Source organism: Pseudoxanthomonas sp. 68-E7 (assembly GCF_057773145.1).
In genome coordinates this window covers 312,356-370,026 of sequence record NZ_JBYMTI010000002.1, presented here as the reverse complement: position 1 = coordinate 370,026, position 57,671 = coordinate 312,356, and the positions used below count along the sequence as shown (strand labels likewise).

The window sequence follows — 57,671 nt, the reverse complement described above, 5'->3', positions numbered from 1 at the left end:
TGGCCAAGGCTTACGCGATCCGCGCCCAGAAGGAAAAGGACGAACGGATCGAGACCGAACGCCAGAAGCAGGAAGAGGCCCGGCTTCGCCGCGAGGCCAAGGCCCGGCTGGAAGCCCTGCTGAAGGATCAGGCGTTGAACGATGCGAGCGCGGAGATCGCGCGGCATTTTCCCTATGGCGGCAAGATCAAGCGCATCTACGTCAACGAAGCCCAACTCAAGGCGCTCAACGCCGGTGAACTGGGCGTGGTCCAGTTGAATGGTCGCTACCTGCTGGTGACGGCGGCGATGCTGGCACAGGCGGAAGCCACCTTCGCGCCCTCCGTGGCGTTGAAGGTCGACCCCAACGCGCCGGCGGCGGAAGATCCGTACGCGGATCCGCAGTTCCAGGTGCCCGACGACCTGGTCTGGTAACTCCTCCATGGTGAAGGAACGGGCACCGATGCTGTGCCTGTTGCCGGGCCTGGACGGAACCGGGCGCCTGTACCGGAACCTGCGTCGGCGACTGGAGGCGGATTTCGAGCTTCGTACGCTGGCCTACGACAGCCGCGGTTTTGACGGCTACGCGGCGCTGGCCAACCTGCTCGCGCCGCAACTGCCGCAGGGCGAAGACTTCGTCCTGATTGCCGAATCCTTCGCCGGACCGCTGGCGATTGAACTTGCGGCGCGGGGCCCGCCGGGATTGCGAGCCCTCGTGCTGGCCGCAAGCTTCGCGTCGCCGCCGTTGCCGGCGAGCCGCCTGCTGGCCGGCTTGCTTGAACGACTGCCGGCGATGCTGCCGCCGGGCCTGCTGCTGGAACGGGTACTGGCCGGACGTGGCGCCGATCGTGGCCTGCGCGATGAACTGCGGGACATCCTCCGCCATATCCCGTTGCCGGTGTTGCGCGCGCGGGCGCTGGCGGCGCTGCGCAGCGATGCAGGAGCCCGGTTGGCGCACCTGGAGGTGCCGGTGCTGTACCTGCAGGGGGCACGCGATCGGCTCATTGGCCGGCATGCGGGCAGGGAGGTGCTTCTCCGGGCCCGGGATGCGGAGCTGTGCCACATCGACGCGCCGCATTTCCTTTTCCAGGTCTCGGCCGCCGCCGCCGCCGCGGCCATCACCGAATTCCTGGAGCGGCGGGGAATCGGCTAGCCGGCCGGCGACCCGCGGCCGGATCGGGCCGGTGTCAGCCAGCGCCAGGCGATGAGCGCCGCCAGCAGGGCGAAGCCACCGGCGGCGGCAAACGCGGTCGAGCCGCTGAAATGCCAAAGCTGTCCGGCGATCAGGGCACCGGCGACGCCGCCGATCCCGGAGGAAAGCCCGTAGAACACGCCCTGGCCATGGCCGTTGAGTCGGCCGGGAAAGAAGCGCGCCAGCAATTGCATCGCCGCGGCGAAGAATGCGCCGAAGTTCAATGCATGCGTGATCTGCGCCAGCCCGAGCAGCCAGGCGTTCTCCGGCCACAGGGCGGTCGCCCACCAGCGTAGCGCGGCGCTGAACATGGCCACGGTGATCACCTTGCCCGCGTCCCAGCGACGGAAGATCCGCGCCGACAGGAAAAACACGCCGATTTCGGCCAGGACGCCGACCGTCCAGAACAGGCCGAGCCGGGAGGCCGAGTAGCCATGTTCACTTAGGTAGATGGCGAAGAAGGTGTAGTAGGGACCGAACGAGATCTGGGTGAGGAAGGCAGCGACGAAGAAGGCGCGCACCGCCGGTTGGCGCAGGCGTTCGCGGAAACCCGCCTGGTCCGGGGCATCGGCTTCCCGCGGCGGATGCTCGTAGTGGTTGGCGTACGCCGAAGCCAGCAGGCCGGCGAGCAGCGGCAACATCAGCCAGGGCAGGCTGGCGGCGCCGAAATGATCGAGCAGGGGGCCGTACGAGGACACCACCACGATGAAGCCGATCGAGCCCCAGACGCGAACCTGCCCGTAGCGATGCGGCTGCGCGGCCAGGTGGGTCAGGGTGATCGATTCGAACTGCGGCATCACCGCGTTGTAGGCGAAGCAGAACGCGCACATCACCGCGAACAGTCCGGCGAAATCCAGTGGCAGCAGGAAGACGGCGAAGGCCAGCAGGGTCAGCCAGCACCCCAGGTGCAGCCAGCGGATTGGGTGCGCCGATCGCGCCGCCAGCGTGGTCCAGGTACTGGGAGCGACGATGCGGGTGGCGTACCACAGGCTCATCAGCACGCTGATCGCGCCGACCTGCATGCCGCGCGATTGCAGGAACAGGCTCCAGTAGGGCGTGAACGCGCCCAGTGCCGCGTAGTAGGCGAGGTAGAAACTCGACAGCCGCGCGATGGGAACCGCGGCGTGCGGAGGGCCGCCGGCGGGTGTCACGGCAGATCCTGCACGGGGGTGTGCAGCAGTTCGCGGGTGCCGTGCGCCAGCCGGCGCAGGTGCGAGATGCCCAGGTCCCGGATCAGCGAATGGGTCTGATGCGGCAGCGGTGAATCGTAGAGATCGTGGGGAGCGATATTCTTGCCGGGCACGCCGGGGACGAATTCCAGCCCGGCCGCGGCGTAGCAGTGCTGGACCAGCGCCGAGCAGTACAGCGCGCCTTCCTTGGCCAGCAGGTTGTCGCGCTGGCGCAGGCGCGTGCTGTGCATGGCGAACAGGGTGCCGACCAGTTCGCCGAGCGAATAACTGGACAGGCCGGCCAGCAAGTCCAGCCCGGCGACCTGTACCTGGCGGACTTGTGCCGGGTCCAATTCGAAGTCCAGCACGGCGAGGTTGGGAAATGTTTCCTCGTCGAAATAGCGCGCGAGCCGGTTTTCCTGCACACCCAGGCGAATCTGCCGATAGCGCAGGTCCAGATCCGATTCCAGTACCCACCAGTGCCCATCCACGCGCTGTTCCATGAAGATGAAGGCATGCGACCACAGGCTGCGATGGCCATCCCCGGTCAGCGGCACCTGCGCCTTGCGGATCAGCTTGTTGATCCAGTCACGTCCGCCGGAGAGACCGATGCGGCCGGCAGCGGCATGCTTGAGCAGGAAGGCGGCGTTGTCGCTCTGGGCGGCGTCCATGCGGGGGGCGGGGCGGCGGGGAATGCAGATCCTAAACGATGCCGCGCGGGACGAGGATTGCGGGGGCGGGATGCGGTGTGTTTTCCAACTCTGTTGTCTCATGAGGCGTGGATAGCCCCCTTTTAGAAGGGGCGGGCAACTGCGAAGCAGGTGACGGGGGATTGACCCGCGATTCGGCGGTTGAAAAGCGCTTGCTCTTCGCGCCAAGAGCAAATCCCCCTCAGTCCCCCTTTGCAAAAGGGGGAGGCAAAAGCCCAGCCTTTCCCGAATCCCGGCTTTCTACGGCTTATGGCCGGTCATCCCGAATCCCGGCTTTCAACGGCCGCATGGCCGGTCATCCCGATTCCCGATTCCCTGCCTCAATCCGGGTCGTAGTCCAGGTTGGAAGCCAGCCAGCGTTCCGCCTGGGCCAGTTCCACGCCCTTGCGCCGGGCATAGTCGGCGACCTGTTCCTTGGACACGCGACCGACCACGAAGTACTGGCTCTGCGGGTGGCTGAAGTAGTAGCCGGACACCGCCGCGGTGGGCAGCATCGCGAAACTCTCGGTCAAGGTCATGCCGGCGTTTACGTTTGCATCGAGCAGGCGGAACAGGCTCGCCTTCTCGCTGTGTTCCGGGCACGCCGGATATCCCGGGGCGGGGCGGATGCCGCGATAGCCCTCGGCGATCAGCGCTTCGTTGTCGAGCGATTCGTTGGCGTCGTAGCCCCAGAATTCGGTACGCACGCGCTGGTGCAGGCGCTCGGCGAAGGCCTCGGCCAGGCGATCGGCCAGCGCCTTGAGCAGGATCGCGTTGTAGTCGTCGTGATCGGCCTCGAAGCGCGCCACATGCGCGTCGATGCCGATGCCGGCGGTGACCGCGAACATGCCGATCCAGTCGGGCTTGCCCGAGGCCTGCGGCGCGATGAAGTCGGCCAGGCAGAAATCCGGACGCTCGACCGGCTTGTCGACCTGCTGGCGCAGGAAGTGCAGGGTCTGCGGGCCGCCGTCGGTCTGGATGAGGACATCGTCGCCGACCGACTGCGCCGGCCACAGGCCGAACACGCCGCGCGCGGTCAGCCAGCGCTCGCGGATGATCCGGTCCAGCATCGCGCGCGCGTCGCGGTACAGCTCGCTGGCCTGGGCACCGACGACTTGGTCGGTCAGGATGGCCGGGAACTTGCCGGCCAGTTCCCAGGCCTGGAAGAACGGTGTCCAGTCGATGTACTCGACCAGTTCGGCCAGCGGGTAGTCATCCAGTGCGGTGATGCCGGGCTGGCGCGGGGCGGGCGGGTCGTACGCATCCCAGCCGCCATTGAACTTCTGCCCGCGCGCCTTCTCCAGCGATACCAGCCGCTTGGCGTCGCCGCGATTGCGGTGGCGCTGGCGGATCTCGGCGTAGTCGGCATCGTTGGCGGCGACGAAGGCGGCCCGCATGTCGCGCGAAATCAGCGATTGCGCCACGCCGACCGCGCGCGAGGCATCCTTCACCCAGACCGTCGGTGCGTCGTAGTGCGGATCGATCTTCAGCGCGGTGTGCGCGCGCGAGGTGGTCGCGCCGCCGATCAGCAGGGGCAGGGAGAAACCCTGGCGCTGCATTTCGCGGGCAACATGGGTCATTTCCTCGAGCGAAGGGGTAATCAGGCCGGACAGGCCGATGATGTCGGCGTTCTCGGCGCGCGCGGTATCCAGGATCTTCTGCGCCGGCACCATCACGCCGAGGTCGACCACCTCGAAATTGTTGCAGGCCAGGACCACGCCGACGATGTTCTTGCCGATGTCGTGGACGTCGCCCTTGACCGTGGCCATCACGATCTTGCCGTTGGACTTGCCGGCGTCGCCGGTCTTCAGCTTCTCCGCCTCGATGAAGGGCAACAGGTAGGCCACCGCCTTCTTCATCACCCGTGCCGACTTGACCACCTGCGGCAGGAACATCTTGCCGGCGCCGAACAGATCGCCGACCACGTTCATGCCGTCCATCAGCGGTCCTTCGATGACGTCCAGCGGTCGCGTCGCCTGCTGCCGCGCTTCCTCGGTATCCTCCTCGACGAACGCGTCGATGCCGTGCACCAGCGCATGCGCCAGGCGTTCGCGCACCGGCTTGCCGCGCCAGGCCAGGTCCTCGGTCTTGCTTTCACCCTTCTTGCCCTTGTAGCGATCGGCGATTTCCAGCAGGCGCTCGGTGGCGTCGCGGCGGCGATTGAGGATGACGTCCTCCACGCGCTCGCGCAGCTCCGGATCCAGATCGTCGTAGATCGGCATCGCGCCGGCGTTGACGATGCCCATGTCCATGCCGGCCTGGATGGCGTGGTACAGGAATACCGAGTGGATGGCCTGGCGCACCGTCTCGTTGCCGCGGAAAGAGAACGACACGTTGGAAACGCCGCCGGACACGTGGCAATGCGGCAAGGTGCGCTTGATGACGCGGGTGGCTTCGATGAAGTCCACCGCGTAGTTGTCGTGTTCCTCGATGCCGGTCGCGACCGCGAAGATGTTGGGGTCGAAAATGATGTCTTCCGGCGGGAACCCGACCTGCTCGGTCAGGATCCGGTAGGCGCGCGTGCAGATCTCCACCTTGCGTTCGCAGGTGTCGGCCTGGCCGGTCTCGTCGAACGCCATCACCACCGCGGCGGCGCCGTAGCGCAGGACCTTGCGGGCGTGCTCGATGAACGCGTCCTCGCCTTCCTTCAGCGAGATGGAGTTGACCACGCCCTTGCCCTGCAGGCACTTCAGGCCAGCCTCGATGACGGTCCACTTGGACGAGTCGACCATCACCGGAATGCGGGCGATGTCCGGTTCGGAGGCGATCAGGTTGAGGAAGCGGGTCATCGCCTTCTCGGAGTCGATCAGTCCCTCGTCCATGTTGACGTCGAGGATCTGCGCGCCACTGGCGACCTGCTGGCGGGCGACGTCCACCGCCTCCTCGTAGCGCTCTTCCTTGATCAGCTTGCGGAATTGCGCACTGCCGGTGACGTTGGTGCGTTCGCCGACGTTGACGAACAGCAGGTCGCGCGTGATGACCAGCGGCTCGAGGCCGGAGAGGCGGGTGTGGCGGGTTGGGGAAGCGGTGTTGTCCATTTACCAGACCTTGTAGACCTGTCCTGTCTGCACGCCTTCGATGCTGCGCTGGAAGGCCAGCGCGGCGCGTGCGGCGGAAACCGGCTCGAAACCGGGGAAGAAATCGGCGTAGGCGTCCCAGGCTTCGCCGAGGACCGTGGGACTGACGGCGTTGATGCGCAGGCCGCGCGGCAGTTCGCAGGCGGCGGCGCGGACGAAGCCCTCGACCGCGGCGTTGACCGCGGTGGCATTGGCACCCAGGCGGATCGGCTGTTCAGCCAGGATGCCGGTGGTCAGCGTGATCGAACCGCCATCGGCGAGATGGTGCTGGCCGAGCAGTGCCAGCCGGACCTGGCCCAGCAGCTTGTCCTGCAGGCCGATCTCGAACTGGGCGGCGGTCATCTCGGCCAAGGGCCCGAAATGCACGCTGCCGGTCGCGCTGACGATGGCGTCCACGCGCCCGACCGCGGCGAACAGGCCGGCCACGCTGGCGTCGTCACGCAGGTCGACACGGTGGTCACCGCTGTTGCGACCGGCGGTGATGATCCGGTGGTGCCGACCCAGGTGCGCCACGACCGCCTGCCCCAAGGTACCGCTGGCACCCACGACGAGTATCTTCACCGGGAATTCCTCAAGCCGCCCGCACCAGCGGCTGCTTCAGCCGGCGCGGCGCGATGCCCGCCACCGCCTGGGCAATGGCCTGGATGTGTGCGGGCGTGGTGCCGCAGCAACCGCCAACCAGGTTCAGCAGGCCTGACTGGGCGAACTCCTGCAACGTGGCCGCCATCTCTTCCGGCGTCTCGTCATACTCGCCGAAGGCGTTGGGCAGGCCGGCGTTGGGATGCGCACTGACATAGCCGTCGGCCACGTGGGCCAGGGTTTCCACGTGCTCGCGCAGGTCGCGCGCGCCGAGCGCGCAGTTCAGGCCGATCGACAACGGCCGGCTGTGCGACATCGAGGTGTAGAACGCCTCGGCGGTCTGCCCGGACAGGGTGCGGCCGGACGCGTCGGTGATGGTGCCGGAGATCATGACCGGCAGGCGCGCGCCGCGGGCGTCGAAGGCCTCCTCGATGGCGAACAGCGCGGCCTTGGCGTTGAGCGTGTCGAAGATGGTTTCCACCATCAGGCAATCGGCGCCCCCGTCGATCAGGCCGTCGATGGCCTCGCGGTAGGTACTGCGCAGCTCATCGAAACTGGTGTTGCGGAAACCCGGGTCGTTGACGTCCGGGCTGATCGAGGCGGTGCGGCTGGTCGGGCCAAGCACGCCGATGACGAAGCGCGGCTTGTCCGGCGTCTTCGCTTCCACGGCATCGCAGCAGGCGCGCGCGACCTGGGCGCCGGCCTTGTTCAGTTCATAGACCAGGTGTTCCAGGTGGTAGTCGGCCTGGCTCACCGCGGTGGCGTTGAAGGTGTTGGTCTCGACCAGATCCGCGCCGGCTTCCAGGTAGGCGGTATGCACGCCGGCGATGACCTCCGGCCTGGTCAGCAGCAGCAGGTCGTTGTTGCCTTTCAGATCATGGCCGCAGCCGGGGCCGTGGCCATGCTCGGGCTGCTGGCGGTCGAAGCCGTCGACGAAGCGCTCGCCGCGGTAGTCGGCTTCCTGCAGGCCGTGACGCTGGATCATCGTGCCCATCGCGCCGTCGATGATCAGGATGCGCTGTTCAAGGGCGTCGAGCAGCAACTGGACGCGATGCGGATGCAGCCAGGGCAGGGTGTTCATGGTTTGACTCCCAACAGGGAAATGACTTCGAAATGGGGGGGGCGGCGTTCGCGGGTGACCGTTTCCGCGCTCACGATCTCGAGCCCGGCCTTCTCGGCGAACTTGCGCAGTTCCTTTTCGGTGAAACCCAGATTGACGTGGCCGTAGGACTCCACCACCGCGCGGTGCTCGTGCTTGCCCAGGCTGCTCAACAGCAGGCGGCCGCCCTTGCGCAGCACCCGCGAGGCCTCGGCGACGGCCTGGGCCGGCTTGCTGGCATAGGTCAGCGCATGCATCAGTACGACCAGATCGAAACTGCCGTCCTTGAACGGCAGCGCGTGCATGTCGCCCTCGCGGACCTCCACGTTGGGGAAGCGGCGCAGGCGTTCGCCGGCGGCGGCGACCACGCGCGCGCTGGTGTCGACGCAGACATAGCGATGCGAATGCGGCGACAGCAGTTCCGCCAGCACGCCGTCGCCGGAGGCGATGTCGAGCACGTCGCCGGTTTCCAGCAGGGGCAGCGCGGTGCGGGCGAGGGCTTCCCAGGTACGGCCCGGGGAATAGTGGCGTTCCATGTCGCCGGCGACCGAGTCGGCCCAGTTCTGGTCGGCGGCGCGGCTGGCCAGCACCGCCGGCAGGCGCTCGGCGTCCTGGCGCAGCAGCGGATCGTCGCTGCCTTCCTTGAGCGCCCGCCACAAGTCCCGCTGGGCGGGATCCAGTTTGTCCTCGTCGAAGCGATAATAGGCTGACACGCCGGCGCGCCGGTCGCGTACCAGGCCGGCTTCCTTGAGCTTGGCCAGGTGGGTGGAGACGCGGGGCTGGGCCAACTGAGTGACGGCCGAGAGTTCGGCCACGGTCAACTCCTCGCCGGACAGCAGGGCGAGCAGGCGCACGCGGGTGGCGTCGGCGAAGACCTTGAGCCGGGTGGACCAGGCTTCCAGATCCATAAATATCTTCCTATCGCGATATAGAGATATTCTCCGCCGCCGGCGGCGTCGGGTCAAGCGCCACATACGCATGCGCATGGTTTGGGGGCGCCGGGTTACAATTGGTATTCAAAATATTTTGGAGTGAGGGGTTTTAGCCGTGGATTTCGCATTCACCGAAGAGCAGTTGATGATCCAGGACGTGGCCCGCCGGATCGCGCAGGAAAAGATCGCACCCAGTGCGGAGCACCACGACAAGACCGGCGAGTTCCCCCTGGAGAACATCCGCCTGCTCGGTGAAAACGGCCTGATGGGCATCGAGGTGCCGACCGAGTACGGCGGCGCCGGCATGGATCCGATTGCCTATGTGCTGGCGATGGTGGAAATCGCCGCCGGCGATGCCGCCCACTCGACCATTGTGTCGGTGAACAACTCGCTGTTCTGCAACGGCATCCTGAAGTTCGGCACCGAGGCGCAGAAGCAGAAGTACGTGCGCGCGATCGCCGAAGGCGAAGAAATCGGCGCCTTCGCGCTGACCGAGCCGCAATCCGGTTCCGACGCCACCGCCATGCGTTGCCGCGCGGTCAAGCAGGCCGATGGCAGCTACGTGATCAATGGCAAGAAGAGCTGGATCACCTCCGGCCCGGTCGCCAAGTACATCGTGCTGTTCGCGATGAGCGAGCCGGACAAGGGCGCGCGCGGCATCACCGCGTTCCTGATCGACACCGCGCTGCCTGGCTTCCATCGTGGCAAGACCGAACCCAAGCTGGGCATCCGCGCCTCGGCCACCTGCGAAATCGAGTTCACCGACTACGTGGTCGCGCCCGAAGATGTGCTTGGCCAGGAAGGCGAGGGGTTCAAGATCGCGATGGGCGTGCTCGATGCCGGCCGCATCGGCATCGCCTCGCAGGCGATCGGCATCGCCCGCGCGGCGTATGAAGCGACCATTGCCTACGTCAAGGAACGCAAGGCCTTCGGTGCGCCGATCGGCACCTTCCAGATGACCCAGGCCAAGATCGCGGACATGAAGTGCAAGCTGGACGCGGCGCTGCTGCTGACCCTGCGCGCGGCGTGGGTGAAGGGCCAGGACCAGCGCTTCAGCAACGAGGCGGCCATCGCCAAGCTGACCGCCTCCGAGGCGGCGATGTGGATCACCCACCAGGCCGTGCAGATCCACGGCGGCATGGGGTACTCCAAGGAAATGCCGCTGGAACGCTATTTCCGCGATGCCAAGATCACCGAGATCTACGAGGGCACCAGCGAAATCCAGCGCCTGGTCATCGCCCGCAACGAAACAGGGCTGCGCTGATGGCGGGTTGACGAAAACCGCGTCATTGATGAGTCGAAGGGGCCGCGCCAGCGGCCTCTTTTTTTGCTCCGCTGTGCCGATAGCCCGGTGCGCTGCCTGCACCGGGCAGAAGCGAGGGCTGGTCATCCTCCAGGAAGGCATCCTTGCAGTCGATGTCCTGGCTCTTTCCGTCCCGCTGACGCGCGCAATGCATTGGAAGGTAGAAGCCGCGCCACGGATCCAGCGTGTAGATCACCCGGGTGGCGGTCCCCTGGCCAGCGCTCCGCGTGGTGACCTGCGAAGGCAAGCTGCCATCGGCTGCCAGCGGGAATTCGAAGCCGTTCGAATACGGTGCAAGCAGGATGACGCAGGCGCCGCCACCCGCTTTCACCGCAACGATTGTTTCGGTCCAGTCGTGGGAGGGAGTCATGTTTGCAATGCGATAGTAGGCCATCCCCGGAGCATCGAAGGGAACGGAGGTGACGGTGAGGTTCTCGTCATCTTCGAGACCAGGGAAGCTCTCTTGCATGTAGTCGCGCAATGAAGAAAAGCAGTCGCCCACCAGCGAGCCTGACCACGCGTTGCGCCTGTTGGACAGGTAGCCGGGCATCAGTTCGACGTAGGCGTCGCCATTCCAAGCGTAGTCGCTGCGGCCATTGTGAGCGTGATCGAGATGCTCCCAGCCGGTGAGACGGTCGGGAACGAGTCCGGTTCTGGCGGGTGCCAGCGATTTACCGAAGAAGATGAATTGCGGAAGCAGTTCCGTCCCGCGAAGGAGGTAGAAGCCGGTGTAGTAGTTCCTGCCTTTTCTATCGGGTGTTGCGAAACAACCGATGAATCCGGGTCCCAGCGATTCCTGCTCGATGAGGATCTCTTTCCCGAACGATTCAATCACACAGGGATCATCTCCGCACACGTACATCCGGTACTCGGGATCGGCATGCAGATCCCGCGTGATGGCCGCGCGATGGTGCTCGCATTCGCCGGCAAGGCCGGACACGGGAATCGCCAGCAGGACAAGAAGCCACGCCATGAGCAAGGGGGCCACGCGTCTCATGGCGAATCCATGACGAACCGGAACGGATCGGAAGGTGCGACAAAGCGCGCCGAGCGGGTGCGTCCCGTGCGTACGAAGCCGTCTCCGTCGATGCGGTATTCGTCGATGCGCACGCCCGTCGGCTGCCCGTGTGCGTCGCGCAGATAGCCGATGGCCGGAAACAGGACCCGTCCGTCCGGCGTCGCGGTCACCGCCGCGCACGAGGTGAACAGACCGGGCAGGCGGTACAGCCGCGCCTGTGCCGACAGCGGTTCGACGAGCAGGAAGAGCGGCATCGTGCTGACACCGGCATCCTCGTCGCCCGGATGGCTCTCGATGCAGAGCATGGCCGGTCGATTGCCATGGCCAGGCGCCATGTGCAGGTCGGCATACATCGGATGGTGCGGCGCGGAGATCTCGCCGTCGAAGGCAATGGCATCGGCGAAGCGGAAGCGGCGCTCGTCTACCGCGACGTATTCGTAGGCAATCCATACGTCGAGATCCCGGCCATCCAGGTAGGGCTGGAAGCGTGAACGCGGATCATCGGTTTCGCCCCGGGCATAGTCGTCCTCGCTGACATAGATGTTGCGGACCGGGCGCCCGCGCTCCGAATAGGCGGGGGCGGTGAACACGCGGCCGGGCTCTTCGGCGAACAGCTCCGCGTAGCCGTTGCCGGTCGCATCGCCGTAAACGGTGCGGGCGGCGGCGGATAGAGGGGAAAGCACCGGCAGCGCCAGGGCCAGGAGCAAAAGCGCCGGGCGCAAGAGGGGCCGGCCAGGTGACGAATGAGACATGCGTGTCGCGGCGGCAGGTGCCGAATGGGATGGACCCCGCCAGCTTGGGCCAGCGCGACGCCGGCCACCATCGGAGGATTCCCAAACGCGCCGCGGACGCGGGGGCGCAGGCAAAAAAAGCCCCGGCCATGCCGGGGCTTTCCTCGTGGCAACGACAGGACTGTCGTCTCAGTGCCCGGGTGCGGACTCGCTGGATAGCGCGTGCGAATCCTCCGCCACATGTCCGCGTTCACGGGAATGATCGCGGGCCAGGTACAGATAGAACGCCGGCAGCACGAACAGCGTGAACATCGTGCCGATGGTCATGCCCGAGGCGATCACCACGCCCATCGAGAACCGTGAAGCGGCACCCGGACCGGTAGCAATCAACAGCGGGATCATCGCGAACACCAGCGCGGCCGTGGTCATCAGCACCGGACGCAGGCGGATGGCGGCCGCCTCCTCGATGGCCTCGCGCTTGGACAGGCCGCGCTCGATCTGCAGCTTGTTGGCGAACTCCACGATCAGGATGCCGTGCTTGGAAATCACGCCCACGAGGGTCACCAGGCCAACCTGCGTGTAGATGTTGATGCTCATCCCGGGGAAGGCCTCGACACCCGTGAATTGCAGGATCTGCGAGGCCAGTGCCAGCACGTTGAGGGTCAGCAGCGCACCGCAGATCGCCATTGGCACGGTCAGCAGCATGATCAGGGCGTCGCGGAAGCTCTCGAACTGTGCCGACAGCACCAGGAAGATCACGATCAGCGCCAGCGCCAGGGTCGTCAGCATCGCCGAACCCTCCTGCTTGAACTGGCGCGATTCGCCGGCATAGTCGACCGAATAGCCCTGCGGCAGCACTTCCTTGGCGGCCTGGTCCAGGATCGCCAATGCCTCGCCCTTGCTGACGCCCGGGCGCGGCGCGAACGTGATCGACACCGCGTTGAGCTGCTGGAAGCGCTTGAGCGACTGCGGCTGCGCGCTTTCCTTCAGGGTCACGATGGTCGACAGCGGCACCAGTTCGCCGTCACGGGTACGGGTGTAGTAGTTCTCGAGGTCGCTGGCATTGAGGCGATCATTGCGCTGTACCTGCGGAATCACCAGGTACGAACGGTTCTGCATGGCAAAGCGGTTGGTGTAGCCGCCGGACAGCATGGCCGACATGTCGGCCGCGAGCGTGCGCATGTCGATGCCCAGGCTGGCCGCCTTGTCGCGGTTGATCTCCACCTCGATGCGTGGCTTGTCGATCTTCAGATCCTTGTCCAGGAAGATGAAGCGCTTGCTGGCCATGGCCTTCTGCAGGATGGTGTCGGCCAGTTCGTTGAGCTGGCTCAGTTCGCCGACGCCGCCGATGATGAACTCGCCACCGCCGTCGCCGCCCGCGCTGGGCAGGGACGGGGGCACCAGGGCGAACACGTTCAGGCCGCTGACCCCACTCATCTTGGGCTGCAGTTCCTGCTCCAGCACCGCCTTGGTCGAGCGCTCGCGCTGGCTCCACGGCTTGAGCACGAAGCCCGCCATCGCGCTGGGGCTGGCGCCGCCACCGCTGCCGCCGAAGCCGCCGTTGAACAGGAAGTAGTCCTGGATCTCCGGCACGCCCTTGGCGATGGTGGTGACTTCCTCGGTATAGCGTTCCACGTAGTCCAGCGTGGAGTAGGGGTCGGCGCTGGCGATGGAGAAGATGAAGCCTTCGTCTTCCAGCGGCGCCGGTTCCTGCGGGGCCGAGGTGTACAGGAACGCGCAGGAAGCCAGCACGAGCAGGCCGAAGATGCCGATCACGGCCTTGGTCTCCAGGGTGCCGTGCAGGCGCCGCTGGTAGCTGCGGTGCAGGGCCTCGAAGCGGGCGTCCAGCCACTTTTCCAGCTTGCCCTTGCCGCCTGCGGTGTGCGGCTTGAGGATCTTGGCGCACATCATCGGGCTGAGGGTCAGGGCGATCACGCCCGACAGCAGCACCGAACCGGCCAGGGTGAAGGCGAATTCGGTGAACAGCACGCCGGTCAAACCGCCCTGGAAACCGATGGGCAGGTAGACCGCCACCAGCGTGGTGGTCATCGCCACCACCGGCCAGGCCAGCTCGCGCGCGCCCTTGATCGAGGCCTCGTAGGGCGACATGCCCTCCTCGATGTGGCGGTGGATGTTCTCCAGCACGATGATGGCGTCGTCCACCACGATGCCGATCGCCAGCACCATCGCCAGCAGGGTCAGCAGGTTGATGGTGAAGCCCATCAGCAGCATCAGGAAGAGCGCGCCCACCAGCGACAGCGGTACGGTCACCGCCGGAATCAGCACGCTGCGCAGCGAGCCCAGGAACAGGAAGATCACCACGATCACGATGATCACCGCCTCGACGATCGTGCTGACCACCTCGTCGATCGCATCCTGGATGGACTCGGTGCTGTCGTACGGGATGGTCGCCTTGATGCCTTCGGGCAGCTGCGGCACGATTTCGTCGTCCCACAGCTTGCGCACGTCCTTGATGACGTCCAGCGAGTTCGCGTCCGGGGCGACGAAGATGCCCATGAAGGTCGCGGCTTCGCCGTTGATGCGCACCGAGGTGCCGTAGTTCTCCGAGCCCAGGACCACGTCGGCGACGTCGCCCAGGCGGACGATGGCGCCGTTTTCCTCGCGCACGATCAGGCGGCGGAACTCGTCCGCGTTGCGCAGGTCGGTGCGCGCGGTCATGTCGATCGCGACCATTTCACCCTTGGTGGAGCCCACCGCCGACAGCACGTTGTTGTTCTGCAGGGCATTGGAGACATCGCTGGCGGTGACCCGCAGCGCGGTCATGCGATCGGGCTTGAGCCACACGCGCATGGCGAAGGTGCCGGCGCCGAGGATGTCGGCGCGCTGCACGCCGGAGACCGTCACCAGTTTGGGCTGGACCACGCGGGTCAGATAGTCGGTAATCTGGTTGTTGTCCAGGGTCTCGGAGGCGAAGGACACGTACATCGCGGCGATCTGCTGGCCCTGCTGCAGGTCGATCACCGGATCCTCGGACTCCGGCGGCAACTGGCCGCGCATCTTGTTGACCTTGGCGGCGATCTGGGTCAGCGCCTCGTTCGGGTCCTGGTCCAGGCGGATGTAGGCCTGGATCAGGCTCACGCCGGCCGAACTGGTCGAGCTGAGGTATTCGATGCCCTCGGCGCTGGCGACCTCGCGTTCGAGCGGGGTGGTGATGAAGCCCTGGATCAGATCCGCATCGGCACCGTAGTAGGTGGTGCTGATGTTGATCACGGCGTTGCGCAGCTCGGGGTACTGGCGCACGTTCAACTCGGTGAACGAGCGCAGGCCGAACAGCAGGATGAACAGGCTGACGACGACCGCCAGTACCGGTTTGTTGATGAAGATGTCGGTGAATTTCATCGCCGGCCCCCCGTCAACGGTTTTCCGGGGCCGGCGCGGCGTTGGCGCTCGGCTTGACCTTGTTGTTGACCACCACCTCGGCGTCGTTGCGCAGCTTCAGCAACCCGGTGGTGGCGACGCGTTCACCGGCCTTGAGGCCTTCGGTGATCGCGATCAGATCACCCCGGGTGGAACCGGTCTTGACGAAGCGCTGCTTGACGATCAGCTTCTTGCCGGTCAGCGGCTTGCCCTGCATGTCGGTCTCGCCCTTGGCGCGGGCGACTTCCTGGATCACGTAGACCGCGTTGCCGTAGGGATTGAAGCTGACCGCAGTCTGCGGCACGACCACCACGTTCTGGGCGCTGCCGGTGTCGAAACCGACATGGGCGAAGGTGCCCGGGCGCAGGGCGTTGTCCGGATTGGCCAGGGTCGCCTGCACCTTGAAATTGCGGGTGGCGGTGTCGACCAGCGGTTCGACCGCGGTGACCTCGCCCTCGAACACCTGGCCGGGCAGGGCGTCGACGGTGGCGCGGATCCGGCTGCCGCGGGCCATCTGGCCGACCCGCTGCTCGGGCAGGGTGAAATCGAGGTAGATCGGATCCAGCGTCTGCAGGCTGACGATGGCGTCGCCCGGGCTGAGGTACTGGCCCAGGCTGACCTTGCGGATGCCCAGCACACCGCTGAACGGCGCGACGATGGTCTTCTGCGCGATCAGTGCGCGCTGCGCCTCGACCTGGGCCTGCGCGGTGGCGGCCTGGGTACTGCGCTCCTCCGCATCGGCCTGCGAGACCAGCTTGTCGCGGGCCAGCGCCTGCCAGCGGTCACGCTGGACGGCGGCCAGCTTGGCCGACGCCTCCAGCGAGCGCAGCACGGCCAACTCGTTGGCCGTGTTCAATCGCGCCAGCACCGCGCCGGCCTTGACCGGCTGGCCGACATCGATGGACAGCTCGCGCACCACGCCACCAGCCTCGGTGGTCACGTCGGTGCCCTGGATGGCGACGAAGGTGCCGACCGCCTGCTGGGCGTCGAGCCACTGTTCCTGCTTGGCCGTCCAGTCGGTCACGGTGGCGGCCGGTTGCGGCATGTTGTCGAAGAAGTCGTTCATCCCCTTGCTCATGACCGACTTGAAGACGAACACGCCGCCGAAGATCACCACGACGGCGATCAGCATCAGGATCATGCGGCGAGTGGTGGAAGGGGGTTTCCGTGCAGTGGCATTCCGTGTCATGGCAGCTATCGGTGGTGGGGGGATTCAGGAAGACGACGAACAGGCGGGGGCCGGATCGACATCTTGGATCGCGCGATTATCACGAGGTGAGACGCGGGACCGGAAGGGAAGGAAGTCATCTTCCGGATAATGGCCATTACAAAAAAGCCGCCTCATCCATGTGCATGTCGAAACGGCTGGCCCGGAAAAAGGAAACCCCGGCCTAGCCGGGGTTTCCTTCACAGCGTTGGGCCAGGCAGCCCTGGCGTCAGCGCGAGGTGGGGGCGTTGTGCGCCTCCAGGTACTCGCGTGAAGGCTCGTCCATCTTGTCGCCAAGCACGCGCCGCACCGCGACGAAGAACACCGGGATCAGGAGCAGGCCCAGGAACGTCGCCGCCAGCATGCCGCCGATCACGCCGGTGCCGATGGCGTGGCGGGCGTTGGCGCCCGCGCCCGAAGAGATCGCCATCGGCAGCACGCCCATGATGAACGCGAACGAGGTCATCAGGATCGGGCGGAAGCGCAGGTGCGCGGCGGTGATCACCGCATCGCGCAGGGTCTTGCCCTGCTTGCGCTCCATCACCGCGAACTCGACGATCAGGATGGCGTTCTTGGCGGCCAGGCCGATGATGGTGATCAAGCCGATCTTGAAGAAGATGTCGTTGGACAGGCCGCGCAGCATGGTGAAGGCCAGCGCGCCGAGGGCGCCCAGCGGCACCACCAGCAGCACCGCCACCGGGATCGACCAGCTTTCGTACAGGGCGGCAAGGCACAGGAACACCACCACGATCGACAGCACCATCAGCAACGTGGCGCTGTTGCCGGCCAGGATTTCCTGGTACGACATGCCGCTCCAGTCATAGCCGAAGCCCTGCGGCAGATCGTTGGTCACGATGTTCTCCATCGTGGTCATCGCCTGCCCGGAGGAACTGCCGGGCGCCGCGGCGCCGTTGATGTTCACCGCCGAATAGCCGTTGTAGCGCGACAGCGACGGCGGCACCGATCCCATCTCCGAATGCACCACGGTGGACAGCGGAATCATCGCGCGGCCGCCGCTGGCGTCGGTCTGCAGGCTGCTGGGCGTGTAAATGCGGCCCAGCGATTCGGCGCCGGTGCGGTACGGGGCGTCGGCACGCATGTTCACCCGCTTGATGCGGCCCTGGTAGAAGAAGTCGTTGACGTACACCGGCGCCAGCATCAGCTGGATGGAGGTGTAGATGTCGCCGACCGACAGACCCATCGCCTGGGCCTGCACGCGATCCACGTTGAGCTGCAGCTGCGGAGCGTTTTCCAGGGTGTTCGGGCGGACGCCGACCAGGGTCTTGTCCTGTCCGGCCTTGCCGAGCAGGGTGTTGCGGGCGGCCAGCAGCGCGGCCTCGCCGGCGCCGCTGCGGTCCTGCAGCCACATGTCGAAGCCGCCGAACTGGCCCAGGCCCTGCACGGTCGGCAGGTTGACCACGAAGATCTGCGCGCCCTTGATGCCGTACAGCGCTCCGTTGGCCTGCTGGATGAAGTCGGTGACCACGACCTCGCGCTCGTCCCACGGCTTGAGCTTGATGAACGCCATGCCGACGTTCTCGCCCTGGCCCAGGAAGCTGAAGCCGGCTACCTGCATCATGCCCTCGAAGCCATCCATCTTGCTGAGGGTGCCGCGGATCTGGGTGAACACCTCGTTGGTCTTGCTCATGGTGTTGCCCGGGGGCAGCTGCACGATCGCCAGCGCGTAGCCCTGGTCTTCTTCCGGCAGGAAGCTGCTCGGGATGCGGGTGAACAGGAAGCCGCACAGTACGGTCAGCAGCGCGAACACCACCATCCAGCGCGGGGTATGCCGGATCGCCGCGCCGATATGGCCCACGTAGGTCTTCTCGACCTTGCCGTAGTACTTCTCGAACGTGCGGAAGATGATGTTCTTCTTCTCGTGGCTGTCATGTTCGTGCTGCTTGAGGAAGCTGGCGCACAGCGCCGGGGTGAAGCCCAGCGCGAGGAACGCCGAGAACGCCATCGAGATCGCGATGGTCAGGGCGAACTGCTTGTAGATCTCGCCCGAGGCACCGCCCTGGAGCGCGGACGGGATGAACACCGCCGCCAGCACCACCGTGATCGCGATGACCGCGCCGGTGATCTGGTCCATCGCCTTGATGGTGGCCTCGCGCGGCGGCAGTTTCTCTTCCGCCATGATGCGCTCGACGTTCTCGATCACCACGATGGCGTCGTCGACCACGATGCCGATCGCCAGCACCAGCGCGAACATGGTCAGCTGGTTGATGGTGAAGCCGATGACGCTCAGGCCCCAGAAGGTGCCCAGCAGGGCGACCGGGATGACCAGGGTCGGGATGATGGTGGCGCGGAAGTTCTGCAGGAAGATCAGCATCACCAGGAACACCAGCAGGATCGCCTCGAACAGGGTCTTGACGACTTCCTCGATCGAGATGGTCACGAAGGTGGTGGTGTCGTACGGCGAGAACCAGGACACGCCCTGCGGGAAGCTGGGCTGCAGCTCGTCCATCTTGGTGCGCACCGCCTCGGCCACGTTCAGCGCGTTCGCACCCGGCAGCAGCTGGATGGCGAAGGCGCCGACCGGCTTGCCGTTGTACTGGGTGTCGAAGCCGTAGTTCTGGGCGCCGAACTCCACCCGTGCCACGTCCTTCAGCCGCACGGTGGAACCGTCGCTGTTGGCGCGCAGGATGATGTTCTCGAACTGCTCGGGCGAAGTGAACCGGCCTTCGGCCGACACCGTCGCGGTGAAGGCCTGGCCCTCGGGCGCCGGATCGGAACCGACCGAACCGGCGGCGAACTGCACATTCTGGCCCTTGACCGCCGCCAGCACTTCGCTGGAGGACAGGTTGTAGCCCTGCAGCTTGCCCGGGTCCAGCCACAGGTTCATGGCGTACTCGGAACCGAAGTGCTGGGTGCTGCCGACGCCGGGGATGCGCGAGACCTGGTCGAGCACGCGCGAGGCCAGGATGTCATTGAGGTGGTTGCGATCGACCGCCGGATTGTCCGACTGCAGGCCGACCACCATCAGGAAGCCGGCATTGGCCTTGGCCACCACCACGCCCTGCGCGGTCACCTCGGAGGGCAGGCGCGGGGTCGCGAGCGCGACCTTGTTCTGCACCTGGACCTGGGCGATGTCGGCATCGGTGCCGGTCTGGAAGGTCAGGGTGACCGACGCGCGACCGGAGGAACTCGATGTCGAGCTGAAGTACAGCAGGTTGTCGATGCCGGTGAGCTGCTGCTCGATGACCTGGGTCACCGATCGCTCGGTGGTCTCGGCGCTGGCGCCGGGATAGGTCGCGCTGACCGTCACCTGCGGCGGGGCGATGGAGGGATAGGACTCGACGCCCAGGTTGAGGATCGAGATCACGCCGGCGAGCGAGATCAGGATCGACACGACCCAGGCGAAGACCGGATGGTTGATGAAAAACTTGGGCATGGGGGCGGATCCTTATTCGGCCTTGCCTTCCGGCTTCGCGCCTTCGGCGGCCGCGGGCTTCTGGCCCGCCGCGGCACCCGGCTGGGCGGGTTTGGCACCGGCCGGCACGGGCTTGGCGGGCGCGCCTTCGCGAACCTTCTGCAGGCCGTCCACGACGACCTGGTCGCCGGCGGCCAGCCCGCTGGTGATCAGCCAGTTGGCACCGACGGCCTGGCCGGCATCGACCACTTTGCGCACGACCTTGCCGTCCTGGCCGACGACCATGGCATAGGCGCCCTGGGTGTCGCGCTGGATCGCGCCCTGCGGGATCAGGAAGGCGTTCTTCTGTTCGCCCAGGGTGGCGCGCAGGGTGACGAACGCGCCCGGCAGCAGCTTGCGGTCCGGGTTGGGCAGGGTGGCGCGCAGCGAGACGCTGCCGGTGGCCGGATCGACCACCACGCCGGAGAAGTCCAGCGTGCCCGGCTGGTCGTACAGGCTGCCATCGGACAACTTGACCTGGACCTTGGCGGTACCGGTGTCGGACAACTGCACGTTGCCGCCGCTCTGGGCCGCGCGCAGCGCTTCCAGTTCGGCGGCGCTGATGGAGAAGTTCACGTAGAGCGGATCCAGCTGGTCGACGGTGGTCAGCAGGGTGGCTTCACCCTGGCCGACCAGCGCGCCCTCGGTCACCTGCTGCTTGCCCGCGCGGCCGGAAATCGGCGCGGTGACGCTGGCGTAGCCCAGGTTGATGCGGGCGGTCTCGACGTTGGCCCGCGCCTGCTGGACTGCGGCGGCGGCGCTGCGCTCGGCGGCCTCGGCATTGTCCAGATCGGACTTGGACACGAACTTCTGCGGCGCCAGCTGGCGGGCACGATCGGCGGCGACCTTGGCATTGGCGTAGGTGGCCTGCGCCGACGCCAGGTTGGCCTGGGCCGCGCTCAGCGATGCGCGCAGCGGGGCCGGGTCGATCTGGAACAGCACCTGGCCTTCCTTCACGTCGGTGCCTTCCTGGTACACGCGCTTGACCAGCACGCCGGAAACACGGGCGCGCACGTCGGAACTGCGGACCGGCGACAGGCGGCCCACCAGGTCGCGCTCCAGCGGCACGTTCTGCGGGCTGGCCTTGACCACGCCGACTTCAGGTGGAGGCATCTGCGGCTGTTCCTGGTTCTTGCTGCAGGCAGCCAGTGCCAGCGCGATGGCACAGCAAAGGGCGACGGAACGGACGGGGGCGGTCATCGGTGGAGCTCCGTGTCAGATTTGGAAGTCTTGGGGGGTATGGGGGCGGGAGTCCGCGGCCGCCGCGCCGATGGCGGGCGGAAAGGCGCGGAGGAACCCGTCGACCGCGAACTCGGCCCAGCGGCGGCGGGCCGCGGCGCTGCGTCGGTGCGGTACGGCGAAACGCTGCCGTTCGAAATCAAGGCCGGTGATCATGCTCAGCAACAGCTCGGCCGCCAGGTGCGGATCGTCCTGCTTGAGCAGGCCGCGTTCCATGGCCGAGGCCAGCCAGCGGGCCAGCCGTTCTGTCAGCCGCTCGCAACCGTCCCGGTACAGCGCTTTCGCCTCTTCGGGAAACTGGTGGGCCTCCGCGGTGAGCAACTGGCTGGTTGCGACCACCGAAGGATCGCACAGGTGGGCCAGATGCTCCATGGCGAAGGCGAGCAGGGTCCCGCGGGCGTCGCTGCCGGTGCCGGGGGCATCCTCCAGGCGCACCGTGGTCAGATCCAGGTGTTCGTCGATCATGCTGCGCAGGAGCGCCTGCTTGCTGCCGAACTGCGCGTACAGGGTCTGCTTGGAGCAGCCGGCCCGGGCCGCCACCGCGTCCATGCTGATGCGGAAACCCTGCTCCGCGAGCAATTCGCGGACGGCCGCGTGCACGCGTTGCCGGCGCTGGATGGCCGCGAAGGAGGGGAGGACGGACGACATAAGGCGTTGGACTATACCGTCCAGTTCAGAATTTGAACAGGCGCGGGACCCGCGACCGGAGCGCGCGCACCCGCCACCATTCATGCTCGGCCCCATCGGGTTGCGTGTGGCGCCAGCATCGGCAGGCGCATGGAGTGCGATGCCCGCTGGAACCGGTCGGGGCGACAGGGCGAATCGCCTAGTCAATCGTCCTGCACATTGCAAGCCCGTCTTATGACGCCACGCAACAAGTTTTGTCATGGCGACGGGAGATACAATGACCATTCGACTACCAATCGTAGAGTCTCCATCTGCATGAACGCTGTGCGCAGCTCCAAGAAAGCCCCGAAGAAACAGAAGCCCAAACCGGCCGCGGCCAAGTCCGCCAAGGCGGTGACGCCGAAGAAGACCCCGACCAAGAAGGTGGCTGCCCGACCGGAGACCGGCGCGGCCAAGGCCGCGGGGGCTGCGGGCAAGACCGCGACCAGCAACAGCAGCAAGACCAGCAAGGCCCCGGCGGTGTTCACGCTCGAGCCGATCTACGCCGCGATCCGCAAGCGCCTGCCGGCCGCGCGGCAGGCCGAGGCGCAGGCCTTCGCCGAAGCGTTCTACAAGCGCATGGCCGATGACGAGTATCCGCATCACGGCCCGGACACCTGGGCGGCCATCGCCGCCGACATGCTCGATTTCGCGCGCGCGCGCAAGCCCGGCACCGCCAACGTGCGCGTGTTCAACGCGACCGCCAAGGCCAATGGCTGGGAAGCGCCGCACACGATGCTGCAGATCGTCAACGACGACATGCCGTTCCTGGTCGACTCGGTCAGCATGGCGCTGGCCGAGATGGGCGTGGGCGTGCACGTGCTGGGCCATCCCCTGGTGCGCTTCACCCGCGACAAGGCGGGCAAGGCGACCGCGGTGGGCGAGGGCAAGCCGGAATCGCTGATGGTGCTGGAAATCGATCGCCAGCAGGCCGGCGACATGCCGCGTATCGAACAGCGCATCCGCGACGTGCTGGAGGAAGTACGCGCGATCGTCCGCGACTGGAGCCTGATGCGCGAGAAGATGCTCACGCTGGCCGACGACCTGGCCACTCGCCGCCTGCCGATCAGCGATGCCGGCCGGCACGAGGCGCAGGAATTCCTGCGCTGGGCGGCCAATGATCATTTCACCTTCTTCGGTTACCGCGAGTACCGGGTGGAGAAGGGCGATGGCGACGGCACCCTGCGCGCCGTGGAAGACAGCGGCCTGGGCCTGCTGCGTGGCGACGACGCCTCGACCCCGCGCAACGTCAAGACCCTGGCCGCGCACTACATGCCGCAGTCCGGTTCGGTCGACGCGCTGATCCTGACCAAGACCAACCGCCGTTCGAACGTGCACCGTCCGGGCAACATGGACTACATCGGCGTGCTGGAATTCGATGCCAAGGGCACGCCGATCGCCGAACAGCGCTTCATCGGCCTGTACACCTCCAGCGCCTACAACCGCCGTCCGTGGGAAATCCCGTTGGTGCGCGAGCGCCACGACTTCGTGATGCGCAACTCCGGCCTGTCGCCGAGCAGCCACAGCGGCAAGGCCCTGCGCCATATCCTGGAAACCCTGCCGCGCGAGGAATTGTTCCAGTCCAGCGAGGACGAGCTCAACCGCACCGCGATGGGCATCCTCGGCCTGCAGGAGCGCGTGCGCAGCAAGCTGTTCCTGCGCCGCGACCGCTACGGCCGCTTCTTCTCGGCGCTGGTGTACATCCCGCGCGATCGCTTCAACACCGACGTGCGCCTGCGCATCGAGGCGTTGCTGAAGCAGGCCCTGCACGGCGAATACGTCGATACCAACGTTCAACTGGGGGAGTCGCCGCTGGCGCAGCTGCACCTCACCATCCGTCCCAAGGCCGGCGAGCATGTCGATGTCGACACCGCCGCGCTGGAAGCCGACATCGCCCACCTGCTGCGCAACTGGCAGGACGATCTGCGTGAAACCCTGATCGCGCGCCACGGCGAGGCCGAGGGCCTGAAGCTGATGAGCCGCTTCGGCCGCGCGCTGCCGGCGGGCTACATCGAAGTGGTGTCGCCCGAGTTCGCCGCCAGCGACGTCGAGAACCTGGCCGCGCTCGATGGCCCGGACGCGCTGCGCCTGAGCCTGCACCGCTCGCGCCGCGCGCGCGCCGGCGAAGGCCGGCTGCGCCTGAACCTGTACCGCCAGCAGACCGACATCCCGCTTTCCGACGCGTTGCCGCTGATGGAGAACATGGGCCTGCGGGTCATCTCCGAGCACCCGTTCCGCCTGGAGGCCGCCGAGCCGGTCTACATCCAGGAGTTCGAAGTGGAAGCCGTGGGCGGCGCGATCGACACCGATCGCCTGCACAGGCAGTTCGAGGATGCGTTTGCCCGGGTCTGGCACGGCGACGCCGAGAACGACGGCTTCAACCGGCTGGTGCTGGGCGCGAGCCTGGCCTGGCGCCAGATCGCGATGCTGCGCGGCTACTGCAAGTACCTGCTGCAGACCGGCGTGCCGTTCTCGCAGAGCTACGTCGAGGAGACGCTGAACCGCTATCCGTTGCTGGCGCGCCTGCTGGTCGAACTGTTCGAGGCGCGCTTCGATCCGGCCGTCGGCCGCGAGAGCAAGGCTGAAATCAAGGCCGGCCAGGAGCGTTTCGCCGCCCAGTTGGGTGCGCTGGCGCAGGGTGACGAGGCCACGCTGTCGGCCCTGCGGCCGGTGCTCGATGCGCGCGGCGGCAAGCGCGAGGAGCAGGTCGAGGCGACCCACAAGGCGTTGCTCAAGCTGATGGACCGCGTGTCCAGCCTGGACGAGGATCGCATCCTGCGCGGCTTCATCGGCGCGATCGAGGCGACCCTGCGCACCAGTTACTACCAACTGGGCGCGGACGGCCAGCCGGCGCACACGATTGCCTTCAAGTTCGATTCGGCCAAGGTGCCGGATTTGCCCAAGCCGCGTCCGTACCGCGAAATCTTCGTGTACGGTCCGCGCGTGGAAGGCGTGCACCTGCGGTTCGGCCCGGTCGCCCGTGGCGGCCTGCGCTGGTCGGATCGGCGCGAGGATTTCCGCACCGAGGTGCTGGGCCTGGTCAAGGCGCAGATGGTGAAGAACACCGTGATCGTGCCGGTCGGCGCCAAGGGCGGCTTCTTCGTCAAGCGCCCGCCGGTGGGTGGCGACCGCGACGCGGTGCTGGCCGAAGGCATCGCGTGCTACAAGATGTTCATCCAGGGCCTGCTGGACATCACCGACAACATCGTCGGCGGCAAGATCGTCCCGCCAGTGAACGTGGTGCGCCATGACCAGGACGATCCGTACCTGGTGGTCGCCGCCGACAAGGGCACCGCGACCTTCTCGGACATCGCCAACGGCCTGGCCATCGCCCACAACTTCTGGCTGGGCGACGCGTTCGCCTCCGGCGGTTCGGTCGGTTACGACCACAAGGGCATGGGCATCACCGCGCGCGGCGCATGGGAATCGGTCAAGCGCCACTTCCGTGCGCTGGGCCGCGACTCGCAGACCCAGGACTTTACCTGCGTCGGCATCGGCGACATGTCCGGCGACGTGTTCGGCAACGGCATGCTGTTGTCCGGGCACATCCGCCTGGTGGCTGCGTTCGATCACCGCCACATCTTCCTGGATCCCTCGCCGGACGCGGCCCGCAGCTTCCAGGAGCGCCAGCGCCTGTTCAAGGTGCCGCGTTCCAGCTGGGCCGACTATGACGCCAAGCTGATCTCCAAGGGCGGCGGCATCCACCCGCGTACCGCCAAGTCGATCGAAATCACTCCGCAGGTGCGCGAGGTGCTCGGCCTGGCCGATGGCGTGAAGTCGCTGTCGCCGAACGAGCTGATGAGCGCGATCCTCAAGGCACCGGTCGACCTGCTGTGGAACGGCGGCATCGGCACCTACGTCAAGGCCAGCAGCGAGACCAACGCGGACGTCGGCGATCGCGCCAACAACGGGCTGCGAGTGGACGGGCGTGATCTGCGCTGCAAGGTCGTGGGCGAGGGCGGCAACCTGGGCCTGACCCAGTTGGGGCGCATCGAGGCCGCCCAGCACGGGACCCTGCTCAACACCGACTTCATCGACAACTCCGCCGGCGTGGACACCTCCGATCACGAGGTGAACATCAAGATCCTGCTCAACGGCGTGGTGCAGGAGAAGAAGCTGCGGATGGACGCCCGCAACAAGCTGCTGGCGGACATGACCGACGAGGTCGCCCAGTTGGTGCTGTGGGACAACTACCGGCAGAACCAGGCGCTCAGCCTGATGGAGCGGATGAGCGCCGCGCGCCTGGGTTCCAAGCAGCACTTCATCCAGACCCTGGAATCGCAGGGCCTGCTGGATCGCCAGATCGAATATCTGCCGTCGGATGCCGAACTGGCCGAGCGCAAGGCGCGCGGGCAGGGCATGACCCGTCCGGAACTGGCGGTGCTGCTGTCGTACTCCAAGCTGGTGGCGTTCCAGCAACTGCTGGACTCGGACATCCCGGAAGATCCGTACCTGTCCAAGGAACTGCAACGCTACTTCCCCAAGCCGCTGCAGAAGAAGTACGCAGGCGACATGGAGAAGCATCGCCTGAAGCGCGAAATCATCGCCACGGCGGTGACCAATACCACCATCAACCGGATGGGCGCGACCTTCCTGCTGCGCATGCAGGAAGACACCGGCCGCAGTCCGGCGGAAGTCGCCAAGGCGTTCACCATCACCCGCGAGACCCTGGACGCCCGCGAGCTGTGGAACCAGATCGACGCCCTCGACGGCAAGGTGCCCGAGTCGGTGCAGATCGACGCCCTGCAGGTGATCTGGTCGGTGCAGCGCACCTTCACCCGCTGGTTGCTGACCCGGCAGGGGCCGATTCCGGCGATCGCCACCGCGGTGGAGCGTTACTACGACGGCTTCAACGAAATCCGGGCCGCCGACGGCGTGTTGCCGGATTCGCTGCGCCCGGCGTACAACGCCAGCCTGCAGACCTGGAAGGACAAGGGCCTGCCGGTCGCCCTGGCTGGCCAGTTGGCGGCATTGCCATACCTGGAACCGTCCTGTGACATCATCGAACTGGCGCGCGCGCGCAAGCTCAAGCCGGTCGAGGTGTCGAAGGTCCACTACCGCCTCGGTGAAGCGCTGCACCTGCCGTGGCTGGTCGACCAGGTCGACGCGCTCAAGGTGGACGGCCGCTGGCACGCGGTCGCGCGTGGCGTGCTGCGTGACGAGCTGACCAACCACCAGCGCACCCTGACCTCACAGGTGCTGTCGATGCCGGGCAACACCGCCGATGCCAAGGTCCAGGCCTGGCTGCAGCGCGGCGATGCCGGCCTGCGGTTCACCCTGGCCATGCTCAACGAGCTGGCGGCGCAGAAAACGCTGGACTACCCGACCGCCTCGGTCGCGGTGCAGCGGTTGGGCCAATTGGCCACGCAGGGCTGAGCCCGCCGCGGCGAATGGAAAAGCGACAGGCCGGGGAAACCCGGCCTGTTTTTTTTTGCGGGTCTCGCATGCGCCGAGGGGGGGGCCAGGCACCGCCACATCCCTGTGCCACGCGGCGGACGGCGCCGCCACCGGTCATCCAATCCGGGGCTTCTGCCGTTATCCTCTCCGGCAAGCCACCAGGAACCCGGGATGAGCCAGACGCCCCGCATCGCCTTCCTCGCCAGTCCCGCCGCCGAAGCGCAGCAGGCGCTGACCGAACTGACCGCCCTGCATGGCAGCCACGATCCGCAAGACGCCGACGTGCTGTGCGCGCTGGGGGGTGACGGTTTCATGTTGCAGACCCTGCATCGGCACGGCAGCCTGGGCAAACCCGTGTTCGGCATGAAGCTGGGAACGGTCGGTTTCCTCATGAACCAGTACCGCAGCGAGGATCTGCTGGACCGGATCGCCCAGGCCGAGCCGGCCAAGCTGCGTCCGCTGGAAATGCTGGCGCTGACCGAATCCGGTGCCAGCACCGGCTCGCTCGCCTACAACGAGGTGTCGCTGCTGCGCCAGACCCGCCAGGCCGCCCACATCCGCATCGACCTGAACGGACAGACCCGGCTGGACGAACTGATCTGCGACGGCGTGCTGACCGCGACACCCGCCGGCAGTACCGCCTACAACTTCTCCGCGCACGGGCCGATCCTGCCGCTGGGCTCCAGCACGATCGCGCTGACCCCGATCGCGCCGTTCCGGCCGCGCCGCTGGCGTGGCGCGATCCTGCGGGCGAACACCGAGGTCCGGTTCCGGGTGCTGGATCCGTACAAGCGGCCGGTCAGTGCCACCGCCGACTCGCACGAAGTCCGCGACGTGGTCGAGGTGACCATCCGCGAATCGCAGGACCGGATCGTGACGCTGTTGTTTGACCCGGAGCACAATCTGGAGGAACGTATCCTCAGCGAGCAGTTCGTGGTGTAGGGGAGACGGCGTGGGGACGCCGTGCAGCAAGCAACGTCAGGGTGCCGTTCCGCGCCGGGAGGAGCGCGGACGGGAGTGCGGTCCGATTGCCGATCAGGAGTCAGGGGATGAAACGCTGGTGGTTGTTGTGGGGGGTGTGTGCGCTGTTGCCGGCGCAGGCGGTGGTCGCATGCGGCCTTAATACGCGCATGGCGCCGTTCGAATTGCAGGCAGGCGCAACGCCTTCGGATGCGCCGGAGGACAGCCTGGAAGCACCCGAGCTGCGGGTCACCGAGATCACCCGCGGCCTGGGTGGGGCACCCGGCACCTGCGATGGCTCCGGCCTGCTGGGCGTGCGCCTGGATTGGCCGCGGGGCGACTACCGGCTGGAAGACATCGGTTTCGAGTTCCGGGTAATCTCGGCCGAGGCGCCATATGCGCTGTTTCCGGCCGAACCAGTCCGGGTGATCAGCGACACCCGCCGGGCCGATCTGCTGTTCCTGTGGCCGGATGACGCGCCCCCCCAGCAGAAGCCATTGCGGATGGAAGTCGAGGTAAGGGCCGTCACCCGTGACTATCAGCGCGGCCCGCCCGCGCATTTCAGCATCGACTCGACCGACAGCTGAGCGACGCGGGGTCGGGCGCTCGCGGGCCGGACCCGCGATGGCGGATACTGTGCGCATGGCCGACAACACCCCCCGCCTGCTGACCGTCGCGGTGACCTCGCGCGCGCTGTTCGATCTGGAAGACAGCCATACCCTGTTCGAGCGCCAGGGCGTGGATGCCTACAGCGACTACCAGCGCAAGCACGAGGACGACGTGCTTGCGCCCGGCGTCGCCTTTCCGGTGGTGCGCAAGCTGCTGGCGCTGAATGCCGGCGCGGACGCGGACACGCCGCGGGTGGAAGTGATCCTGCTGTCGCGCAATTCGGCCGACACCGGCCTGCGCATCTTCAATTCGATCCAGCACCACGGGCTGGGCATCGTCCGCGCGGTGTTCACCTCCGGCGAGCCGACCTGGCCCTACATCCGTCCCTTTGGCGCGGATTTGTTCCTGTCCGCAAACCCGGATTCGGTCCGGCGCTCGCTGGAGCATGGCATCGCCGCGGCCACCATCCTGCCGGCGCAGGCCCACCAGCAGCGCCACGACGGGCAGCTGCGGATCGCATTCGACGGCGACGCGGTGATCTTCGGCGACGAGAGCGAGCGGATCTCGCGCGAACAGGGCGTGGAAGCGTTCGGCCGGCACGAGCGCGAGAACGCGCGCGCGCCGCTGTCGGGCGGACCGTTCAAGGGTTTCCTGTCGGCACTGCACCAGTTGCAGCAGGTGTTCCCGGCCGGCGAGCATTCGCCGATCCGGACCGCGCTGGTCACCGCCCGCTCGGCGCCGGCGCATGAACGGGTGATTCGCACATTGCGCGAGTGGGGCGTGCGCCTGGACGAGGCGCTGTTCCTGGGCGGGCGGCACAAGGGGCCGTTCCTGGACGCGTTCGGCGCCGACATCTTCTTCGACGATTCGCAGCACAACATCGACAGCGCCCGTCCGCATGTCGCCGCCGGCCACGTCCCGCACGGGGTGGCCAACGATCCCGCGCCATGAAGGAAGGCGCACCCTGGGTCCATCGTGGCTGGTGGTACACCACGCTGCAGTTCAGCCGTGACGTCACCCAGAGCCGGATGCTGAACTGGTGGCCGGACGCGCTGCAGGTCGGCTATACCCGCACCATGATGGCCGCGTTGCTGCTGCGGCCGTTTCCGCGCCGGATCGGCATCATCGGGCTGGGCGGCGGATCGCAGGCCAAGTTCTGCCATCGCCACCTGCCGGCGGCCGACATCGAGGCGTTCGAGAGCGACGCCGGCGTCCTGGCGCTGCGCGATGTGTTCCGGATTCCCGCCGACAGCGCGCGGTTCCAGGTCCGGCTGGGCGATGGCGCTTCGATGCTGCGGCAGCGTCGCGGGGCCTTCGATCTGCTGCTCGTCGACGCCTACGAACCGGAAGGCATCTCGCCGACGGTTTCGACCCAGGCCTTCTACGACGATTGCCGCGCGGCCCTGGCCGAGGGCGGGGCGATGGCGGTGAATTTGTACGCCACCGACGCGCGCCGGCATCTGGCACGCCTGCGCCGCGCGTTCGGAGGCCGTACGCTGGCACTGGAAGAACCGCGGATGAGCAACCGCATCGCGTTCGCCTGGCAGCCCGGCGTGGACATGCCCGATCCGCGCGAGGCGCTGGCGCGGCTGCCCCGTTCCGCGCGTTGGCAACTGGCCGCGCGGTTCCTGCGCCTGGCGCGCGCGCGGCAGGCGTGGCAACCCCGGGATCGCGCCTCATCCGGGACGTAGGGCGGAGCCTGCTTCGCTCGCCGGGAAACGCGTTCAATCCAGCGGCAGGCGGATATCGGTCAGGCGCCAGCGCAGGCCCTGGCGGGTGAACACGCAGACCACCGGCCGGCCGTTTTCGTCGTGGAGGGTCGCGGTGAAGCGCGACAGCGATTCGAAATGGTGTTCGGCGTCCTTCAGCGGATCCGCGGGCGCCGCCGGGGCATGGGTGTCGCCGCCGACCGTATCGCCGACCGCCTTCTTCCACATCGAGCGGCCCTGCAGGATCGCGCCGATGCCCAGCGGCGTCACCATCGTGTCCACGCCGCTGCCGATCAGGTTGTTGGCGACCGACAGCGCGAACGAACCCAGCAGGCTGGACTGGAATTCGGGCCCGGCGCGCCGCGCCAATTGGTCTTCCACCTGCGCGCGCAGGTTGACCCGCAGGGCGGGAAAGTCGACGTGGCGTTCCAGCCTTGCGGTGTCCTGTTCTGCCAGCGCCTGGCGGATGCCGTGGATGGCCAGGTAGGGACCGGCGGCGAGATAGCCGGCGAAGCCGGCCAGCAGCAGGACGACCAGGGCGATCCACTTCTTCATGGCTAGAACTCCAGATCCAGGGCCGCGCACAGATAGTCGACGAACGGCGCCAGCGCGGCGAGATCGGTCGCCAAGGTCTGGCGCAGTTTCGGCCCGGTCATCATGCCGTCCTCCAGCGGACGCCAGAACACGAAGTTCTTGTGCTTCAGATCCTCGATGAACTCGAAATCGGCTGGAAACCCGCGCGGCGGTCGGGTCAGCATCTCGGTTTCCTCGAAATCGAAGCGGCGGCGGAACTTGGGCGCATGCGCGGCGGCTTTCCAGCTGCCGGGGTTGTCGAAGATGAACTGGCGGACCCGGCGCTGGGTGTCCGGCTCGGGATGCCACAGGCCGGCGCCGACGAAGCACTCGCCCGGCTGCAGGTGGATATAGAACGAGGGTGCCGCGACCTGCTTGCGCCGCTCGTGGTAAAGCCGCGCGCCCTGCCAGGGTTTGTAGGGCGATTTGTCGGTGGAGAAGCGGGCGTCGCGGTAGATGCGGAACAGCGAACCGCCGACGGTCTTGGGGTCGGACCGGAAATGCTCGCTGACCTGCGCCAGGTCCGGCTGCAGATCGGTCAGCAGGCGCAGGAACGGTTCCTTGACGTGTTGCTCGTACTGCGCCTTGTGCGCGGCGAACCAGGTCTTGTCGTTGTGGCGCGCCAGTCCACGCAGGAACTTGAAGCTGGCATCGGAAAAATAACTGCTCACAGGCTCTGCTCCAGATCCCGGCCCCAGGCCTGCAGTTGGTCGAGCAGGGCCTGGCGCGGGGCATCGGTGGTGGGGGCCGCGCGCAGCGCGGCGATTTCGGCGTGGAAACTCTCGAAACCGTATTCCGACAGTCCACTGTCGCCGCCCAGGCGCCGACGGCGGTAATCATCCCAGCGCAGGCGTTCGTCGCCGGTCAAGGTCGTTGGCCAGTTGCGCGCGCGGTAGCGGAACAGCAGTTCGGGCAGGCGCGGATCGCGGAAGCCGAAGTCGTGCTGGCCCAATTGTTCGGGTGGGGTGGCGCGCAGTTCCGGGAACCGGCGGCGATCGCCATCGCCAAGGAAACCACCGTAGAGGGACGCATCCACGTCCGGCGTGGCGAATTCGCGCTCGCCGCCGAATACGCGGCGGACCTTCTCGGCCAGCGCCGGGCCGGCCGCGCGCAGGCGGGCGGCGTGGGTTTCAGCAATCAGCATGTCGATGCCGAGGCGCTCGAAGTCGGCATCGCGCAGGTGCGCCAGTGCGACCAGCACCGGTGCCTTGCTGAGGTGGATTTCCTTCAATGGAATCCGCGACTCTCCGGGCGGCAAATCCGCGGCCGGGGTGTACAGGCGATCGGCGATGGCTTCCGGGGCCAGGTGCAGCAGCGCATCCGGATCCGAATCCAGATCGAACACGATGATGCGGTTGTCGTACTGCGGATGCCGGGCCAGCGGCAGCACCAGCGCCGCGCACATGCGGCTGGCCGGATAGCGCTGCGACACGTGCAGGACCGGGGTCATCGCCACCGTGTCCAGCAGGCTGGCGGCAAAACGCTTGTCACGCAGCTTCAGCGCGTACTCCCACAGCCGCGGCTGGGCCTGGCGCATGCGCCGGGCCATGCCGATGGTGGCGCGCACGTCCGACAGCGCTTCGTGCGCATCGCCCTGGCGCACGTCGTTGGCCAGGGCCAGGTGCTCCAGCCGGAACGAGGTGACGCCGTCCTCGCGCTGCGGCCAGGTGATACCGTCCGGGCGCAGGGCGTGGGTCAGGCGCATCACGTCGAGCAGGTCCCAGCGCGAATTGCCGTTGCGCCACTCGCGTTCGTAGGGATCATGGAAATTGCGGAACAGGCCGTGGCGGACGAACTCATCGTCGAACCGCAACGAGTTGTAGCCCAGCGTGCAGGTCTGCGGGCGCGCCATTTCCTCGACGATGCGGGCGAATGCGGCCGCCTCGTTGACGCCGTCGCGCCAGGCCTGTTGCGGGGTGATGCCGGTGATCAGGGTCGCGGTCGGCGACGGCAGCAGGTCGTCGGCGGGCTGGACGAAGAAGCTGATCGGCTCCTCGATCGGATTCAGTTCCGCATCGGTGCGCTGGGCGGCGAACTGGGCGATGCGGGTGCGGCGCGGATCCGCGCCGAAGGTTTCCAGATCGTAGAACAGGAAGCTGGCGCTCACCGGGCTTCGGCCTCCAGCGGCGTCAGCCGGCGCAGCACCTCGGCATCCACCCGTGCCCAGTCCACCTGATCCAGCCGTTCGCGGCCACGGGTGGCCTCGACCAGCAACTCGCGCTGCACGATGCTGCGTTCCAGCGCGACGCGATAGGGGATGCGCATGAAACTGACCATGGTGTAGTGCGGCACGAACCGGCCGGGATGCCGTTCCTGCAATGCGCGCTCCAGCTCGCGCTGGAGCAGGAAGGCCTGGTCATCCACCTTGTCGCGCATCTCCACGTAGTTTTCCAGCGCCATTTCCTGGATCGCGCGCGCGTTGGGCTGGCGCTCGCGGGCGAAGGCGGCGAAGGCTTCGGCGCGATCCTCGTGCCGCTCCAGTTGCTCGGCCAGCGCCACGCAGTCTTCGAACGCGCAGTTCATGCCCTGGCCGTGGAACGGCACCATCGCGTGGGCGGCGTCACCCAGCAGCACCGCGCGTTCGTCGATGTGCCAGCGGTCCAGATACAGGGTGGCGAGCTGGCCGATCGGATTGCGGTGCCAGTCTTCCTCCAGCTGTGGAATCAGCGGGATCGCATCCGCGAAATCGCGCTCGAACAGGGCGCGGGCCTGGGCCGGCGTATGTACGGTGTCGAAGCCGGGATCGCCGTGGTTGGGCAGGAACAGGGTGACCGTGAAGGTCTTTTCGTCGTTGGGCAGGGCGATGCACATGTAGTGGCCGCGCGGCCAGATGTGCAGGGCATTGGGTTCGATCTGGAAGCCGCCGTCGGCGGTGGGCGGGATTTCCAGTTCCTTGTACGAGTGATCCAGGAAGTCGGTCCGCTCGCCCAGGTCGGTGCGCAGGCGCATGGCCGCGCGCAGCGAGGAACCCGCGCCATCGGCGCCGACCAGCGACACGAAATCGACCGGATGCCGGCCGCCGTCGCGGTCGTCGATGAAGGTGGCGATGCGATCCTGGAAATCGACCGTATCCAGTTGGCGGTGGAAATGCAGCGAGGCGCCGGCCTGTTCGGCCAGGTCCAGCAGGGTGATGTTGAGGTCGCCGCGATGCACCGACCAGATCACTTCCGAGTCGTCGCGGCCGTAGCGCTGCAGTTGCGGAGCGCCGTCGCGCGGGTGGACCATGCGGCCGCGCATCATCACCGCCTGCCTCATCACCGCGTCGTCGGCATCGGCCTGGCGCAGCGCGTGGCGGCCACGTTCGGCCAGGGCCAGGTTGATCGAACGACCGCCCGCATAGCCCTTGACGCGCGGGTCGCCACGTTTCTCGTACACGTCCACCCGCCAGCCCTTGCGGGCCAGCAGGGTGGCGAGCAGGGCCCCGGCCAGGCCGGCGCCGATGACGGTGAGGGAACGGGGATTGGATACGCTCACAGCTTGCTCCGGGTCAGACGCCGCGCCAGGTCTCCACTTCCTCGACGAAGCGGTAGACGTCCATGAATCGGTTGTACAGCGGGGCGGGCGAGATGCGGATCACGTCCGGTTCGCGCCAGTCGCCGAGCGTGCCGACCGAGGCCAGGTACTCGAACAGATCCCGCCCGCGCTCGCGCCCGCCGACGACCCGCAATGACAACTGCGCACCGCGCTGGGCCGGATCGGAGGGCGTGACAATCTGCAATGCGTCGCCGACCCGCGCGCGGATCAGTGCTTCCAGGAAGCCGGTCAGCTTCTCCGATTTGGCCCGCAGCGCGCGCATGCCGCCGGCCTGTGCGATGACCTCCAGCGAGGCGCGCAGCGGCGCCAGACCCAGGATTGGCGGGTTGCTGAGCTGCCAGCCGTCCGCACCCGAAGTGGGCACGAACTCCGGACCCATCCGGAAGCGGGTGTCCTTGCGATGGCCCCACCAGCCGGCGAAGCGCGGCCGGTCGGTGTCGGCGTGGCGCTCATGGACGAACGCGCCGGCAACCGCGCCGGGACCGGAGTTCAGATACTTGTAATGACACCACACGGCGAAATCGGTGCCGCTGTCGTGCAACTGCAAGGGCAGGTTGCCGACCGCGTGGGCCAGGTCGAAGCCGACCAGCGCGCCCTGCGCGTGGGCGAGGCGGGTGATTTCCGCCAGGTCGAAAGCCTGCCCGGTGCGGTACTGGATGCCGGGCCACAGCACCAGCGCCAACCGGGGGCCGTGCGTGGCGATGGCCTGTTCGACGGCCTGCATCGACACGGTGCCGTCGGCCTGGTCGGGCTCCAGCTCGATCAGATCGCGCGCCGGGTCGAAGCCGTGGAAACGCACCTGCGATTCCAGCGCGTAGCGATCCGAGGGAAATGCGCCGGCTTCCATCAGGATCGCCGGACGCTCGGCGGTGGGCCGGTAGAAGCTGACCATCAGCAGGTGCAGGTTGGCGGTCAGCGAGTTCATCGCCACCACCTCCGCCGGCCGCGCGCCGACCACTTCGGCCAGGCCGTCGCGGACCAGCTCGTGATAGGTCATCCACTGCGCCGGTTCGGTGAAGTGGCCTTCCACCGCCTCGTTGGCCCACTTGTCCAGCACTTCCTGCACGTACCTGCGCGCGCCGCGCGGTTGCAGGCCCAGCGAGTTGCCGCAGAAATACAGTTGCTCGTTGTGCTTGTGCTTGGGGATCAGGAATTCATTGCGCAGGGCGCGCAGCGGATCGGCGGCGTCGAGGGCGATGGCGTGGGTGCGGGACAGCGCGTCGGTCATGAAGAGGCCGGTGAAGAAAAGGGAGGAACGGTGATCTTGCGGTAGCTGGCGGGAAGCTCGCTGACTTCCGAACAGATCTGCAGGTGGTACGGACCCGCCGGCAGATGTTCGCGCAGGACCTGCTGGAGGGTTTCGGACAGCATCGCGCGCACGGTCTCGTCGCGACCGGGCAGGATGCGCAGGCGGGCATGCACGAACGCGCGCGGCGCGTGTTCGTCGGTACCGACGCGGAAGCCGTCCAGCGCGACGAGGCGGCTCTTGATCGCCTGCTCGTCGAAATGGCCACTGGCCACCAGGGCGTGGTTGAGCCGCCCCAGCAGCGTGTCCGCGTCGAGGACGAGATTGGCGGTGTACTGGACGGTCAGGTGCGGCATGGTCAGTCGAATCGTTGCCGCGACAGGCCGAGCCATTCCAGCGCGGTGCCGTGATAGAGGCGGGCCTGCCCGGCGTCGTCCAGGCCGAGCGCGGCGATCCCTGCACCGGGTTCCTGTTCGCCCAGCGGGAACGGATAGTCGGTGCCCAGCATCACCCGCCCGGTGCCGACGGTGTCCAGCAGGTAGCGCAGCGCGCGCGGATCGGCGACCCAGGAGTCGAAGTACACCCGGTCCAGGTATTCGCGCGGATTGCGATGGTTGTCGGTGGCGACCAGGTCCGGGCGCATGTTGAAGCCGTGTTCGATGCGGCCGATGGTGTAGGGGAAGCTACCGCCGCCGTGGGCGAAGCAGACCTTCAGCCCGGGCAGGCGTTCCAGCACGCCGCCGAAAATGAGGCAGCAGGCCGCGCGCGACTGCTCGGCCGGCATGCCGACCAGCCAGGGCAGCCAGTACTTGGGCATCGATGCGGCGCCCATCATGTCCCAGGGATGCACCAGGATGGCGGCGCCCAGTTCGCTGGCGGCCTGGAAGAACTCGAACAACTCCGGCGCGTCCAGGTTCCAGTCATTGACGTGGCTGCCGATCTGCACGCCCTGCAGGCCCAACTGGTCCATGCAGCGTTCCAGTTCCTGCACCGCCAACCGCGGCGATTGCAGCGGCACGGTGCCGATGCCGGCGTAGTGGCGCGGGTAGTCGCGGCAGGCCGCGGCGGTGTGATCATTGAGGGCCTGGTGCAGTTCCAGCGCCTGGTGCGGCTTGGCCCAGTAGCTGAACATCACCGGCACGGTGCTGATCACCTGAACCTGCACGCCGAACTTGGCGTAGTCGGCAATCCGTTCCACCGGATCCCAGGTCTTGGGCCAGATTTCGCGGAAGAAACGCCCGTCCTTGTAGATGCGGTGCCGGCCATCGTCGCCATGGTGGATGACCGGGAAACGGTTGTCCCCGTATTTGCTGGCCAGATCCGGCCAGTCACGCGGCAGGAAATGGGCGTGGGTGTCGATCTTCAGCATGGGGCTCAGGTATCCGCCATCACGTACTTGCCCGGCGCCGGGTTCAGGTGTCCGCACTGCGCGCAGGTCCGGTGCGCGCGCGAGGAATAGAAGCGGTCGAACACCGGCGGGAAATCCGTCTCGATGTTCTTCAGGGTGAAGTACTCCTCGTACAGCTTGTGGTTGCAGCGTTCGCAGTACCACAGCAGCCCATCCTCCTCATGCGCCAGGCGCCGGCGTTCGATCACCAGTCCCACCGACTCGGGCATGCGCTGCGGAGAATGCGGGACGCGCGGCGGCAGCAGGAAAATCTCACCGGCCTTGAGCGGGATGTCGCGCACGGCGCCGTCTTCCTGGATCTTCAGCACCATCTCGCCTTCCAGCTGGTAGAACCACTCCGGGCCCTCGTCGTAATGGAAGTCGGTGCGCTGGTTGGGCCCGCCGACCACCATGACGATGAAGTCGCCCGCATAGATCACCTTGTTGCCCACCGGCGGCTTCAGCAGATGGCGGTGTTCCTCGATCCAGGCCTGCAGATTGAGCGGTCCGGGCAGCATGTCAGCGTTCCTCGGGCAAGGCGGCGACGCACTTGAGTTCGATGGCGATGGGCGTGGGCAGGGCGGTGATGCCCAGGGTGGTCCGGCACGGTGCGCGCGCCGGATCCGGGAAGTGTTCGGCCCAGACCTGGTTGTAGGCCTTGAAGTCGCGCGCCATGTCGGTGAGGTAGACGGTCACGTCGACCAGATCCTCCCAGCGCGCGCCGCTGGCTTCCAGCACCGCGCGCACGTTGGCGAACACCGCGCGCGCCTGCGCCTGGATGTCGTAGCCGCGGACGCGGCCGTCGGCGAAATAGTCGTTGCCGGGGATCGCATCGGTGGCCGGATCGCGCGGGCCGATGCCGGACAGGAACAGCAGCTGGCCGACCCGGCGGGCGTGCGGGTATGCGCCTACCGGAGGCGGTGCCGCCGGGGCATGGATGCCTTCACTCATCGCGCCGGTCCCCGCGCGCGGGCATCCGCGCCAGCGCCTGTTCGTAGGTCGGATGCAGGCGTTCGGCCGCATCCACGTCCATGCCGAGTTCGCGCACGCGGCCGTCGAACAGGCTGTAGACCCAGCCATGCACGGTCAGCGGCTGGTTGCGCGCCCACGCATCCTGGACCACGGTGGTCTGGCAGACGTTGAACACCTGCTCGATGACGTTCAGTTCGCACAGGCGGGCATGGCGCAGCGATTCGGAGTCTTCCCCGGCCAGCCGTACCGCATGCTTGGTGGCCACATCGGCCACGTGGCGCAGCCAGTTGTCGGCCAGCCCGACCCGCGCGCCGGTCAACGCCGCATGCACGCCGCCGCAACCGTAGTGGCCCACCAGCAGGATGTGCTCGACCTTGAGGATGTCGACCGCGAACTGGATGACCGAGAGGCAATTGAGATCGCCATGCGACATGACGTTGGCGATGTTGCGGTGGACGAACACCTCGCCCGGATCCAGGCCCAGGATCTGGTTGGCGGGCACGCGGGAGTCCGAACAGCCGATCCACAGATAGCGCGGCGATTGCTGTTGCGACAGGCGCTTGAAGAAGCCGGGATCCTCGTGCTTGATCCGTTCGGCCCATTCACGGTTGTTGCGCAACAGGTTTTCGAGTTCGCTATCGGTCATCGGCGGTATCCGTTTCGGGCGGGGGAGGGGGAGCGCTGGGCGGTCCACCGCGTAGTTTGCGCCCATCGGCGTGGATCGTCAGCCACCCGGGTGCCCGGCCACGCGGATGCCCGGGCTCATCGCAGGTCGATGCAGACATTCCGGGCCTCGGTGAAGAAGCGCATGGCTTCCAAGCCGCCCTCGCGCCCCAGGCCCGACTGGCCCATGCCGCCGAACGGCGTGCGCAGGTCGCGCATCAGCCAGGTGTTGATCCAGACGATGCCGGCGCGGAGGCGGGCCGCCAGGCGATGGGCGCGGCCGAGATCACGGGTCCAGACCATGGCCGCCAGCCCATAATCGCCGGCGTTGGCCAACGCCAGCGCATGTTCGTCGTCGTCGAAGGGCTGCAGGGTCGCCACCGGGCCGAAGATTTCCTCGAGATTGCTGGCACTGTCGGGCCCCAGCCCTTCGATGAGGGTCGGCTCGACGAACCAGCCGCCCCGCGGGGAATCGCCGCCGCCCAGCAGGAAACGGCCGCCCTCGGCGCGGGCGCGGGCGATGCATGCGACGACCTTGTCGTGATGGGCCTGCGAGACCAGCGGGCCGAGATCCGTCGAAGGGTCGGCCGGATCGCCCACGCGCAGCGCGGCGGTGCGGGCCACGAACGCGTCGCGGAACGCCTCGTAGATGGAACGTTCGATCAGCAGGCGCGAACCGCACAGGCAGATCTGGCCCGAGTTCTGGAACGCCGAGCGCACCAGGGTATCGAGCTGGCCGCGCCAGTCGCTGTCGGCGAACACCAGGGTCGGATTCTTGCCGCCCAGTTCCAGCGAAACCTTCTTCAGCTGCGGCGCGGCCAGTTCGGCGATGCGCTGGCCGACCCGGGTGCTGCCGGTGAACGAGATCGCCCTAACCCGCGAATCGGTCACCAGCGGCTCGCCCACGCGGGGGCCGGTGCCATGGACGAGGTTGAGCACGCCCGGCGGAAAACCAATGCCGGCCGCCAGTTCCACCAGCATCGTGGCGGTCAACGGGGTGATTTCCGATGGCTTGGCCACCACCGTGTTGCCGGCGGCCAGCGCAGGCGCGATTTTCCAGGTGAACAGATACAGCGGCAGGTTCCATGGCGAGATGGTCGCCACCACGCCCAGTGGCTGGCGCAGGGTGTAGTTGAGGCCCGCTTCGCCATGATGCGATTCGCTGGCGGACTGGCTGGCCGCCTGGGCGAAGAAACGCAGGTTGGCGACCGCGCGCGGGATTTCCACCTCGCGCGCCAGGCGGATCGGTTTGCCGCCGTCACGGGATTCGGCGTCGGCGAAATCGTCCAACCGGGATTCCAGCGCGGCGGCCAGCCGTTCCAGCCAGGCGGCGCGTTCGCTATGGCGCAGTGCGGCCCAGGCCGGGGCCGCACGCGCCGCGGCATCGATGGCCGCGGCCACGTCGGCGGCATCCCCGTCGGCGACCTGGGCATGGGGAAGGGTGGTGGCGGGCGCATGCACCGGCAGCCAGCCGCCATTGCGGGCCGCCTGTGGCTGGCCGTCGATCCAGTGGGTCAGCGATTGCATGGCGCCAGCTTAACCCGGCCCGCGCGGTTGGCCTGCTGCATTGCGGTCACCTCGCCGCGACGCGCTCCGCTCAGATGGATTGCATGCGACCGCCGTCCACCGCGAGGCTGACGCCGTTGACGTAACCGGCGGCGGGCGAGGCCAGGAAGGCGATGGCGGCGGCGATTTCGGCCGGATCGGCGAAACGTCCGGCGGGGACCGTCGCCAGCATGCCGGCGGCCACGGCGGCTTCGTCCTTGCCGCTGGCGGCGCTGCGATCGGCGAGGATCTGCTGCAGGCGTCCGGTCCGGGTGTAACCGGGCAGCACGTTGTTGACGGTGATGCTATCGGCGCCGAGTTCGCGCGACAGGGTCTTGGCCCAGGACGCCACCGCGCCGCGGATGGCGTTGGAGACGCCGAGGTTGGGAATCGGTTCCTTCACCGAGGTGGAGACCACGTTGACGATGCGTCCCCAGCCGGCTGCGCGCATGCCCGGCACGACCGCCTGCGCCAGCAACTGGTTGGCGAGCAGGTGGCGCTGGAAGGCATCCAGATAGGCGCCTGCGCCGGCATCGATGGCGCGTCCTCCGGGAGGGCCGCCCGTATTGTTGATCAGGATGTGCACCGGCCCTTTGGCCACCAACGCTTCGACGCAGGCCTGCAGGGCGGCAGGGTCCGCCAGATCCACCGCGAGCCAGTGGTGCGACTGGCCCGAGGCGGTTGCCGGCAAGGTCGCGGCGACTTCGGCCAGTACTTCGGCGCGCCGTGCCAGCAGGGTGACACTTGCGCCGAGCAGGGCCAACTCCCGCGCCGCGGCGCGACCGATGCCCTCGGAGGCGCCGCAGACCAGCGCATGCCGGCCGGACAGGTTCAGATCCATCGGAACTCCTCGAAATGCCGGACCCGCAGTCTACCGCCGCGCCTCCCGCGGATGCGACGCCGGTCGCAACCGCCAGGCAACCGGCAGTGCGTGGCGGATCCCGTCGGGCCCTTTGGGAGCGACGTCAGTCGCGATGAAGGAAACGGCAATCCCGGACCCGCCGGATCCCGGACGCGGAATGGCGTCACCGGCTGTTTTTTTTCCCGATCTAGCGTTCGCGACCGGCGTCGCCCCCTCGGGAACGGCACGGCGATACGTTCAGTTGCCCCGGCGCCCCAGCCGCTCCAGCATCAGCGCCGCGATGTCGCGCGCATTCGCGTCTTCCTGTTCGCGCAGGCCTGCCGCGGCGCCGCGGATATTGGCTTCGGGGTGGTTCTGGCTGAGTTTGAACTTCAGTTCGACCTGTTCCACCCGCAGGCGGAAACCGATGATGCCCTTCAACTGGCGCACGTGGTCGTCGCGGTCGTGCTCGAACCGCCAGTCGCTGCCGATGCGCCCTTCGTGGGCCTGGCTAAGCCGGTCCACCAGCGAGGCCAGGGCCGCGGGTTCTTCGGTGGGCTCCAGCACGCCGCGCAGGTGGGCGACGGCATAGTTCCAGGTCGGCACGCGCGCGGCGCTTTCCTTGTCCGGATACCAGCCTGGCGAGAGATAGGCGTGCGGGCCATGCACGATCAGCAGGGCTGGACCGGCATGCCGTGCCTGCGGGTTGGGGCGCGCCCAGTGGCCTTCGATGACGATGCGCTCGCCATCGCGCGCGTACAGCACCGGCAGGTGGCTGACGAACGGCGCGCCGTCGGCGTCGATCGTCACCAGGGTGACGAAGGCATCCCGGGCGAACAGCCCGTCCAGTTCCCGCAGGTCGGTCTCGGCGAAGGCGCGCGGCGTATACATCGTCAGGCGCGCGGGCTCAGGCGCGACCGCCCAGTTGCTGCACCATCAGCGCCGGCAGCGCGTCGTCGTCGGTCGCGCGCGGCGGGCTGACTTCATGCAGCGAGAAGCCGCGCTGCAGGGCGTCTTCCTCGTCCAGCCCGTCATAGGCGACGAACTCCGCGTCGAACAGCGCGCCACGGGCGCTGTCCTCGCTGTCGTAGGTCAGGGTGTTGCCGTCGCTGTCCAGCACCTGCGCGGTGCCGGCTTCCAGCACCCGCAGGCGGGCCCAGATCAGGGTCCGGCCGAGCGAGGCCACGTACCAGGCGTCATGGACCGCGTCGTCATGGATCGCATCGTTCATTTGATCACCAGCGAGAACAGCGTCAGCAGCCCCGACGACGCCAGGGCGATGAAGACCACCAGCAGCGAGATGCGCGCCGGCGCGGCCAGTCCGCTGAGCGAACCGTCCCGCAGTGGCCGGTAGCCGCGCGCCAGCAGCCAGCGCAACGCGACCGGCTTGAGGAAGGCGCCTTCACCCCATTGCGCGCCGAGCGCGGCATGGCGATCGCGGACATGCACGAGGGTGAGCGGCCAGAAGATCACGAACGCGCAGAAACCGGCGATCGCGACGCCGACGAGGCACAGGGCAAAAAACAGCAGCATCGTTCAATCCGCTCCGGCTCAGAACTCGGCGCTGCCGGGCGCGCGCGGGTAGGGGATGGCGTCGCGGATGTTGGTCAGGCCGCACACGTACACGACCAGCCGTTCGAAACCCAGCCCGAAACCGGCGTGCGGCACCGTGCCGTAGCGGCGGAAATCGCGGTACCAACCGTAGTGCGCCGGGTCCAGGCCGAACTGGGCCATGCGCGCGTCCAGCACGTCCAGGCGCTCCTCGCGCTGGCTTCCGCCGATGATTTCGCCGATGCCCGGGGCCAGCACGTCCATCGCGGCGACCGTCTTGCCGTCGTCGTTCAGGCGCATGTAGAAGGCCTTGATGTGCTCGGGATAGTTCATCACCACCACCGGACGGCCGACGTGCTGCTCGGTCAGCCAGCGCTCGTGCTCGGTCTGCAGGTCCAGGCCCCACTCGACCGGGAAGTCGAATTTCTTGCCGGACTTCTGCAGCAGGCCGATGGCATCGGTGTAGTCGATGCGCTCGAACGGCGCGTTGATGAAGGTCTCCAGGCGGGTGATCGCGTCGGGCTGCACGCGTTCGGCGATGAACGCCATGTCGTCGCCGCGTTCGTCCAGCACCGCGCGGAACAGGTACTTGAGGAAGTCCTCGGCCAGGTCCGCGTCGGCGGCCAGGTCGGCGAACGCGATTTCCGGCTCGATCATCCAGAACTCGGCCAGGTGGCGGGTCGTGTTGCTGTTCTCTGCGCGGAAGGTCGGGCCGAAGGTGTAGACCTTGCTCAACGACAGGCAGTAGGCCTCGACGTTGAGCTGGCCGGACACGGTCAGGAAGGTTTCCTTGCCGAAGAAATCGCGCGAGAAATCCACCGCGCCCTTGCCGTCGCGGGGCAGGTTGGCCACGTCCAGGGTGGACACCCGGAACATCTGGCCCGCGCCCTCGGCGTCGGAGGTGGTGATGATCGGCGTGCTGATCCAGTAGAAGCCGCGCTCGTGGAAGAACCGGTGCACGGCCTGGGCCAGGCAGTTGCGGATGCGGGTGACCGCGCCGAACAGGTTGGTGCGCGGACGCAGGTGGGCGACCTCGCGCAGGAACTCCAGCGAGTGCGCCTTGGGCTGGATCGGATAGGTCTCCGGATCCTCCACCCAGCCGATGACCTCGAGCCGGCTGGCCTGGATCTCGAAACTCTGGCCCTGGCCCTGCGAGGGCACCAGGGTACCGGTGGCGATCACCGCGCAGCCGGCGGTCAGGCGCTTGATCTCGGACTCGTAGTTGTCCAGGTCGCTGGGCGCCACCACCTGGATGGCCGCGAAGCAGGAGCCGTCGCTGACATTCACGAAGGACAGGCCCGCCTTGGAATCGCGCCGTGTGCGCACCCAGCCGCGTACCGTGACTTCGCCACCGGCCGGGATCTTGCCCGCCAGCGCATGTTCGACGCTCACCACCGTCATGACTTGAATCCTTCCGTAACAGGACTATTTATGGAACGGTGGAGTTTACCGGAGCGGCGGGCCGAACGCCCTGCCCACGGCCTATAATCGATATCCCGCCTGGAGGAACACATGGCCATCACCCTGACCCCCGTCGCCTTGGAACGCGTGCAGCGTTTCGTCGCGCAGACCCCGGGCGCGCTGGGCCTGCGTTTCGGCGTCGCCCGCACCGGTTGCTCCGGCTGGGGCCACGTCGCCGACTTGGCCCGCGACGAGCGCGAAGGCGACACCGTGTTCGAGTTCGACGGCGTGCGCATCTATGTCGACGCCGACAGCCTGGCGCTGGTCGACGGCACCGAGATCGACTTCGCCAAGCAGGGCCTGGGCGAGACCTTCCTGTTCCGCAATCCCAACGCCACCGCCGAATGCGGCTGCGGCGAGAGCTTCACCACCCAGGCCGACGCCGCCTGAGGCCGGAACCCGGGAACCCGCGCCGGGCACTGCCGGCAAGCCGGGGTAGACGTTAAGCTTCGAGGCTTTCCGCACGGGGAGCCTTGATGTTCCGTTCACTGATGCTGGCCGCGCTGGTGGCCGCCACCGTTGCCACGCCGCTGCGTGCGAAGCCTGTCACCGACAAGCATGCCGCGCTGGAAGCGCTGTTCGCCGCCGAATGGGAGCGCGGCCTGCGGGAGAGCCCGGAGAACGCCAGCTACAACGGCGACAACCGCTACAACGACCGCTGGAGCGACCGCAGCCTGGCCGCCATCGCGCGTATCGAGGCCAATGACCGGGCCGCGCTGGAGAAGCTGCGCGCGATCGGTCGCGACGGCCTGTCGCCGGCCGACCAGCTCAACTACGACACCTTCGAGTGGAACCTGCAGCAGGCGGTGTCGCGCCAGCGCTTCAAGGAATACCTGCAACCCATCGGCCACCAGGGCGGCGTGCAACTGGCCGACGGCATGGCCGAAGTGGTGCCGTTCGCCAGCACGCAGGACTATCGCAACTGGATCGCCCGCCTGCGTGGCCTGGACACGCTGATCGACCAGACCCTGGTGCTGATGCAGCGGGGCGTGGCCGAAGGCTACCTGCCGCCGAAGGTGCTGATGCAGCGGGTGCCGGCGCAGATTGCCGCGCAGATCGTCGAGGACCCGGCCAGGAGTCCGTTCTACCGGCCGTTCCTGAAGTTCGCCGACGGCGTGCCGGAAGCCGACCGGGCCGGATTGCGCCAGGAAGCCCAGCAGGTCATCCGCGAGCGGGTGGTGCCGGCGTATCGCAAGCTGCAGGCCTATTTCGACCAGAACTACCTGCCGGCCAGCCGCGCCAGCATCGCCGCCACGGATCTGCCGGACGGGCAGGATTTCTATGCGGCGATGGCCGCCTACTACACGACCACGCCGCTGACCCCGCAGCAGATCCATGCGATCGGCATGAAGGAGGTCGCGCGCATCCGCGCCGAGATGGAGAAGATCAAGGCGCAGGTGGGATTCCAGGGCGACCTGCATGCCTTCTTCGATCACCTGCGCAGCGATCCGAAGTACTTCCACAAGACCCCGGCCGAGCTGCTGGAAGCCTATCAGGCGCTCTCCAAGCGGATCGACCCGGAACTGGTCAAAGCCTTCCACACCATCCCGCGGCTGCCCTACGGCGTGCGCCCGATCCCGGACAACGCCGCGCCCGACACCACCACCGCCTATTACCAGCCCGGCGCCGCCGACGGCAGTCGGGCGGGGTACTACTACGTCAACCTGTACAAGCCGGAGACCCGGCCGAAGTGGGAGATGATGGCGCTGTCGCTGCACGAGGCGGTGCCCGGCCATCACTTCCAGATGGCGCGCGGCATCGAACTGCCCGACCTGCCGATGTTCCGCAAGACCGCCTATTTCGTCGCCTACGGCGAGGGCTGGGGCCTGTACGCCGAACGCCTGGGCTACGACATGGGCCTGTACGACGATCCCTACGACCGTTTCGGCCAGCTGACCTACGACATGTGGCGGGCGGTACGGCTGGTGGTCGATACCGGCATGCATTCGATGGGCTGGAGCCGGGAGAAGGCCATCGCCTACTTCAAGGACAACGCCGCCAAGACCGACCAGGACATCGTCAACGAGATCGATCGCTATATCGCCTGGCCGGGCCAGGCGCTGGCCTACAAGATCGGCCAGCTGAAGATCTCCGAGCTGCGCGAGCGCTCGGCCAAGGCGCTGGGGCCGAAGTTCGACCTGCGGGCCTTCAACGACGAAGTGCTCAACACCGGCTCGGTCCCGCTGGAGGCGCTGGAGAAACGCATCGACGCCTGGATCGTGGAGCAGAAAGGGCGTTGAGGCCGGAAGGTTCCGGCACGGGCGGTGCCCCGCCGTGCCGCGGCCATGGCACGGTGGCCGCCGTCCAGGGGCGGCAGCGCAAATCACAATGGATCCCGGCCTTCGCCGGGATGACGAATCTTTCCCCTGCCTGGACCTGGCCGGGGGAAACGGGCGGGATGCGGATCAAGGAGAGTCGCACCGTCGTCCCGGCGAAGGCTGGGCCCCATTTCGGCGACCGGCTATCCCCGGTCGGCGAGGGGCACCACAGGACAGTCAAAAAGGATCCCGCCCTTTGCCGTCGTCCCAGCGAAGGCTGGGACCCCTTCCCACGACCGGCTGTCCATCGACCAACAGGGTGACTGTTGGGAAACCGAGGGTCACCGGCCTTCATCGGCGGTGGAACAGGGCCCTGCAAGAGGGCGGGCTCCGGCGGCTTCCCCCGTGAACGCCGGTTCGCGGCCGGATCGGCACCGCCGGCCTTCGCCCCCCGGCCCGCGGCCGGATCCCTCCCGCCCAGCCCGCCATTTGCCTCCAAGTCATTGAGCTGCCATAATTTCGGGCTCCCTGCCGTTCGCCTGAACGGAAGGGGTCCTTGCTCCACCGCGCCCGCCGGGCGACGGGGAGCTGTCCCGCCCGGCGCCGCGAGGCCGCCGGGCCCACATCCGAAAGGTAAAAACGATGCGTCACTATGAAATCGTGTTCCTGGTCCATCCGGACCAGAGCGAGCAGGTGCCGGCGATGATCGAGCGCTACAAGGGCTTGATCGAGAACGGCAACGGCAAGATCCACCGCCTGGAAGACTGGGGCCGCCGTCAGCTGGCCTACCCGATCCAGAACCTGGTGAAGGCCCACTACGTGCTGCTCAACATCGAGGCGGACCAGTCCGTGCTGAACGAGCTGGTGGAAACCTTCCGCTTCAACGACGCGATCCTGCGTCACCTGGTGATCAAGCGCGATGGCGCCGACACCGAACAGTCCCTGATCATGAAGAACAAGGACGAGAAGGGTGAGAAGTCGGAGCGTGGCGAGCGCCGCCGTCGCGACGACGACGAAGGCGAGAGCACCGAAGCTGCCGCCGAATCCTCCGACAACGCTGAAGCCGCTTAAGGAGCACGCCCATGTCCAAGTTCTTCCGTCGCCGCAAGTTCTGCAAGTTCACGGCCGAAGGTGTGAAGGAGATCGACTACAAGGATCTCAACACCCTGCGCCAGTACCTGACCGAGACCGGCAAGATCGTCCCGAGCCGCGTCACCGGCACCAAGTCCCGCTACCAGCGCCAGCTGGCCACGGCGGTCAAGCGCGCGCGTTTCCTGGCGCTGATCCCGTACACGGACAACCACGACGTGTAAGTGTCGATGGCCGGGCGCCCAGGCGTCCGGCGGCAGGACCTCCCCGCGAGGGGAGGTTCTCTTTCTTCACTGTCATTCGGACAGCCCACGCTGCGGGCCATTCCCGCTAACGAATACGGAGCAATACGATGGAACTGATTCTTCTGCAGAAAGTGACCAACCTCGGCGTCCTCGGCGACAAGGTCAACGTGAAGCCCGGCTACGGCCGCAACTACCTGGTGCCGCAGGGCAAGGCCGTGCCGGCGACCGCCGCCAACCTGGCCGAGTTCGAAGCCAAGCGCGCAGAGTACGAAGCCAAGGCCAAGGCCGTGCATGACGACGCCGAAGGCCGTCGTGCCAAGCTGGAAGGTGCCAGCGTCACCATCAAGGCCAACGCCTCGACCGAAGGCAAGCTGTTTGGTTCGGTGGGCCCGCGCGACATCGCCGACGCGTTCACCGCCATCGGCCTGCCGCTGGAAAAGAGCGAAGTGGTGATGGGCGAAGGCCCGATCCGCAATATCGGCGAGTTCGAAGTCATCGCCAAGCTGCACGCCGACGTCGAAACCCCCATCAAGGTGGTCGTCGAAGCCGAAGCCTGATAATCCGGGCCGTGCCGCACCGGAACGGGCGCCTCGCGGCGCCCGTTTCCATTTGTGGCTCCCGCACCGCCGGGTGGATGCCTCGCCGTCCGTCGGCGCAACACCGCCGACACCGGAGTCGTCTCGGATGCTGAGATGCCCACCGGTTATCCACATGGTTATCTGCAACCGCCTGACGGTGGAGCGACTACCATGTCCAATCCCGTTCCGTTCGCCCCGCATCGGCCACAGGAGTCCGTCGCCCCCATGTCCGCACGCCCAGGTTTCCGCAACGACCCGCAGGATGCGCGTATCGAACAGTTGCGGGTGCCGCCGCACTCCATCGAGGCGGAACAGGCGGTGCTGGGCGGGCTGATGCTGGCGCCGGAAGCCTACGACCGGATCAACGACAAGCTCACCGACAACGACTTCTATCGCCGCGATCACCAGCTGATCTACCGCGCCATCAGCGAACTGGCCGAACGCAACCGGCCCTACGACGCGGTGACACTGGGCGAATGGTTCGAGTCGCAGGGCCACCTGGAGCAGGTCGCCGGCGGCGCCTACCTGATCGAACTGGCCAGCAGCACCCCGTCCGCGGCCAACATCGTCGCGTATGCGGAAATCGTCCGCGACAAGGCGGTGATGCGCCAGCTCATCGATGTCGGCACCGGCATCGTCAACGACGCCTTCCAGCCCGAGGGCCGGGAAAGCAACGAATTGCTGGCGGTGGCCGAACAGAAGGTGTTCGCCATCGCCGAGGCCGGCGCGCGTGGGCGCACTGATTTCGTCGGCATGAACTCGGCGCTGAAGGATGCCTTCGAGGTCCTGCAGAGCCGCTTCGAGAACGGCGGCAACGTCACCGGCCTGCCGACCGGCTACACCGAATTCGATCAGATGACCGCCGGCCTGCAGCCGACCGACCTGATCATCCTGGCCGCGCGTCCGGCCATGGGCAAGACCACCTTCGCGCTCAACATCGCCGAGTTCGCCGCGATCAAGTCGAAGAAGGCGGTGGCGGTGTTCTCGATGGAAATGTCCGCGGCGCAGCTTGCGTTGCGCCTGATTTCCTCCAATGGCCGCATCAACGCCACCCGCCTGCGCACCGGCCAGCTGGAGGACGAGGACTGGAGCCGCGTGACCAGCGCGATCCGGATGCTCAAGGAAACCAAGATCTTCATCGACGACACTCCCGGCCTGTCGCCGGAAGTGCTGCGTTCCAAGTCCCGCCGGCTCAAGCGCGAACATGATCTTGGGCTGGTAGTGATCGACTACCTGCAGCTGATGTCGGTGCCCGGCAACAGCGAGAACCGCGCCACCGAAATCTCCGAGATTTCGCGCTCGCTCAAGGGCCTGGCCAAGGAACTCAACGTGCCGGTGATCGCGCTGTCCCAGCTCAACCGCTCGCTGGAAACGCGGACCGACAAGCGCCCGGTGATGGCCGACCTGCGTGAATCGGGCGCCATCGAGCAGGACGCGGACATGATCGTGTTCATTTACCGAGACGACTACTACAACAAGGAAAATTCGCCGGACAAGGGCCTGGCCGAAATCATCATCGGCAAGCAGCGTAGCGGCCCGACCGGTTCGTGCAAGCTGAAGTTCTTCGGCGAGTACACGCGCTTCGACAACCTGGCGCACGATTCCATCGGCAGTTTCGAGTAATCGGCGCAATGCCGACCGCCCTCGTCTGGTTCCGCAACGATCTGCGCCTGGACGACAATCCGGCATTGCGGATGGCGCTGGACGAAGGGTACACCCCGTTGCCGGTATACATCCATGCGCCGGAAGAAGAGGGTGGCTGGGCGCCGGGCGCGGCGTCCAACGCCTGGCGCCATCGCTCGCTCGCCGCGCTGGATGCGGCCCTGCGCGCGCGGGGCTCGGCACTGCATCTGCGCACGGGCCCGACCGCGGCGGCACTGCAGGACCTCCTGAATGAAAGCGGCGCGCGGGCGGTGTTCTGGAACCGCAAGTACGAGCCCGCCACCCAGCCGCGCGACGCGGCCCTGAAGAAGCAACTGCGGGAGCAGGGGCTGCGGGTGGAGAGCGCCAACGGTGGCCTGCTGTTCGAGCCCTGGGATCTGGCGACCGGGCAGGGCACGCCGTATCGGGTCTTCACGCCATTCTGGCGGGCCGCGCGATCGCGTTGGCACCCGTCCGCGAGCTGGAATGCGCCGGATCGTCTGCCGTCGTGCGCCATCGCCAACGGAGTGCCGTTGGCTTCATTGCAACTGGCACCTTCCGTCCCCTGGGATCGGGGTTTCTGGAACCACTGGCAACCCGGCGAAGCCGGCGCGCGGGAAGCGCTGGAAGTATTCGTCGACGGCGCGCTGCGCGGCTACCGCGGGGATCGGGACCGTCCGGATCGCGTGGGCACTTCGCGTCTGTCCCCGCACCTGCATTTCGGCGAGATCGCACCCTGGCGGATCGCCTCCGCGCTGGAGCGGGCACGGACCGCGGCCAATGCCGCCGAGGTGGAGGCCTTCCTGCGCGAACTCGGCTGGCGCGAGTTCGCCTGGCATCTCCTGCACCACTTCCCTCGGACCAGCGATCACAACCTCAATCCGCGCTTCGACGGCTTCGCCTGGGCAACGCCCACGCCCGACATGCTGGCCGCCTGGCAGCGGGGCCGCACGGGCGTACCCATCGTCGACGCCGGCCTGCGCGAATTGTGGGCAACCGGCTACATGCACAACCGGGTGCGGATGATCGTGGCCAGTTTCCTGACCAAGCACCTGCGGCTGCACTGGTCGCATGGCGCGCGCTGGTTCTGGGACACGCTGGTCGATGCCGATCTGGCCAACAACACGCTCGGCTGGCAGTGGACCGCCGGCACCGGCGCCGATGCCGCGCCGTATTTCCGCGTATTCAATCCGGTCACCCAGGCACGCCGGTTCGATCCACGGGGCGAGTACATCGCCCGCTGGGTGCCGGAACTGCGTGGCCTGCCACCCGCAGCGCGATTCGCGCCCTGGGAATCGCCTGACCGGGCCGCGCGACTGGCACCGGACTATCCGCGTGCTCCGCTGGTGGACCTGGCCACCGGCCGCGAAGCGGCGCTGGCCGCCTACCGGGCCAGCGGAGGCTGAGCGCGCGTTGACGCCTTTCGTGGCCCCATGCTTCACTCGAGCCAGGGAACGGAGGGCAGCATGGCGACGAAGAAGGGGCCGGGCAAGCCACGGCGCGAACCGATGTCGCGGGTCGATACCGCCTGGCTGCGGATGTGCCGGCCGACCAATCCGATGATGATCACCGGCGTGCTGATGTTCGACGAGCCGCTGACGCTGGAACGGCTCAAGGACGTCGTGCGCAGGCGCTTCCTGGCTTATCCGCGCTTTCGCCAGAAGGCGATCGATACCGCCGCCGGCGCGTCCTGGGTGGAGGACACCGACTTCGATATCGACTGGCACGTCCGCCTGTCGGCGTTGCCCGGTCGCAGTGATCCGGAGTCCGAAAAGCGCGCGCTGGAGCGCTTCGTCAGCCAGATGGCATCCACGCCGCTGGACAAGACCAAGCCGCTCTGGCAATTCCATCTGGTCGAACGCTATCGCGGTGGTTCGGCGCTGGTGGCGCGCATCCATCACAGCTATGCCGACGGCATCGCGCTGGTGCAGGTGCTGCTGTCGCTGACCGACACCACCCGCAAGCCCGAGCGCAGCAGCGAACTGCGCGCGGCCTGGCTCAAGCAGGACGGCGTGGAGGTGGTGCGCCGGGTCGGCGCCATCGATCGCTACGTCAAGCTGGGCGGCAAGATGCTCGGTAAGGGCATGGAGATGTACCGGGACCCCAGCCTGGCGACGATGCTGGCGAAGGAGGGCGGCGAGATTGGCCGCGAACTGTTGGCGGCGTTGGCGCTGTCCGATGATCCGCCCACGCTGTTGCGTGGTCCGCTGGGTGTCAGCAAGCGGGTGGCCTGGGCCGAGCCGCTGGACCTGGAAGAGGTCAAGGCGGTGGGGCGGGCCTGCGACTGCACGGTCAACGACGTACTGATGGCCACCGCCGCGGGTGCGCTGCGCAGCTATCTGCTCGAACGCGGGGAACAGATCGATGGCGTGACCCTGCGCGCCACCGTGCCGGTCAACCTGCGTCCGCTGGAACACGCCCGCAAGCTGGGCAACCACTTCGGCCTGGTGTTCCTGGATCTGCCGGTTGGCGAGGCCAACCCGATCCGCCGGCTGGAGCGCGTGGCTGGCTGCATGAATGACTTGAAGAATTCAAGGCAAGCGATTGTTGCATTTGGACTTCTTGCCGCATTGGGAATGGCGCCGGCGGCCCTGCAGGGCGTGGCGCTGGAACTCTTCAGCCGCAAGGCCACCGCGGTGGCGACCAACGTGCCCGGGCCGCAGCAACCGCTCTACATGGGCGGCAGCCGGGTCCGCGACATGATGTTCTGGGTGCCGCAGACCGGTTCGATCGGCATCGGCGTCTCCATCCTCAGCTACAACGGGCGGGTGCATTTCGGCTTGATTGCCGATGCCAAGCTCGTACCCGATCCCGATGCGGTGATCCGCCGTTTCGCGCCGGAGTTCGAGAAGCTGCTGTACCTGACGCTGATGGGGAACTGGGATTACGCACTCGACGCGGGTGCGGCTGTATCGTTGCTGGAGGACGCCGCGCAAGCAAGCTGAACAGGAAGGCGCATGCTTTTCCGGATCTTCACGGCGCTTTAGCTATCAGACAGAACGGAGCCGGTATTTTTGCCGGCGCTGGATGATTGCCGGGATGCGTTCCCATACGACGAGGAGATGTCCATGAAGAATTACGCCGTCAAGACCACGCTCATCGCGCTGGGTGCCGCGGTGATGCTGAGTTCCTGCGCCAGCTACACCGGCCAGACCAATGATCCGAATGATCCCAATCGCACGCGCACCGGCGCGCTGATCGGCGCCGGCATCGGCGCGGCCGTCGGCCTGCTCAGTGGCAAGGACGCGACCGATCGCCGCCAGCGCGCGCTGATCGGCGCCGGCGTCGGCGGCCTGGCGGGTGGCTCCATCGGTGCCTACCAGGACCGCCAGGAAGCCGAACTGCGTCGCCAGACCGCGGGCACCGGCATCGACGTCAGCCGCGATGGCGACGTGATCAAGCTCAACCTGCCGGACGGCGTGACCTTCGATTTCGGCAAGGCGGATCTGAAGCCGCAGTTCTATCCGGCGCTCAACAACGTCGCCCGCACGTTGTCCGAGTACAACCAGACCATCGTGGAAGTGACCGGCCATACCGACAGCATCGGCACCGACGCGGTCAACCAGCGCCTGTCCGAACAGCGCGCCGCGGCGGTCGGCAATTACCTGATCGGCCAGGGCCTGGTCCGCGAGCGTTTCGAGATCGTCGGCATGGGCAAGCGTTATCCGATTGCCAGCAACGACACCGACTCCGGCCGCGCGCTCAACCGCCGGGTCGAGATCCGGGTGCTGCCGGTGCGTTCCTGAGCATCGCGATAGCCGTGCAATGAAAGGAAGGGCCGCGCAAGCGGCCCTTCCTGTTTTCACATCTTGGCGGGTGGTTTCGATTGCCGTCGCGCCGAATTCAGAATCCTCGCCGGCGACACTCGCCATCCAGTCGCCGGGCGTCGATATTGCGGCTGTAGTTCGCCGCCTCCGTGGCCGGCATGCCCTCGATCAGCGCCTGGTACATGCCCAGCCGCTTGATGCGCCGGCCAAGCGGACCGTTGGCCTTGTTTTCCTCCGCCACCATGCCGGCGTAGAGGATGGTGAACAGTTGGTCCACCAGCAGCGCGTCCTCGCCATAGGCGGCCGACAGCCCGGTGATCCAGGCCAGCACGGCGGGACTGGCCTGGGCGCCGGTGCGGTCGTAGACACGCACGAAATCCTCGTACAGGCGATAGGCGCCATGGCGTTCCGCCAGCGCCTGAAGCTCGCCGAAGTACCAGGCGTCGCGCGGGGCGAAGCGGGGGGAGCCCGGTGGCGTCAGGTAGACGCACCAGTCATCGAACTGGCCGCGGTCGAACTCGATCAGCGCGCCGTCGGCCAGGGTCTTGAAATGCCGGCGCATGCGCGGTCAGGCGAACCGGTCGGCCAGCGCGTCGGTGGCCTGCACCAGCGCGTCGACGATGGCCGGATCCGCGGCGCTGTGTCCGGCCAGCACCACCCGCAGCTCCGCTTCCGGCCAGGCCTGCGCCAGATCGTGGGCGCTCTTCATCGGGCAGATGATGTCGTAGCGCCCATGCACGATGGTGGAAGGAATGTGGCGGATGCGGTCGATGCCATGCAACAGCTGATCCGGTTCCAGGAACACGTGGTGGCGGAAGTAGTGCGCTTCGGCGCGGGCGACGCTGACGGCGACCTTCGGATCCTCGAAGTTGCCGGCTTCCTCCGGATCGTGGATCAGGGTGGTGCTGCCGCCCTCCCAATTGCTCCAGGCGCGCGCGGCGGCCAGCTGCACGTCCGGATCCGGGCTGTCCAGGCGGCGCCAGTAGGCCTCGACCATCTCGTCGCGTTCGGCTTCCGGGATGTGGGCCAGGTAGTTCTCCCAACGCTCGGGGAAAATCCAGCGCGCGCCGCCGTCCAGTTCGTTGAACCAGCGCAGCTCGCCCGGGCGGCCCAGGAAGATGCCGCGCAGCACCAGTCCGAGCACGCGTTGCGGATGCGCCTGCGCATAGGCCAGCGACAGCGTGGAACCCCAGGAGCCGCCGAACACCACCCAGCGTTCGATGCCGAAGTGCCCGCGGATCCGTTCGATGTCGGCGACCAGGTGCCAGGTGGTGTTGTCGCGCAGCTCGGCGGGCGGGGTCGAACGGCCGGCGCCGCGCTGATCGAACAGCACGATGCGGTAACGCGCCGGATCGAAGAAGCGCCGATGGTAGGCCGACAGACCCGCGCCGGGGCCACCGTGCAGGAACAGCACCGGCAGGCCGTCGGGATTGCCGCATTCCTCGATGTACAGCGTGTGCAGGTCGTCCATCGCCAGCAGGTGGGTGCGATAGGGCTCGATATCGGGGTACAGCTCGCGCACGTGCGTCATCCTTTCCGTTTCATGGAAGGATAGCGCAGCCCCGTCCGCGGCCGTGCGGCCCTAGCTGAATTTCCCTGCCTGTCAAGCCGTTTCGCATGTGGTCCGGGGTTGCCACAATCGGCATCCCACCCGGACCACCGGGTCATTTCCGACGGAAGCAATGCAAGACAAGAATCCGAAGCTGGCCCTGCAGATCGCCCAGACCATCGCCACCGAGATCGGCGCCCAGACCGCGCAGGCGCGTGCCGCCATCGCGTTGCTCGACGAAGGCGCCACCGTTCCCTTCATCGCGCGTTACCGCAAGGAAGTCACCGGCGGACTGGACGACACCCAGTTGCGCAACCTGGAAACGCGCCTGACCTATCTGCGCGAGCTGGAGGACCGGCGCGCGGCGGTGCTGGCGAGCATCGAGGAGCAGGGCAAGCTGACCGGTGAACTGCGCGCCGACATCGAGGCCGCCGACAGCAAGGCGCGCCTGGAGGATCTGTACCTGCCATACAAGCCCAAGCGTCGCACCCGCGCGCAGATCGCGCGCGAAGCCGGCCTGGAGCCGCTGGCCGACGGCCTGCTGGCGGATCCCTCGCAGGCGCCGGAAACCGCGGCCGCAGCCTACGTGGACGCGGAGAAGGGCGTGGCCGACATCAAGGCGGCGCTGGAAGGCGCGCGCGCGATCCTGATGGAGCGCTGGGGCGAGAACGCGGCGCTGGTCGGCGAACTGCGCGACTGGATGCACGAGATCGGCGTGATCCGCGCCCGCGTGGCCGAAGGCAAGGAAACCGAAGGCGCCAAGTACCGCGACTACTTCGACCACGCCGAATCGCTGGCGAAGATTCCCTCGCACCGGCTGCTGGCGCTGTTCCGCGCGCGCCGGGAGGAAATCCTGCTGCTGGATCTGGATCCGGGCAACGAGGCCGAAGCCGGGCACTTGCTGGCCGAAGGGCGCGTGGCCAAACATGCCGGCGTTTCCGCGCAGGGCCGTCCGGGCGACAAGTGGCTGCTGGACGCGTGCCGGCTGACCTGGCGCGCCAAGCTGCACATGCACCTGCTGCTGGATCTGTTCAATCAGGCGCGCGAGAAGGCCGAGGCCGAGGCGATCGCGGTGTTCGGCGACAACCTCAAGGATCTGCTGCTGGCCGCGCCGGCCGGCCCCAAGGCGGTGCTCGGGCTGGATCCGGGCCTGCGCACCGGCGTGAAGGTGGCGGTGGTGGATCGCACCGGCAAGCTGGTCGACACCGCGACCATCTATCCGCATGAACCCAAGCGCCAGTGGGATCAGTCGCTGCACGTGCTGCGCGCGTTGTGCGCGAAGCACCAGGTGGAACTGATCTCGATCGGCAACGGCACCGCCAGCCGCGAGACCGACAAGCTGGCCGGGGATCTGATCAAGCTGGCGCCGGAACTGAAGATGCAGAAGATCGTGGTCAGCGAGGCCGGCGCCTCGGTGTACTCGGCATCCGAATTCGCCGCGCGCGAATTCCCGGGCCTGGACGTGAGCCTGCGCGGCGCGGTGTCGATCGCGCGCCGACTGCAGGACCCGCTGGCCGAACTGGTGAAGATCGAACCCAAGGCGATCGGCGTCGGCCAGTACCAGCACGACGTCGACCAGTTCAGGCTGGCGCGCGCGCTGGACGCCAGGGTCGAGGACTGCGTGAACGCGGTCGGCGTGGACGTGAACACCGCCTCGGCGGCGCTGCTGACCCGCGTGTCCGGGCTGTCCTCCAGCGTGGCCGACAACATCGTGATCTACCGCGACGCCAACGGCGCGTTCCGGTCGCGCAAGGATTTGCTGAAGGTGCCACGCCTGGGCGAGAAGACCTTCGAACAATGCGCCGGCTTCCTGCGCATCGCCGATGGCGACCAACCGCTGGATGCGTCCTCGGTGCATCCGGAAGCGTATCCGGTGGTCGAGCGCATCCTGGCCAGGTGCGGCCGGGAAGTGAAGCAGATCATCGGCGACGCCGGCTTCCTGCGCGGCGTGCGCGTCGAGGAGTACACCGACGAGAAGTTCGGCGTGCCGACCGTGCGCGACATCCTCAAGGAACTGGAGAAGCCCGGCCGCGACCCGCGCCCCGAGTTCAAGGCCGCGCGCTTCGCCGACGGGGTGGAAGACATCAAGGACCTCAAGCCCGGGATGATCCTGGAAGGCGTGATCAGCAACGTGGCCGCGTTCGGCGCGTTCGTCGACATCGGCGTGCACCAGGATGGCCTGATCCACATCTCCGCGCTGGCGGATCGCTACGTCAAGGACCCGCGCGAGGTGGTCAAGGCCGGCGACATCGTCAAGGTGCGGGTGCTGGAGGTGGATATCCCGCGCAAGCGCATCGCCCTGACGCGGCGACTGGATGACACACCGCCGCCGGTGCGTGAGGACCGTGGCGCGCAAGGCGCACGCGGGAACAGTGGCGGCGGAAACGGCCCGCGCAACGGCCGCGACGGCGGCGGACGCGGGCAGGG

49 protein-coding genes (2 of these 49 running past the window's edge) are annotated in these 57,671 nt (G+C 67.2%); 18 read left to right on the top strand and 31 right to left on the bottom strand.

Annotation, left to right across the window (positions count from 1 at the left end):
• Positions 1-413, top strand: partial view of a DUF2058 domain-containing protein gene (locus AC3DE2_RS06250; protein ID WP_295378254.1) — the 3' portion only. Its footprint begins 226 nt before the window's first position; 413 of the gene's 639 nt are visible here — the last part of the coding sequence; its start codon lies beyond the left edge, outside the window; its stop codon occupies positions 411-413.
• Positions 414-420: 7 nt separating this feature from the next.
• Complete coding sequence (locus AC3DE2_RS06245; protein WP_488425498.1) at positions 421-1,131, top strand: alpha/beta fold hydrolase; 711 nt, start codon at positions 421-423, stop codon at positions 1,129-1,131.
• Here AC3DE2_RS06245 and AC3DE2_RS06240 read toward each other — a convergent pair.
• From AC3DE2_RS06240 to AC3DE2_RS06215, 6 genes are all read right to left on the bottom strand, one after another.
• A complete protein-coding gene (locus AC3DE2_RS06240; protein WP_488425497.1) occupies positions 1,128-2,321 on the bottom strand; it encodes an MFS transporter in 1,194 nt (397 codons plus the stop codon). The genes AC3DE2_RS06245 and AC3DE2_RS06240 overlap by 4 nt on opposite strands.
• The gene (locus AC3DE2_RS06235) at positions 2,318-3,010 is read right to left on the bottom strand and encodes a hypothetical protein (protein ID WP_488425495.1); all 693 of its coding nucleotides are present in this window, start codon (positions 3,008-3,010) and stop codon (positions 2,318-2,320) included. Before AC3DE2_RS06235 ends, AC3DE2_RS06240 begins: the two co-directional genes overlap by 4 nt.
• A gap of 359 nt (positions 3,011-3,369) precedes the next feature.
• Positions 3,370-6,066 (bottom strand): methionine synthase, encoded by a 2,697-nt coding sequence (metH, locus tag AC3DE2_RS06230; RefSeq protein WP_488425493.1) that lies wholly within the window; start codon positions 6,064-6,066, stop codon positions 3,370-3,372.
• Positions 6,067-6,666, bottom strand: coding sequence for a short chain dehydrogenase (locus AC3DE2_RS06225; protein ID WP_295378267.1), 600 nt, complete (start codon positions 6,664-6,666; stop codon positions 6,067-6,069).
• Positions 6,667-6,676: 10 nt separating this feature from the next.
• On the bottom strand, positions 6,677-7,765 hold the full coding sequence (locus AC3DE2_RS06220) for a homocysteine S-methyltransferase family protein (RefSeq protein ID WP_488425492.1): 1,089 nt from the start codon (positions 7,763-7,765) through the stop codon (positions 6,677-6,679).
• Complete coding sequence (locus tag AC3DE2_RS06215) at positions 7,762-8,691, bottom strand: ArsR/SmtB family transcription factor (RefSeq protein WP_488425490.1); 930 nt, start codon at positions 8,689-8,691, stop codon at positions 7,762-7,764. Before AC3DE2_RS06215 ends, AC3DE2_RS06220 begins: the two co-directional genes overlap by 4 nt.
• A 139-nt stretch (positions 8,692-8,830) precedes the next feature.
• On the opposite strand from AC3DE2_RS06215, the gene AC3DE2_RS06210 reads away from it, so the two are divergent.
• Positions 8,831-9,979 carry an acyl-CoA dehydrogenase family protein gene (locus AC3DE2_RS06210; RefSeq protein ID WP_488425489.1) on the top strand — a complete coding sequence of 383 codons (1,149 nt, stop codon included), beginning with the start codon at positions 8,831-8,833 and terminating at the stop codon, positions 9,977-9,979.
• A 22-nt stretch (positions 9,980-10,001) separates the two neighbouring features.
• On the opposite strand, the gene AC3DE2_RS06205 is transcribed toward AC3DE2_RS06210, so the two are convergent.
• The 7 genes from AC3DE2_RS06205 to AC3DE2_RS06175 all read right to left on the bottom strand — a co-directional run bounded on the left by AC3DE2_RS06205 (position 10,002) and on the right by AC3DE2_RS06175 (position 21,651).
• A complete protein-coding gene (locus AC3DE2_RS06205) occupies positions 10,002-11,015 on the bottom strand; it encodes a hypothetical protein (protein ID WP_488425487.1) in 1,014 nt (337 codons plus the stop codon).
• The gene (locus tag AC3DE2_RS06200) at positions 11,012-11,743 is read right to left on the bottom strand and encodes a hypothetical protein (RefSeq protein WP_488425485.1); all 732 of its coding nucleotides are present in this window, start codon (positions 11,741-11,743) and stop codon (positions 11,012-11,014) included. Before AC3DE2_RS06200 ends, AC3DE2_RS06205 begins: the two co-directional genes overlap by 4 nt.
• Positions 11,744-11,956: 213 nt before the next feature.
• The gene (locus AC3DE2_RS06195; protein WP_488425483.1) at positions 11,957-15,127 is read right to left on the bottom strand and encodes an efflux RND transporter permease subunit; all 3,171 of its coding nucleotides are present in this window, start codon (positions 15,125-15,127) and stop codon (positions 11,957-11,959) included.
• Positions 15,128-15,140: 13 nt separating this feature from the next.
• On the bottom strand, positions 15,141-16,277 hold the full coding sequence (locus tag AC3DE2_RS06190; protein WP_295378283.1) for an efflux RND transporter periplasmic adaptor subunit: 1,137 nt from the start codon (positions 16,275-16,277) through the stop codon (positions 15,141-15,143).
• A 304-nt stretch (positions 16,278-16,581) separates the two neighbouring features.
• Complete coding sequence (locus tag AC3DE2_RS06185) at positions 16,582-19,746, bottom strand: multidrug efflux RND transporter permease subunit (RefSeq protein WP_488425481.1); 3,165 nt, start codon at positions 19,744-19,746, stop codon at positions 16,582-16,584.
• A gap of 12 nt (positions 19,747-19,758) precedes the next feature.
• Positions 19,759-20,964, bottom strand: a complete 1,206-nt coding sequence (locus AC3DE2_RS06180) for an efflux RND transporter periplasmic adaptor subunit (protein WP_488425479.1) — start codon at positions 20,962-20,964, stop codon at positions 19,759-19,761.
• A gap of 15 nt (positions 20,965-20,979) precedes the next feature.
• Positions 20,980-21,651, bottom strand: coding sequence for a TetR/AcrR family transcriptional regulator (locus tag AC3DE2_RS06175; RefSeq protein WP_295378289.1), 672 nt, complete (start codon positions 21,649-21,651; stop codon positions 20,980-20,982).
• Positions 21,652-21,945: 294 nt separating this feature from the next.
• Here AC3DE2_RS06175 and AC3DE2_RS06170 point away from each other — a divergent pair, with 294 nt between their 5' ends.
• The 5 genes from AC3DE2_RS06170 (at position 21,946) to AC3DE2_RS06150 (ending at position 30,326) form a co-directional block, all read left to right on the top strand.
• Positions 21,946-27,045: an NAD-glutamate dehydrogenase gene (locus tag AC3DE2_RS06170; RefSeq protein WP_488425477.1), complete on the top strand. Its 5,100-nt coding sequence runs from the start codon at positions 21,946-21,948 to the stop codon at positions 27,043-27,045.
• 192 nt (positions 27,046-27,237) lie between these two features.
• Positions 27,238-28,008 carry an NAD kinase gene (locus AC3DE2_RS06165; RefSeq protein WP_295378294.1) on the top strand — a complete coding sequence of 257 codons (771 nt, stop codon included), beginning with the start codon at positions 27,238-27,240 and terminating at the stop codon, positions 28,006-28,008.
• A gap of 107 nt (positions 28,009-28,115) precedes the next feature.
• Positions 28,116-28,613 carry a hypothetical protein gene (locus AC3DE2_RS06160; RefSeq protein WP_488425475.1) on the top strand — a complete coding sequence of 166 codons (498 nt, stop codon included), beginning with the start codon at positions 28,116-28,118 and terminating at the stop codon, positions 28,611-28,613.
• Between the two features lie 55 nt (positions 28,614-28,668).
• A complete protein-coding gene (locus tag AC3DE2_RS06155; RefSeq protein WP_295378298.1) occupies positions 28,669-29,586 on the top strand; it encodes a 5'-nucleotidase in 918 nt (305 codons plus the stop codon).
• On the top strand, positions 29,583-30,326 hold the full coding sequence (locus AC3DE2_RS06150; RefSeq protein WP_488425473.1) for a spermine/spermidine synthase domain-containing protein: 744 nt from the start codon (positions 29,583-29,585) through the stop codon (positions 30,324-30,326). Before AC3DE2_RS06155 ends, AC3DE2_RS06150 begins: the two co-directional genes overlap by 4 nt.
• Before the next feature lie 33 nt (positions 30,327-30,359).
• On the opposite strand, the gene AC3DE2_RS06145 is transcribed toward AC3DE2_RS06150, so the two are convergent.
• From AC3DE2_RS06145 to asnS, 16 genes are all read right to left on the bottom strand, one after another.
• Positions 30,360-30,899: a DUF2939 domain-containing protein gene (locus AC3DE2_RS06145; protein WP_295378302.1), complete on the bottom strand. Its 540-nt coding sequence runs from the start codon at positions 30,897-30,899 to the stop codon at positions 30,360-30,362.
• A gap of 2 nt (positions 30,900-30,901) precedes the next feature.
• The gene (locus AC3DE2_RS06140; protein ID WP_488425472.1) at positions 30,902-31,588 is read right to left on the bottom strand and encodes a DUF2461 domain-containing protein; all 687 of its coding nucleotides are present in this window, start codon (positions 31,586-31,588) and stop codon (positions 30,902-30,904) included.
• On the bottom strand, positions 31,585-33,024 hold the full coding sequence (gene sbcB / locus AC3DE2_RS06135; protein ID WP_488425471.1) for an exodeoxyribonuclease I: 1,440 nt from the start codon (positions 33,022-33,024) through the stop codon (positions 31,585-31,587). Before sbcB ends, AC3DE2_RS06140 begins: the two co-directional genes overlap by 4 nt.
• Positions 33,021-34,391, bottom strand: a complete 1,371-nt coding sequence (locus AC3DE2_RS06130) for an FAD-dependent oxidoreductase (RefSeq protein WP_295378309.1) — start codon at positions 34,389-34,391, stop codon at positions 33,021-33,023. Before AC3DE2_RS06130 ends, sbcB begins: the two co-directional genes overlap by 4 nt.
• A gap of 13 nt (positions 34,392-34,404) precedes the next feature.
• A complete protein-coding gene (kynU, locus tag AC3DE2_RS06125) occupies positions 34,405-35,679 on the bottom strand; it encodes a kynureninase (protein ID WP_488425469.1) in 1,275 nt (424 codons plus the stop codon).
• Positions 35,676-36,053, bottom strand: coding sequence for a 5-carboxymethyl-2-hydroxymuconate Delta-isomerase (locus AC3DE2_RS06120; RefSeq protein ID WP_488425468.1), 378 nt, complete (start codon positions 36,051-36,053; stop codon positions 35,676-35,678). Before AC3DE2_RS06120 ends, kynU begins: the two co-directional genes overlap by 4 nt.
• A 2-nt stretch (positions 36,054-36,055) precedes the next feature.
• A complete protein-coding gene (locus AC3DE2_RS06115; protein WP_295378315.1) occupies positions 36,056-37,066 on the bottom strand; it encodes an amidohydrolase family protein in 1,011 nt (336 codons plus the stop codon).
• Between the two features lie 5 nt (positions 37,067-37,071).
• Entirely contained in the window at positions 37,072-37,602 is a 531-nt protein-coding gene (locus AC3DE2_RS06110) for a 3-hydroxyanthranilate 3,4-dioxygenase (RefSeq protein ID WP_488425466.1), read from the bottom strand.
• Position 37,603: 1 nt separating this feature from the next.
• Positions 37,604-38,035: a RidA family protein gene (locus AC3DE2_RS06105; RefSeq protein ID WP_295378319.1), complete on the bottom strand. Its 432-nt coding sequence runs from the start codon at positions 38,033-38,035 to the stop codon at positions 37,604-37,606.
• A complete protein-coding gene (gene can, locus AC3DE2_RS06100) occupies positions 38,028-38,702 on the bottom strand; it encodes a carbonate dehydratase (RefSeq protein ID WP_295378321.1) in 675 nt (224 codons plus the stop codon). The genes AC3DE2_RS06105 and can overlap by 8 nt, the downstream gene beginning before the upstream one ends.
• Before the next feature lie 116 nt (positions 38,703-38,818).
• Positions 38,819-40,246 (bottom strand): aldehyde dehydrogenase, encoded by a 1,428-nt coding sequence (locus tag AC3DE2_RS06095; RefSeq protein ID WP_488425464.1) that lies wholly within the window; start codon positions 40,244-40,246, stop codon positions 38,819-38,821.
• A 70-nt stretch (positions 40,247-40,316) separates the two neighbouring features.
• A complete protein-coding gene (locus tag AC3DE2_RS06090) occupies positions 40,317-41,105 on the bottom strand; it encodes an SDR family oxidoreductase (RefSeq protein WP_488425462.1) in 789 nt (262 codons plus the stop codon).
• A gap of 258 nt (positions 41,106-41,363) precedes the next feature.
• Positions 41,364-41,996, bottom strand: coding sequence for an FMN-binding negative transcriptional regulator (locus AC3DE2_RS06085; protein WP_488425460.1), 633 nt, complete (start codon positions 41,994-41,996; stop codon positions 41,364-41,366).
• Positions 41,997-42,012: 16 nt separating this feature from the next.
• Entirely contained in the window at positions 42,013-42,336 is a 324-nt protein-coding gene (locus AC3DE2_RS06080; RefSeq protein ID WP_295378330.1) for a hypothetical protein, read from the bottom strand.
• The gene (locus tag AC3DE2_RS06075; RefSeq protein ID WP_488425458.1) at positions 42,333-42,638 is read right to left on the bottom strand and encodes a hypothetical protein; all 306 of its coding nucleotides are present in this window, start codon (positions 42,636-42,638) and stop codon (positions 42,333-42,335) included. The genes AC3DE2_RS06080 and AC3DE2_RS06075 overlap by 4 nt, the downstream gene beginning before the upstream one ends.
• 18 nt (positions 42,639-42,656) lie before the next feature.
• Positions 42,657-44,057 (bottom strand): asparagine--tRNA ligase, encoded by a 1,401-nt coding sequence (gene asnS / locus AC3DE2_RS06070; RefSeq protein ID WP_488425457.1) that lies wholly within the window; start codon positions 44,055-44,057, stop codon positions 42,657-42,659.
• Positions 44,058-44,168: 111 nt separating this feature from the next.
• On the opposite strand from asnS, the gene AC3DE2_RS06065 reads away from it, so the two are divergent.
• The 9 genes from AC3DE2_RS06065 to AC3DE2_RS06025 all read left to right on the top strand — a co-directional run bounded on the left by AC3DE2_RS06065 (position 44,169) and on the right by AC3DE2_RS06025 (position 53,674).
• The gene (locus tag AC3DE2_RS06065) at positions 44,169-44,507 is read left to right on the top strand and encodes a HesB/IscA family protein (RefSeq protein ID WP_295378435.1); all 339 of its coding nucleotides are present in this window, start codon (positions 44,169-44,171) and stop codon (positions 44,505-44,507) included.
• 86 nt (positions 44,508-44,593) lie between these two features.
• Positions 44,594-46,357: a DUF885 domain-containing protein gene (locus tag AC3DE2_RS06060; protein ID WP_488425456.1), complete on the top strand. Its 1,764-nt coding sequence runs from the start codon at positions 44,594-44,596 to the stop codon at positions 46,355-46,357.
• Positions 46,358-47,017: 660 nt separating this feature from the next.
• Entirely contained in the window at positions 47,018-47,446 is a 429-nt protein-coding gene (gene rpsF, locus AC3DE2_RS06055) for a 30S ribosomal protein S6 (protein ID WP_295383029.1), read from the top strand.
• Positions 47,447-47,457: 11 nt separating this feature from the next.
• Positions 47,458-47,688, top strand: coding sequence for a 30S ribosomal protein S18 (gene rpsR, locus AC3DE2_RS06050; protein WP_079726029.1), 231 nt, complete (start codon positions 47,458-47,460; stop codon positions 47,686-47,688).
• 128 nt (positions 47,689-47,816) lie between these two features.
• Positions 47,817-48,266 carry a 50S ribosomal protein L9 gene (gene rplI, locus AC3DE2_RS06045; RefSeq protein ID WP_295383028.1) on the top strand — a complete coding sequence of 150 codons (450 nt, stop codon included), beginning with the start codon at positions 47,817-47,819 and terminating at the stop codon, positions 48,264-48,266.
• A 246-nt stretch (positions 48,267-48,512) separates the two neighbouring features.
• Positions 48,513-49,910, top strand: a complete 1,398-nt coding sequence (locus AC3DE2_RS06040; RefSeq protein WP_447102008.1) for a replicative DNA helicase — start codon at positions 48,513-48,515, stop codon at positions 49,908-49,910.
• An 8-nt stretch (positions 49,911-49,918) separates the two neighbouring features.
• Positions 49,919-51,334 (top strand): cryptochrome/photolyase family protein, encoded by a 1,416-nt coding sequence (locus AC3DE2_RS06035; protein ID WP_488425455.1) that lies wholly within the window; start codon positions 49,919-49,921, stop codon positions 51,332-51,334.
• A 60-nt stretch (positions 51,335-51,394) separates the two neighbouring features.
• Positions 51,395-52,873 (top strand): WS/DGAT/MGAT family O-acyltransferase, encoded by a 1,479-nt coding sequence (locus AC3DE2_RS06030; RefSeq protein ID WP_295383024.1) that lies wholly within the window; start codon positions 51,395-51,397, stop codon positions 52,871-52,873.
• Positions 52,874-52,996: 123 nt separating this feature from the next.
• The gene (locus AC3DE2_RS06025; protein ID WP_295383023.1) at positions 52,997-53,674 is read left to right on the top strand and encodes a YiaD family glycine zipper/OmpA-like lipoprotein; all 678 of its coding nucleotides are present in this window, start codon (positions 52,997-52,999) and stop codon (positions 53,672-53,674) included.
• 97 nt (positions 53,675-53,771) lie between these two features.
• Here AC3DE2_RS06025 and AC3DE2_RS06020 read toward each other — a convergent pair whose 3' ends face one another.
• Positions 53,772-54,257: a DUF7004 family protein gene (locus AC3DE2_RS06020; protein ID WP_295383022.1), complete on the bottom strand. Its 486-nt coding sequence runs from the start codon at positions 54,255-54,257 to the stop codon at positions 53,772-53,774.
• Between the two features lie 6 nt (positions 54,258-54,263).
• Positions 54,264-55,217 (bottom strand): prolyl aminopeptidase, encoded by a 954-nt coding sequence (gene pip, locus AC3DE2_RS06015; RefSeq protein ID WP_488425454.1) that lies wholly within the window; start codon positions 55,215-55,217, stop codon positions 54,264-54,266.
• A 160-nt stretch (positions 55,218-55,377) separates the two neighbouring features.
• On the opposite strand from pip, the gene AC3DE2_RS06010 reads away from it, so the two are divergent.
• On the top strand, positions 55,378-57,671 hold the 5' portion of the coding sequence (locus AC3DE2_RS06010; RefSeq protein WP_488425453.1) for a Tex family protein. The gene runs 79 nt beyond the window's last position; only the first 2,294 of its 2,373 coding nucleotides appear in the window; the start codon lies at positions 55,378-55,380; its stop codon lies beyond the right edge, outside the window.

What these genes read in the sequence shown, in the direction of transcription:
- AC3DE2_RS06160 (WP_488425475.1), top strand. Translation starts at nt 28,116, where the DNA reads ATGAAACGCTGGTGGTTGTTGTGGGGGGTGTGTGCGCTGTTGCCGGCG.
- AC3DE2_RS06120 (WP_488425468.1), bottom strand. Translation starts at nt 36,053, where the DNA reads ATGCCGCACCTGACCGTCCAGTACACCGCCAATCTCGTCCTCGACGCG.
- AC3DE2_RS06065 (WP_295378435.1), top strand. Translation starts at nt 44,169, where the DNA reads ATGGCCATCACCCTGACCCCCGTCGCCTTGGAACGCGTGCAGCGTTTC.
- AC3DE2_RS06245 (WP_488425498.1), top strand. Translation starts at nt 421, where the DNA reads ATGGTGAAGGAACGGGCACCGATGCTGTGCCTGTTGCCGGGCCTGGAC.
- AC3DE2_RS06090 (WP_488425462.1), bottom strand. Translation starts at nt 41,105, where the DNA reads ATGGATCTGAACCTGTCCGGCCGGCATGCGCTGGTCTGCGGCGCCTCC.
- AC3DE2_RS06095 (WP_488425464.1), bottom strand. Translation starts at nt 40,246, where the DNA reads ATGCAATCGCTGACCCACTGGATCGACGGCCAGCCACAGGCGGCCCGC.
- AC3DE2_RS06185 (WP_488425481.1), bottom strand. Translation starts at nt 19,746, where the DNA reads ATGCCCAAGTTTTTCATCAACCATCCGGTCTTCGCCTGGGTCGTGTCG.
- AC3DE2_RS06115 (WP_295378315.1), bottom strand. Translation starts at nt 37,066, where the DNA reads ATGCTGAAGATCGACACCCACGCCCATTTCCTGCCGCGTGACTGGCCG.
- AC3DE2_RS06195 (WP_488425483.1), bottom strand. Translation starts at nt 15,127, where the DNA reads ATGAAATTCACCGACATCTTCATCAACAAACCGGTACTGGCGGTCGTC.
- AC3DE2_RS06020 (WP_295383022.1), bottom strand. Translation starts at nt 54,257, where the DNA reads ATGCGCCGGCATTTCAAGACCCTGGCCGACGGCGCGCTGATCGAGTTC.
- AC3DE2_RS06145 (WP_295378302.1), bottom strand. Translation starts at nt 30,899, where the DNA reads ATGAAGAAGTGGATCGCCCTGGTCGTCCTGCTGCTGGCCGGCTTCGCC.
- AC3DE2_RS06170 (WP_488425477.1), top strand. Translation starts at nt 21,946, where the DNA reads ATGAACGCTGTGCGCAGCTCCAAGAAAGCCCCGAAGAAACAGAAGCCC.
- kynU (WP_488425469.1), bottom strand. Translation starts at nt 35,679, where the DNA reads ATGACCGACGCGCTGTCCCGCACCCACGCCATCGCCCTCGACGCCGCC.
- metH (WP_488425493.1), bottom strand. Translation starts at nt 6,066, where the DNA reads ATGGACAACACCGCTTCCCCAACCCGCCACACCCGCCTCTCCGGCCTC.
- AC3DE2_RS06175 (WP_295378289.1), bottom strand. Translation starts at nt 21,651, where the DNA reads ATGTCGTCCGTCCTCCCCTCCTTCGCGGCCATCCAGCGCCGGCAACGC.
- AC3DE2_RS06060 (WP_488425456.1), top strand. Translation starts at nt 44,594, where the DNA reads ATGTTCCGTTCACTGATGCTGGCCGCGCTGGTGGCCGCCACCGTTGCC.
- AC3DE2_RS06215 (WP_488425490.1), bottom strand. Translation starts at nt 8,691, where the DNA reads ATGGATCTGGAAGCCTGGTCCACCCGGCTCAAGGTCTTCGCCGACGCC.
- AC3DE2_RS06040 (WP_447102008.1), top strand. Translation starts at nt 48,513, where the DNA reads ATGTCCGCACGCCCAGGTTTCCGCAACGACCCGCAGGATGCGCGTATC.
- AC3DE2_RS06155 (WP_295378298.1), top strand. Translation starts at nt 28,669, where the DNA reads ATGGCCGACAACACCCCCCGCCTGCTGACCGTCGCGGTGACCTCGCGC.
- AC3DE2_RS06085 (WP_488425460.1), bottom strand. Translation starts at nt 41,996, where the DNA reads ATGTATACGCCGCGCGCCTTCGCCGAGACCGACCTGCGGGAACTGGAC.
- AC3DE2_RS06150 (WP_488425473.1), top strand. Translation starts at nt 29,583, where the DNA reads ATGAAGGAAGGCGCACCCTGGGTCCATCGTGGCTGGTGGTACACCACG.
- AC3DE2_RS06080 (WP_295378330.1), bottom strand. Translation starts at nt 42,336, where the DNA reads ATGAACGATGCGATCCATGACGACGCGGTCCATGACGCCTGGTACGTG.
- AC3DE2_RS06180 (WP_488425479.1), bottom strand. Translation starts at nt 20,964, where the DNA reads ATGACCGCCCCCGTCCGTTCCGTCGCCCTTTGCTGTGCCATCGCGCTG.
- AC3DE2_RS06105 (WP_295378319.1), bottom strand. Translation starts at nt 38,035, where the DNA reads ATGAGTGAAGGCATCCATGCCCCGGCGGCACCGCCTCCGGTAGGCGCA.
- AC3DE2_RS06075 (WP_488425458.1), bottom strand. Translation starts at nt 42,638, where the DNA reads ATGCTGCTGTTTTTTGCCCTGTGCCTCGTCGGCGTCGCGATCGCCGGT.
- AC3DE2_RS06025 (WP_295383023.1), top strand. Translation starts at nt 52,997, where the DNA reads ATGAAGAATTACGCCGTCAAGACCACGCTCATCGCGCTGGGTGCCGCG.
- AC3DE2_RS06110 (WP_488425466.1), bottom strand. Translation starts at nt 37,602, where the DNA reads ATGCTGCCCGGACCGCTCAATCTGCAGGCCTGGATCGAGGAACACCGC.
- AC3DE2_RS06235 (WP_488425495.1), bottom strand. Translation starts at nt 3,010, where the DNA reads ATGGACGCCGCCCAGAGCGACAACGCCGCCTTCCTGCTCAAGCATGCC.
- AC3DE2_RS06035 (WP_488425455.1), top strand. Translation starts at nt 49,919, where the DNA reads ATGCCGACCGCCCTCGTCTGGTTCCGCAACGATCTGCGCCTGGACGAC.
- rpsF (WP_295383029.1), top strand. Translation starts at nt 47,018, where the DNA reads ATGCGTCACTATGAAATCGTGTTCCTGGTCCATCCGGACCAGAGCGAG.
- AC3DE2_RS06205 (WP_488425487.1), bottom strand. Translation starts at nt 11,015, where the DNA reads ATGAGACGCGTGGCCCCCTTGCTCATGGCGTGGCTTCTTGTCCTGCTG.
- AC3DE2_RS06165 (WP_295378294.1), top strand. Translation starts at nt 27,238, where the DNA reads ATGAGCCAGACGCCCCGCATCGCCTTCCTCGCCAGTCCCGCCGCCGAA.
- asnS (WP_488425457.1), bottom strand. Translation starts at nt 44,057, where the DNA reads ATGACGGTGGTGAGCGTCGAACATGCGCTGGCGGGCAAGATCCCGGCC.
- rplI (WP_295383028.1), top strand. Translation starts at nt 47,817, where the DNA reads ATGGAACTGATTCTTCTGCAGAAAGTGACCAACCTCGGCGTCCTCGGC.
- AC3DE2_RS06220 (WP_488425492.1), bottom strand. Translation starts at nt 7,765, where the DNA reads ATGAACACCCTGCCCTGGCTGCATCCGCATCGCGTCCAGTTGCTGCTC.
- can (WP_295378321.1), bottom strand. Translation starts at nt 38,702, where the DNA reads ATGACCGATAGCGAACTCGAAAACCTGTTGCGCAACAACCGTGAATGG.
- AC3DE2_RS06030 (WP_295383024.1), top strand. Translation starts at nt 51,395, where the DNA reads ATGGCGACGAAGAAGGGGCCGGGCAAGCCACGGCGCGAACCGATGTCG.
- rpsR (WP_079726029.1), top strand. Translation starts at nt 47,458, where the DNA reads ATGTCCAAGTTCTTCCGTCGCCGCAAGTTCTGCAAGTTCACGGCCGAA.
- AC3DE2_RS06190 (WP_295378283.1), bottom strand. Translation starts at nt 16,277, where the DNA reads ATGCTGATCGCCGTCGTGGTGATCTTCGGCGGCGTGTTCGTCTTCAAG.